This is a genomic window from Rhodococcus ruber NBRC 15591, assembly GCF_001894945.1.
Lineage (GTDB): Bacteria > Actinomycetota > Actinomycetes > Mycobacteriales > Mycobacteriaceae > Rhodococcus > Rhodococcus ruber.
The window spans coordinates 227,064-283,824 of the sequence record NZ_BCXE01000022.1 but is presented as its reverse complement, the minus strand read 5'-3'; the positions used below and the strand labels follow the sequence as shown (position 1 = coordinate 283,824).

Below are 56,761 nucleotides of genomic sequence, written 5' to 3'. Positions count from 1 at the left end.
CGGCCTGTCCGGCGTCATCCTCGCCAGCCCGCCGCTCGACTTCCAGCTGCACGAGTCGTATTTCGTCGTGGCGCATTTCCATTACGTGCTCTTCGGGACGATCGCCTTCGCCACCTACGCCGGCGTCTACTTCTGGTTCCCGAAGATGACCGGGCGCATGCTCGACGAGCGCCTCGCCAAGTGGCACTTCTGGCTGACCTTCGTCGGCTTCCACACCACGTTCCTGGTGCAGCACTGGGTGGGCAACGAGGGCATGCCGCGCCGCTACGCCGACTACCTGCCGTCGGACGGGTTCACCACCTTGAACATCGTCTCGACCGTCGGTGCCTTCGTCCTCGGCGCCTCGACGCTGCCGTTCCTGTGGAACGTGTTCAAGAGCTACCGGTACGGGCAGGTCGTCACGGTCGACGACCCGTGGGGCTACGGCAACTCCCTCGAGTGGGCGACGAGCTGCCCGCCGCCGCGGCACAACTTCACCGAGCTGCCGCGCATCCGCTCCGAGCGGCCCGCGTTCGAGCTGCACTACCCGCACATGAGCGAGAAGATGCGCGCCGAGGCGCACGTGGGCTGGGGTTCGCACGCCCAGACCGCTCGCACGCTCGAGGGGACGCACTGACATGACGGACGGACGACGGTTCCGCCGGTACGCGACGCTCGGGGAGACCCGTACCCGGCCCGACCCGACGGCCCTGCTGATCGCGATGCTGGTGCTGGCGGTGCTGCTCGCGTCCCCGTGGTGGCTGTCACCGGTCCCGGCCGTGCTGCTCATCGTCGCGGCCGCCGCCGGCACGGTCGCGGTCGGCGCCACGAGCCGCAGAACCATCGTGCCGACCCGCTGGTCGTAGCGGCACGGTCGGTCACCCGGACCTGCCGGCCGGGCCCCGACGGTTCCCGGCGGTCCGGCTACCCTCGATGCCATGGGCAGGCAGCGGGAGCGTCGGGCCGCGGCGGGGTCCGGCCGCGGCCCGGCCGAGGGCATCCACGACATCGACACCGGCACCTGTGAACTGGTCAAGGATCGGTACCGGCCCGACGGCTGGGTGCTCGAGGTCAACGGGGTGCCCAGCTCCCACATCGATCTCACCGATCCCACGCTGCTCGAGTTCGAGTACATGCGGTGGATCGCTCACCTGCTCGAATCGCAACGGCCGCACGACGAACGGCTGCGGGTGCTGCACCTCGGTGGTGGGGCCTGCACGATGGCCCGTTATCTCGCCGCCACCTACCCGAACGCACGGCAGGTGGTGGTCGAGATCGACGGGCGCCTGGCCGAACTCGTCCGGGACTGGTTCGACCTGCCCCGCGCCCCGCTGTTGCGGATTCGGGTGGGGGAGGGCCGGGCGGTCCTGGCCTCCCTGACCGACGCGACCCGTGACGTGATCGTCCGCGACGTCTTCGCGGTGAACCGCACGCCCGTCGCGCTGACCACCGTCGAGTTCACCCGCCACGCCCGCCGGGTCCTCGACGCGGGCGGCGTCTACGTCGTCAACTGCGGTGACACCCGCGATCTGACCACCGCCCGGCGGGAGGCAGCCACCATCGGCAGCGTCTTCGAGCACACCGCGATCATCGCCGATCCCGCGATGCTCAAGGGCCGGCGCTACGGCAACATCGTCATCGCCGGCAGCGACGCCCCGCTCGGCGAGTCACCGGCACTCGCCCGCGAACTGCTCGGCGGCGGCGTGCCCGCCCAGGTGTGGACCGACGCGCAGGTCCGCCGGTTCGCCGCCGACGCCCGCGTCCTGCTCGACGCCGAGTGCCGCCCGGGTGGCGAGGTCGCGGCCGGCTGACGTCGTCACCCGGACCGGCCCGCGGTCCAGGCGAGCAGGTCCTCGACGGGCCAGGCGTTGACCACGTCCTCGGGTTCCACCCCGCGTTCGGCGGCACGCTCACAGCCGTACCCGATCCAGTCCAGCTGACCGGGCGCGTGCGCGTCGGTGTCGATCGCGAAGCGGCAGCCGAGATTCAGCGCCAGGTCGATCAGCCGCTCCGGCGGGTCCTGCCGCTCGGGGCGGGCGTTGATTTCCACCGCCGTGCCGTGATCGCGGCACGCCGAGAACACCGACTCGGCGTCGAAGCGCGACTCCGGGCGGGTACCGCGACCGCCCTGCACCAGCCGGCCCGTGCAGTGCCCGAGCACGTCGACGTGCGGATTCTGCACCGCCTTCAACATCCGCTTCGTCATGACCGACCGGTCGGCCCGCAGATTCGAGTGCACGCTCGCCACCACGACGTCGAGTTCGGCCAACAGTCCCTCGTCCTGGTCCAGGGTGCCGTCGTCGAGGATGTCCACCTCGATCCCCGTGAGAATGCGGAAGGGGGTGCCGCTGTCGGCGAAGACCCGGTCGAGATCGGCGACGACTCCCAACTGGTTGCGCAGCCGCTCGGCGGTGAGACCGTTGGCCACCTTCAGCCGGGGTGAGTGGTCGGTCAGCGCGCAGTACCGGCGTCCGAGCGCCGCGGCGGCCCGCATCGTCTCGGCGATCGAGCTGCCGCCGTCCGACCAGTCCGAGTGCACGTGGAGATCGCCCTGCAGGGCCTCGAGCAGGCCCGCGCCGCCCCGGCCGATCGGCTCGGCCTCCTCACGCAGTTGCCGCAGGTACGCGGGCACGCCGTCGAAGGCTTCGCGGATCACGGTGGCGGTCTTCGGCCCGACGCCGGACAGAGCCGTCCAACTGTCCGCCCGGCGCCGCGCGGCGCGCTGGTCCGGGTCGAGCCGGGCGACGACGTCGGCGGCGTGACGGTACGCCTTCACGCGGTAGCTCTCGGCGCGGTCGCGTTCGAGCCAGAACGCGACCTCCCGCAGGGCGTCCACCGGGTCCATGCGTCCATTCTCGCCGCGGCGGTCCGTAGCGTGGGGCGCATGCGCACAAATGCGAGGTGGCGACGGACGCTGACCGGAACCGCGATCGGGGTGGCCGGGGGGACGCTGGTGCTGGCCGGCGTCGCGGCCCGGGTCGCGACGCCCGCGGCCGGGCGGTTGTACACCGTCGCCGATGCGCCGGCCGCGCCGGTGGTGATCGTGCCGGGTGCCCGCGTCCGGAACGGATGGCCCATGGCGATGCTGCGCGGACGCCTCGACGTGGCTGTCGCGCTGCTCGCGGACGGCCGCGCCCGCCGCGTGCTCGTCTCGGGCGACGCAGGAGGCCGCTCCGGGGACGAGATCGCGGCGATGACCGACTATCTGGTGGCACACGGCGTGGGGCGGGAAGTGATCGCCACCGACCCGTACGGGCTCGACACGTACGACACCTGTCTGCGCGCCGCGCAGGTCTACGGGGTGCGGACGGCGGTGATCGCCACCCAGGGATTCCATCTGCCGCGGGCCGTCGCGCTGGGGCGGCGGGCGGGGATCGACCTGGCCGGGGTGATCGCGGAGTGCGACTGCCGGCTGCGCACCCGGGTGCGCAACGTGCTGCGTGAGTATGTGCTCTCTCGTCCGAAAGCGCTTGTGGAGATGCATTTTCCGCGCCCTCCGCGGGTGACGGTGGGCGTGGGCGGCGCATCGGCCGGGATCCTCGCCTAGGGTCGTCGCATGCGACCTTCAGCCCTGATCACCGGTGGCAGCCGCGGCGTCGGCGCCGCCATCGCCCGGGAACTCGCCCCCAGTCACGACCTGCTGCTCGGCGGCCGCCGCGCGGAGTCGCTCCGGGCGATCTGCGCGGAGCTTCCGCAGGCGGCACCGTGGCCGGTCGACCTGCTCGACCACGCGGCGGTGGCCGCGGCCTGCTCCGGCATCGACCGGTTGGACGTGCTGGTGCACAGCGCGGGGCTCGCCGAACTCGGGACGATCGCCGACGGCGGAATCGCGCAGTGGCGGGAGATGTTCGAGGCGAACGTGGTGGCGGTGGTGGAACTGACGCGGCTGCTCCTGCCGGCGCTGCGGGCCGCGAACGGCCATGTCGTGCTGCTCAATTCGGGGGCCGGCCTGAACGCGAGGGCCGGCTGGGGCGCATACGCCGCCAGCAAGTTCGCGTTGCGGGCCTTCGCCGACGTCCTGCGGCAGGAGGAGCCGGCGCTGCGGGTGACGTCGGTGCATCCGGGCCGGATCGACACCGACATGCAGCGTGCGATCGTGGCGAGCGAGGGCCGGACCTACGAACCGGAGCGCTTCCTGAAGGCCTCGACCGTGGCACTGGCGGTGGGGCAGGCCGTTCGGACCCCCGTCGACGCGCACCCGACCGAGATCGTGCTGCGGCCCCGGTAGCCGTCGGCGCCGGACACGACAGCACCGTCGGAACGGCAGCACCGTCGGAACGGCAGCGCCGCCGGCGTCAGAACGGCAGTGGGATCACGACCGGCGCCCCGTTCGGCAGCTGGATGCGGATCTGGGGTGGCGGCGGCGGTGGGGCCGGCGCCGGTACCGGTGCCGGGGGAAGCGGCTCCGGCGCAGGCGGCGGTGGGGGAGGCGGCGGTGGCGGCGGCGGGGGAGGCGGTGGCGGCGGCGGGGGAGGCGGTGGCGGTGGCGGTGGCGGCACCGGAGCCCGCGGCGCGGGCGCCGCGATCTCCGCCTCCGGCGCCGGCGGCGCGGGTGACGGTTCCGGTGCGGGCGGCGGTACCGGGTCGGCGGCCCCGGGCGCCGGCTGCTTGGGACCGGCGCCGATGGGCACCGCCAGCAGATTCCCGGTGGTGACGTCGACGACGGTCAGTTCGCCGACCGGCGCCGCTCCCGGCTGCACGACGAACAACCGTTCCTCGTCGAGGCCGGACCAGCGTTCTCCTTCGATCTCCTGACCCGAGGACAGAACGGGGGAGATCAGGGGACTTCCCGGCGCACACCGCACGCGAGGCACACCGCGGTCGTCGACCAGAACGACGGTTCCGGTCTCGAGGACCGACTGCACGGGCACCGCGCGTCCCCCGCGGTACTCGTGATCGGTGACCCGGGTGTCCGCCCGCAGCAGCACCGGTGTCAGGGTGCGCAGGTATGCGCGGGCGTCGGCGATGTCGAACACGTCGAGCCAGGCTGCCTGCTTGACCGGGTCCTGCTCGAGCGTGCCGGCGAGCCGCTCCCGGTCGCACAGCTCACGTTCGAGGCTGCCGCCGTAGAGGCCGGTCCGGTCTCCGGACACCGTCACCGGACCTCCGTCGGGCACGGGGAGCTCGGCCTGCGGCGCCGGTGGAACGGCGACCGGCACCTGATCCGGCAGGAGCAGGCCGCTCCATGGATGCTCGCCCCGCGATGTCGCCAGGTCCAGGCGAACCAGCTCGGTTCGCGACGGACCGTCCGTGGAGCATCCCCCCACGGCGAGCGCAGTCAGCGCGAGTACCATCCCGAATCCGCGCGCAGCGGTGCCGGCGGCCACCCGCCCATGGTAGGCGGAACCCCTCCGCGCCTCGGGTGGTTTCGGTCGGCTTCAGCCGTCGGACGTCAGGCGGACGCGAGCGATCCGGTGGCCGTCCAGTTCGCTCACGGTGAGGCGGTGACCGTCGAGGGTGATGCTGTCGCCGAGTCGTGGCAGGCGCTGGAGGTGGTGCACCATGCACCCCGCGACGGTCTCGTAGGGGCCCTTCGGCAGCCCGATCCCGGTGTCGCGTTCGAAGTCCTCGACGATCAGCAGACCGTCCACCTGCTGCGTGCCGGCCTGCGCCGGCGCGGACGGGGGCGCGGCCTGCCCGGTCGGTTCGAACTCGTCGCCGATCTCGCCGACGATCTCCTCGACGATGTCCTCGAGCGTCGCGATCCCGGCGGTGCCGCCGTACTCGTCGACGACGAGGGCGATCTGGTCGTTGGTGCGTCGCATCAGCGACAGTGTCGCGAGCGCCGGCTTGGAGGCGGGCAGCGCGAGGATGGGACGGCACACGTCCGCGACGGTCGGGGCGGTCGCCGGATCGGCGAGCAGCAGGTCGCGCAGGTGCACGAAGCCCACGACGTCGTCGAGCGACGTGCCGACGACGGGATACCGGCTGTGCGCGCCTGCCAGGGCCTGTTCGCGCGCCGCCGGGAGCGGGGTGTCGGCGGGCAGGAAGTCGACCTCGGTGCGCGGACGCATCACCTCGAGCAACGATCGCTGCCCGGCGTCGAACACCTCGGCGAGCACCGTGCGCTCGTCCTCCGGCACCGCCGAATGGCTGAGCAGCAGATCGCGCAACTCCTCGTGGGTGATCTCCTCGCTCCGGCGCGCCGGGTCGGCTCCCAGCAGCCGGACGAGCCCGTCCGTGGAGACCGACAACAACCAGATCACCGGTCGCATCAGGGTGGCGAAACGGTCCAGGGTCGGTGCGGTCAGCAACGACACCCCGGTGGACCGTTGCAGGGCGATGCGCTTGGGAACGAGTTCCCCGAGGACCAGCGAGAGGTAGGCGATCACCAGGGTGGTGCCGGTCAAGGCGACGGCGCTCGCCGCTGCGGCGGGCAGCCCCCACGACTCGAGCGCCGGGACGAGGTCGGGGGCGATCGCGGAGGCACCGTAGGCGGCGGAGAAGAACCCGGCCACGGTGACGCCGATCTGCACCGCGGACAGGAAGCGGTTGGGATTCTGCGCCAGCTCGGCCGTCCGCCGCGCCCGCCGGCCCCGCTCCTCGAGCGCACGGATCTGGCTCTCACGCAGCGACACCAGCGCCAGCTCGGTGCCGGCGAAGACGCCGCCGATCAGGACGAACACCAGAACCAGGAGGATGTCGGCGAGCGCGGTCATGGCGGCCACCCTGGACCGTGGGCCATGTCGTGTCACCTCATCGGGAGGACGCGGGATACGACTTCCAGTCTAGGAGAGCCCCGGCTGTTCGGGCACCGGCCGCACCTCAGGACGGATGTTCCACGTGAAACAGTTCAGGAGGCGGGGACGGTCTGCATGTCCTCCTGGCTCCAGTAGGCCTTCATGCCGGTGATCCGGGCGTCGTCGTCGAACGTCATGACGTCGATGACCTCCATGACGAGGTCCTGTTCGCCGAGATGGGTGGTCAGCCGGAAGAGGAAGGCGGCGTTGCCGCCGGCGATCTTCAGGCTGAGCAGTTCCCCGGTCTGGGCGAGAGGCTCGATCATCGAGTAGAACTCGCGCAGGGACGCCTCGGTGGTGCGCACCTCGGTGCCCACCGGGTCCTCGACCGTGGCTCCGGGAGCGTAGAGGGCGAGCACCTCGTCCGTGGTCCCTTTGGCGACCGACCTGATGTAGGACTCGACGGTGGCGCGGATCGCGGCGGGAGTGGGAGCCATGCGGAAAACCTCCGTTGCTAGAACGCGTTCTAGCAACGGAGGTTAGCAGCGCACGCCGGGACTGGGAATGCCCGGCGGTACCGCCGCCTCGCGGGCACCCGTCCGCACCCGGCTCAGACGCCCGCCTCGGCGGTCGGCAGCAGCCGTTCGAGGACGTCGGCGAGGGTGATCAACCCGACCACCTGTCCGTTGTCGGTGACGGTGGCCAGGTGGTTGCGGGTCTCGCGCATGGTGCGCAGCGCCTCGTACACCGGCACCGTCGCCTCGAGGGTCAGCGCCGGGCGCATCAGCTCGGCGGCGGTGATCCCCGCCGCGGCGTGCAGGCTGTCGCGCACGTGCACCACCCCGTCGATGTGCCCGTTGCCGCGCACGAGCAGACGCAGGTGCCCGGTGCGCCGGGCGGTGTCCTGGATCTGCGCGGCGTCCGCGTCGGGCCGGACACCGCCCGGCCGGGCGTTGGGACGGACGATGTCGCCGACGGTCAGCGCCTCGAGTTCGAGGGCGCTGGTCAGGTGCCCGTGGTAGCGCTCGTCGAGAGTGCCCACGGTGGCCGAGTGCTCGACCAGGTGCCGCAACGCGTCCGGGTCCTGGCCGGTGCCGACCTGGTCGACCGGGACGACCCCGACCCGCCGCAGGCACCAGTTGGCCAGGTGGTTGAGCTGCACGATGACCGGGCGGGTGACCCACATGAACGCCCGCATCGGGATCGCGAGCATGGTCGCCGACTTCTCCGGGTGCGCGATCGCCCAGGACTTCGGAGCCATCTCGCCGACCACCAGGTGCAGGAACGTCACGATGATCAGCGCCAGGACGAACCCCGCGACGTCCGCCAGCCACAGCGGCGCACCCCAGTTCTCGAAGGCCGGGGTGAGCCAATGGTGCACGGCGGGCTTGGTCACCGCGCCGAGGGCCAGGGTGCACACGGTGATGCCGAGCTGGGACCCGGCGAGCAGAACCGACAGTTCCGACGCGCTGCGCAACGCCGCGCGGGCCGAGCGGCTGTGCGGGGCGGCGTCCTCGAGGCGGTGCCGGCGCGCGGCGATGAGCGCGAACTCGACCGCGACGAAGAAGGCACTCGCCGCGATCAGGCCGACCGTCACGGCGAGCACGATCCAGGGGTTACTCATCGTCGCTCACCTCGTGATCGGTCCGTACGGTCACCAGCACCGACGCCGGCACGTGCCGGTCGATCCCACGGACCTCCGCGATCAGCGTCCGCGTCGGGGGCGAGTTCACGTGCGCCAGCTCCGCCGGATCGGGCTCGAGTGGGATCGCGACGGTGTCGCCGACAGTGGGCAGGCCGCCGAATTCGGCGATGACCAGCCCGGCGAGGGTCTCGTAGTCCCCCTCGGGCAGTTCGTGGCCCAGGGTGCGGGCGACCTCGTCGAGGTGCACGTCGCCGCGGATCACCCAGCCCTCACCCTGGCGGGTGATCACCTGCGTCTCGACGGCGGTGTCGTGTTCGTCGGCGATCTCCCCGACGAGTTCCTCGGCCATGTCCTCGACGGTGACGACGCCGGCGAAGCCGCCGTACTCGTCGACCACCAGCGCCATCTCCTCGTGCCCCTCGGTGAGCCGGGCCAGCACGTCCGGCAGCGGCAGGGTGGTGGGCACGATCACCGCGGGCCGGCACACCGTCCCGGCCGTGCCCGCCGCGGTGTCACGCGCGAGCAGATCGTGCAGGTGCACGACCCCGCGCAGATCGTCGGCGGACGCACCGACCACCGGGTACCGGGTGTGCCCCGCGCTCATCTTCGCGAGCACCTGCGTGATCGGTTCCCCGGCCCGGACGTAGTCCACCCGGGCCCGCGGAATCATGGCGTGCTCGGCGGTGCGGGTCGGGAAGTCCAGGATCCGGTCGAGCAGCGTCGACAACTCCTTGGGCAGCTCGCCGGCCTCCCGGGATTCGGCCACGATGTGCTCGAGGTCGCGGACGGTGGCCGAGTGCTCCACGTCGTGCACCGGTTCGATCCGCAACGCGCGCAGCAGCAGGTTCGACGAGGCGTCGAACAACTTGATCAGCCAGCCGAACAGCCTCAGATACAGCGTGGTCGACAGCGCCAGCCACCGCGCGACCGGCTCGGGCCGGGCGATCGCCAGGTTCTTCGGGAACAGCTCACCGAACACCATCTGCACCACGGTCGAGAACAGCACCGCCAGCACCGTGCCGACCGCCACCCCGACCGCGGTGGGGATCCCGACGCCGCCGAGGAGTTCGCCGAGGCCGCTGCCGATGAGCGGTTCGGCGACGTAGCCGACGAGCAGGCCGGTGACCGTGATGCCCAGCTGAGCGCCGGAGAGCATGAACGAGGTGCGGCGGGTGACCGACAGGGCGCGGGCGGCTGCGGTGTCACCGGCTTCGGCACGCGCCTTCAGCCGGGACCGGTCCACCGCCATGTAGGCGAACTCCTGGGCCACGAAATAGCCGGTCAGGGCCGTGATGGCCAGGACCACGAGGATGCCGAGTGCGATACCGAGGACTGTCAGCACGGTCGGCTCCGGGGGGCGGTGACGGACGGGCCGTCACTCTGGGGCGGGGAGGGTCTTCGAGGTTTGCGCTTGGCGCGTCTCATGGCTCTCTCTGCGATAGACGACGACTTCCTGTCACAGAATACGACGAACCGGGCCGCGGACGAGTTCCCGCCTGCCGCGCCGACCCGGTCACAGCGGCCGGGCCGGAACCCGACACCCGGCGCGGATACCACGCCGGAGCGGTCGGCAGTGCTTGGCTGTCCTGGCACACGGCCACACCCCGAGGAGCCTCGATGAACGAGACCACCACCTTCCCCCTGCCGGGGCATGCCGGCACCCTGGCCGCCCGGTGCTGGGTCCACGACCACCCCCGGTACGTCGTGCTGCTGTGCCACGGCTACGGCGAGCACGCCGGACGCTACGAATACGTGGCCACCCGGCTGGTCGCCGACGGTGCGGTGGTCTACGCCGTCGACCACACAGGGCACGGGCTCAGCGAGGGCGAACGCGTCCTGATCGAGGACTTCGAGCGGGTCGTCGACGACTTCCGCCTGCTCGACGCCACGGCCCGCAGCGATCATCCCGGCCTGCCGGTGGTGCTCGTCGGGCACTCGATGGGCGGGATGATCGCCGCCCGGTACGCGCAGCGCTACGGCTCCGAACTCGCCGCGGTGGTCCTGTCCGGCCCGGTGCTGGGCCGCTGGCCCGCGCTCGAAGCGATGCTCGCGGCAGAGCAGATCCCGGACGCCCCCACCGACCCCGCGACGCTGTCGCGGGACCCGGAGGTGGGCCGTGCGTACGTGGACGACCCACTCGTGTGGCACGGTCCCTTCAAGCGCCCCACCGTCGAGGCGCTGCAACACTGCCTCGACACGATCACCGCCGCGGGCACCGTCGGCGACGTGCCCGTGCTGTGGCTCCACGGCGAGGACGACGGGCTCGTCCCCCTCGGGGGCAGCCGCGAGGGCTGGGCGACGTTCGCCGGCCCGCAGTCGACGTCGAAGGTCTACCCCGGGGCGCGGCACGAGATCTTCAACGAGACCAACCGCGACGAGGTTCTCGACGACGTCGTCGATTTCGTCCACTCACGGATCGCGGCGGGCGGCCGATGAGCACCCGGTCGCGGGCGCCGGCACGTCAGCGCTCGTCCGGCGCCGGTTGCCGGGACGGCGGCCGGGACGTCGCGGAAGGCGGCCGGGCCGCCGGGGACGGCCGCCGCTCGCCGGACGGGTGAGGGCGGTCGGCGGCCCGCTCCGGCGCGACCGGGTCGCCGTCAGGATTCGCCGGCGTGCGCGCGCAGCTCGAGCGCGACGAAGGACTGCACCATCGCCGTGAACACCGCTTCCGCGACAGCGGGGTCTGCTCCCCGCGCGGCCGCCGCCTCGGCCGCGCGCCGGATCACGAGCAGGGCCCGGTCGGGCGCCGCGACCTCCGCCGCGGTGGACTTCAGTTCGGCTGCGCGGCGCACCAGAGCCTCACGCTCACAGAGCAATTCGACCAGTTTCGCGTCGAGTCCGTCGATAGCGGCACGGACGGCCGCGAGGTCGGGAAGAGACCGCTCGGTATCGGGTGCGTTCATGCGCGCATTGTGGCATGCCACGCGGTGCGCTCCCGAGAACGGACCGGTCGACTACCTGACCACGTTCACCATCTTGCCCGGTACGACGATCACCTTCCGGGGTGCCGCGCCCTCGAGGAGGGCGGCGATCTTCTCGTCCGCGAGGGCGGCCGCCTCGATCGCTTCCCGCGCCGCGTCGGCCGGCACGGTGATGCGGCTGCGCACCTTGCCGTTGACCTGGATCGGGTACTCGACCGTGTCCTCGACGAGCCACTTCTCGTCCGCGACGGGGAACGGGCCGTGCGCGAGCGACTCGGTGTGCCCGAGCCGCGACCACAGTTCCTCGGCGAGGTGCGGGGCGACGGGCGCCAGCATGAGCACGAGCGGTTCCACCGCCGTCCGCGGCGCCCCGTCCGGGTACGCCTTGGTGAGGTGGTTGGTGTACTCGATCAGCTTGGCGATGGCAGTGTTGTCGCGCAGGCCCGCGTAGTCGTCGGACACGCCCGCGATCGCCTTGTTGAGGGCACGCCGCGTCTCGTCGGTCGGCTCGGCGTCGGTGACCCGCAGCGTGCCGGCCTCCTCGTCGATCGCGGCCCGCCACACCCGCTGCAGGAACCGCTGCGCACCGACGACGTCCTTGGTCGCCCACGGCCGGGACTGGTCCAGCGGGCCCATCGACATCTCGTACACCCGCAGCGTGTCGGCGCCGTAGTCGTCGCAGATCTGGTCCGGCCCGACGGAGTTCTTCAGGGACTTGCCCATCTTGCCGTACTCGCGGTGCACCTCCTCGCCCCGGTAGAGGAACTTCCCGGCGCGCTCCTCGACCTCCTCGGCCGGCACGTACACGCCACGCGAATCGGTGTAGGCGTACGCCTGGATGTAGCCCTGGTTGAACAGGCGCCGGTACGGCTCGGACGAGGTGACGTAGCCGAGGTCGAACAGCACCTTGTGCCAGAACCGCGCGTACAGCAGGTGCAGCACGGCGTGCTCGACACCGCCGACGTACAGGTCGACCCCGCCGGGGTCGTGCGGGCCGTGGATCTGCGGACGCGGACCGGTCCAGTACGCCTCGTTCTCCTTGGCGCAGAACTCGTCGCTGTTCGTCGGGTCGATGTAGCGGAGCTGGTACCACGAGCTGCCGGCCCACTGCGGCATCACGTTGGTGTCGCGGGTGTAGTGCTGCAGCCCGTCACCGAGGTCGAGCTCGACGTTCACCCACTCCTCGGCCTTGGCCAGCGGCGGCGACGGCTCCGAACTCGCGTCCTCGGGATCGAACGACACCGGCGCGTAGTCCTCGACGTCCGGAAGTTCCACCGGCAGAGCCGACTCCGGCAGGGCGTGCGGGTTGCCGTCGGCGTCGTAGACGATGGGGAACGGCTCGCCCCAGTACCGCTGCCGCGCGAACAGCCAGTCCCGCAGCTTGTACTGGATGGTGCCGGTGCCCGCGCCGGACTCCTCGAGCCTCGCGATGATCGCCTTCTTCGCGTCGGCGACGCTCAGCCCGTTCAGCTCGCCGGAATTCACGAGCGTTCCGTCGCCGGTGTACGCCTCCTGCGAGATATCACCGCCCGCAATCACTTCCACGATCGGCAGGCCGAACGCGGTGGCGAACTCCCAGTCGCGCTGATCGTGACCGGGCACGGCCATGATCGCGCCCGTGCCGTACCCGGTGAGCACGTAGTCCGCGATGAACACCGGCAGCGACTGCCCGTTCACCGGGTTGACGGCGTAGGCGCCGACGAAGACGCCGGTCTTCTCCTTGCTCTCCTGCCGCTCGAGATCCGACTTCGCGGCGATCGACGCCCGGTAAGCGGCGACGGCCTCGGCCGGGGTGGCGGCGCCACCGGTCCAGCGCTCGTCGACCCCCTCCGGCCACGCACCGGCGACGATCTCGTCGACGAGCGCGTGCTCGGGCGCCAGCGTGACGTAGGTGGCACCGAACAGGGTGTCGGGGCGGGTGGTGAACACCTCGATGTCGCGGCCGGTCTCCGCATCGCCGGCGCCCCGCACCGCGAACTTCACCTGCGCTCCGTGCGAGCGCCCGATCCAGTTGCGCTGCATGGTCTTGACCTTCTCGGGCCAGTCCAGGTACTCGAGGTCGTCGATGAGCCGGTCGGAGTAGGCGGTGATCCGCATCATCCACTGCTGCAGGTGCTTGCGGAACACCGGGAAGTTGCCGCGCTCGGAGCGGCCGTCGGCGGTGACCTCCTCGTTGGCCAGCACCGTGCCCAGACCCGGGCACCAGTTGACGAGGGAATCCGAGCGGTACACCAGCCGGTACTCGTCGAGGGCGGCGAGCCGCTCGGCCTTCGACAGCGACGCCCAGTCGCGTCCGTCCGCGAGCGTGCGGGTGCCGGCGTCGAGTTCGGCGGCGAGCTCGTCGATGCGGCGCGCCCGGTTCTGCTCCGGGTCGTACCAGGCGTTGTAGATCGTCAGGAAGATCCACTGGGTCCAGTGGTAGAAGTCGACGTCCGTCGTGGCGACCGAGCGCCGCTCGTCGTGGCCCAGCCCCAGCCGGCGCAGCTGCCGCTGCATGTTCTCGATGTTGGCCTCGGTCGTGGTGCGCGGGTGCGTGCCGGTCTGCACCGCGTACTGCTCGGCCGGCAGTCCGAACGCGTCGTAGCCGAGCGTGTGCAGGACGTTGTGCCCCAGCATGCGGTGGTACCGGGCGTAGACGTCGGTGGCGATGTAGCCGAGCGGATGCCCGACGTGCAGGCCGGACCCCGACGGGTAGGGGAACATGTCCTGCACGAACAGCTTGTCCTCGGGGACGTCGCCGGCGAGCGGGCCGACCGGATTCGGCGCGTTGAACGTGCCACGCTCGCGCCACTGATCCTGCCACCGCTGCTCGATCCGGCCGGCGAGATCGGCGGTGTATCGGTGCTGCGGGGTGGCGTCGGACGACGAGGTGGAGGGCTGCACAGGACGAGTCACGGTGGTCGCTATCTACTTGGCTGACGTCGGTTACCTCCGACCAGGGTAGAGCGTGGCCTGCCCCGGCCCGACCAGCGGCTGCGTCTCCCACGTATCCTCGAGGGGTGTTGATCGTCGCCCTCGTACTGTTCGTGCTCGCTCTCGTCGTCGCCGGGGTCGCCGTCGCGGGTCTGACCGGACGGCTGCCGCGCAACCGGTGGGCGGGTGTGCGTACCGCGGAGGCCCTGCGCGACGAGGAGACGTTCGCCCTGGCCAACAAGGTCGCGGCTCCCAGTCAGCTCGGTGCGGCGGGCCTGCTCGTCCTCGGCGGCGTGGGAGCGCTCACGCTCGACACGGTCCCGGGCCTGATCGCCGTCGTGGGTGCCGGTATCGCCGCCTTCTTCACCGCCGGTGTCGGCGGTTCCATCGGTGCCCGCGTCGCGGCAGCCAGCGCTCCGGCCGAGACCGCCGGCTGCGGCACGTCGTGCGGGGCGTGCAGCCTGCGCGGCGCCTGCGAGCCGACCGCCTGAGCGAACCCCCACCGCCCGGGCGCAGCGGCGGGCGCGACGTCACCGCCCGAGCGCAGCGGCGGGCGCATTGTCACCGCCCGAGCGCAGCGGCGGGCGCATTGTCACCGCCCGAGCGCAGCGGCGGGCGCGACGTCACCGCCCGAGCGCAGCGGCGGGCGCGACGTCACCGCCCGAGCGCAGGAATCTGCGGGAGGGTTCCCGAGCGCGCGTTCGGACGCGATACTGACAGGGTGACCCCGGCACTGGCCGGCGCCCGATTGAGGTCCACGATCCGCGATGCGGCCGCCGCGGCGACGGACTCGACCGAGTTCCGGGAGGTCGTCCTGGACGCGATCCGCGCCCGGGTGCCCTACGACGGTGTCTGCCTGGCCACCACCGATCCCGCGGTGCTGATCCCCACCGCGCTGACGACTCGCGGTTACGAGACCCCGCGGGTGTACGCGACGGCCCTGGAACTCGAGTACGGTCCCGATCCGGTGCCGAGCGGCTTCGGCTCGTTGCTGGGCCGGGCGGTCCCCATCCGCACGCTCCGGGAGGTGACCGACGACCACGTGACGAGCAGCCGCCACTACGCCGACGTGCTCGCGCCGAGCGGCATGCACGACGAGGTGCGCATGCTCTTCCGCGGTCGCGACGGGGCGTGCTGGGGCGCGTGCACGATGGCCAGGCGACCGGGCTCGGAGTTCGCCGACGAGGAACTCGACACTCTGGGCGCCGTCCTCATCGACATCGGGGAAGGGTTGCGCACCACGTTGTTCCGCAGCAGCGCACATGCCCCGGCCCCGGGCCCGGACGGACCGGCGGTGGCGGTCGTCGGACCCGACGACGAGTTCGAGTCGATCACCGCCGCCGCCCTCGAGTACTTCGAACGACTCGGCTGGGGCCCGCCCGGCAATCCCGAAGCCGCTGCGCCCGCGGTGTCGGCGGCACTGTGGCTGCGGCGTTCGGGGGCGGATGCCACGGTCCTGCAGGCCCGCACCCTCGACGGGGAATGGCTCGTGATCCGCGTCGGACGATTCGACAGCGAGCATCCGCCCCGGCGGGTGCTCATGACCGTGGAACGGGCGCAGCTCCCCGAGATCGTCACCCTGGTGGCGGCAGCACACGGACTGACCCGCCGCGAATCCGAGGTGCTCGCTTTGCTTCTCGCCGGCAGGACCCGTCACGAGATCGCCGGCGTGCTGGGCATCAGCCCGTACACCGTGCAGGACCATCTGAAGGCCGTGTTCGCCAAGACCGGCGTCAACAGCCGCGCGACCCTGGTCGCCAAGCTCGCACACACCGAGTACGTGCCCCGTCTGGGCACGCCCGTCGGCGCCGACGGCTTCTTCGAGCGGCCGCCGCGGCCGGCCTCGGTGAACTGACGCCGGCGCGCGGGGACCGCCTCACCCCCAGCGGCGTACACGCTGGTAGCGCGGGTTCCACCAGAAGCGGTGGACGAGCCGCAGGGGCACCGGCAGTTCACTCAGGACCAGACGAGCCTGCTCGGGCGTGGCGCCGTCGACGACGTACGGGCCGACCTGCGCGATCTCGCTGTAGGAGAGTTCCTTCACCGCCGCTGTGGACAGGGCGTGCCATTCCTGCGTGGTGATCACCTCCCGGATGAGGGGGAAAGCGTCGCGCTCCTCGTGCGCGAGGTGCGACCGCAGCAGTCCGACGAGGTCGTCGATGCGATGAGGCACCTGCTCCGGCCCGTGCTCCCGATCGTCGAACGCTTCCTCGAGTGCGGCGAGCGTCGGATCGATGAGAGAGTGCTCGGCCTCCATGTCGTCGAGCACCGCGAGATCGTCCGGCCGGTCGGCGAGCCTGCGGCGCATCAGCGGCCAGATGTGCGTGTCCTCGATCCGGTGATGGTGGTGCAGTTCCCGGCTGAAGCCGTGCCAGCCGACGAGCAGCGCGTCGTGGACCTCGTCGGTCTCGGTGCCGTAGGTCTGTGCCACGTTCGCCAGGCGTCCGACGTCGCGCCGGAAGGCCGCGTGCAGCAGCGTCATCACGACCATGTCGTCGTCGGTCAGGGCAGTGGATCCGGTGGTGGTCATGTCGGCCTCGATCCTGTCGTGCTCGAGTTCTCTCTACGAGCCTGCAACCCCGGGCTCCGGCCCTCAATCCCCCGTTCGAGGGGGTCGCCGGTGATGCCGTTTCCCTACGCTGGGGCCGTGACCACCCGCCGCGTGATCGACCCCGCCGGGGCCCTGTTCGGCCTGGGCCTGCCTCTCGTCGCCGCCGCGGCGACACTGCTGCTGACTCGAATGTGGGAATCGCGGCTGCCCCCACGGATCGCCACGCACTGGTCCGGGTCCGGGCCGGACGGATTCTCGGACCCGGTCTCGTTCTCGTGGACGGTGGCGCTGGTGATCCTGCTGGTCGGCGGCGGCTGCAGCGCGATCGCGGCGCTAGCCCCCGCGATGCTGCTGATGCGCCGCTACATGCTGGTGCTCGGTCTCGGCGTGACCGGTCTGCTGTCCACCCTGGGTGTGACGGTGCTCGCGAGCCAACTGGACACCCCGGCCGAACAGGCACAGCTGCCGATGTGGAGCATCGGCGCGGGCGTCGCGCTCGGCGTCGCCGTCGGGGTGTTCGGCGCGTCCCGGTTGCGGGATCACCGGGTCCGGCGGCCGGCAGCCGCCCGCCCGGATCCGGCGCTGCCGCGCGGGCCGGTCGAGCTGCCGATCGTCGAACAGGTCGGCACCGGGACGCGCACCACTGTGGTGCTGGCGGCGCTGGTGGTGGCACCGGCCGTCGTCGTGTGCGGCGCGGCGCGCAGCTGGTGGCCGCTGGCGATCTTCCTGCCGGTCGCCGTTCTCGTGCTGAGCCTGCTGCGGTTCCGCGTCGTCGTCGACGACACGGGCGTGCGGGTGCAGAACCTGGGAATGACGGCGGTGGACTACGACCTCGACGAAATCGTCGGCGCGCGGGTCGCGCACGTCCGCCCCTTCCAGGACTGGGGCGGGTGGGGACTGCGCGCCAAGGGGCGGGGCCGGTACGGCCTCGTCACGATCACGGGTCCCGCGCTGGTGCTCACCGTCGCCGGTGGGCAGGAGTTCACCGTCACTGCGGCGCAGGCGGAACGCATGGCCGGCGCGCTGAATGCGCTCGCCGACCGTCGCTGACCACCGGCCGGCGGATACCGCTTCCCGAACACGCCGCGAGTGCGTGGCCGATCCGGTCTAATGGGAGCGATTGCCGACGAGTACAGCGATTGCCGACGAGTACGGAGGCCGACGTGAGCCATCGGAAGCGGTTGCACCCGGACGGAGTCCTCGCACCGGCGTACACCGGGCGCATCGACAGCGAGCCGGTTCCGGCGCTGCGGCTGCCGGCGCACTCGATGGACCCGGCGGAGGCGTACCGGTACATCCACGACGAACTGATGCTCGACGGCAGTTCGCGGCTGAATCTCGCGACGTTCGTCACCACGTGGATGGAGCCGCAGGCCGACGTGCTCATGGCCGAGACGTTCGACAAGAACCTCATCGACAAGGACGAATATCCGGCGACGTCGGCGATGGAGGAGCGCTGCGTGGCGATGGTCGCCGACCTGTTCCACGCACCGGGGTTGTCCGACGTCGACCCGGGTACGGCGACGGGCGTGTCCACGATCGGCTCGAGCGAGGCGGTGATGCTCGCCGGGCTGGCGCTCAAGTGGCGCTGGCGGGCCCGGCGGCAGGCGGCGGGAGAAGACACCGCACGCCCGAACCTGGTGCTGGGCAGCAACGTTCAGGTGGTGTGGGAGAAGTTCTGCCGCTACTTCGACGTGGCGGCGAAGTACCTGCCGATGGAGCCCGGGCGGTATGTCGTCACCCCGGAGCAGGTGCGAGACGCGGTGGACGAGAACACGATCGGGGTGGTCGCGATCCTCGGCACGACGTACACCGGCGAGCTCGAGCCGGTCGCCGAGATCGCCGGCACGCTCGACGACGTGGCCGCTTCGGGAGGACCCGACGTGCCGCTGCACGTGGATGCGGCCAGCGGTGGATTCGTCGTGCCGTTCCTGCAACCGAAACTGAAGTGGGACTTCCGGGTACCGCGCGTGGTGTCGATCAACGTCAGCGGCCACAAGTACGGACTGACCTACCCGGGCATCGGATTCGTGGTGTGGCGCGACAGGGAGCACCTGCCCGAGGAACTGGTCTTCCGGGTCAACTACCTCGGCGGCGACATGCCCACCTTCACCCTGAACTTCTCGCGGCCGGGAAACCAGATCGTCGGCCAGTACTACAACTTCCTGCGGCTCGGCCGCGACGGGTACCGCCGGGTGATGGAGACCCTGCGCTCGACCGCGAGCCGGCTGGCCGGGCAGCTCGCCGGGCTGGAGGGGATGCGCGTGATCTCCGACGGTACCGCCATCCCGGTGATCGCATTCGAGCTGACCGGCGACCCGGGGTTCACCGTGTTCGACGTCTCGCACGAACTGCGGGCGGGCGGCTGGCAGGTGCCCGCGTACACCATGCCGGCCGACGCCGAGGAGGTTGCGGTCCTGCGGATCGTGGTCCGGGAGGGGTTCAGTGCCGACCTCGCGCGACAGCTGTTCGCCGACATCGAACGGGTGTGTACCGAATTGCGCAAGGAGGGTCCGCTCCGGCACTCCAGCGAGCAGCACTTCGCGCACTGAGCCTCACTCCAAGGCTGTCTCGCGCGAGGTGTCCTTCAGCTGCACCCCGGACCTGCCGAGCCGACGCGCTCCCTGGACGAGGGATGCCACGACCCGGGCGGCATGGGCGAGATCGAGCCCGTCCGGGGGATGGATGTTGGACACGCAGTTGCGCTCGGCGTCGGTCCGCCCCGGCCGGGGACGATGCGTCAGGTACACCCCGAGACTGTCGGCCACCGACAGGCCGGGACGTTCCCCGATGAGGACCACCACCGTGGACACACCCAGGGCAGCGCCCACGTGGTCCCCGATCGCCACCCGCGCCTGGGTCGCAACGACGGGCGGCGCGAACGTCAGGCCGGGCGTCAGCGCGGTGGCCAGTTCGGCGAGCAACCCCGGCCCGTGTGCGGCCAGGGCCGTGGACGACAGACCGTCGCACAGGACGACACCGATGTCGGCATCGGTGTGCGGCACCGGAGACAGGTCGGCCGGGGTCCTGCCGAGATCGGGGCGGCGCAGGTAGACGGACCGATCCCGTGCGCGGCTCGCCACATGGATGGGCTCACCGATTCCGACGGCGGAGATCTGCGGATTCAGCTCCGCGAGGTCGAGCGGCGCATGGACCGCGTCGCGCGCCCGGGCGTGGGCCTCCGCGACCTCGAGCAGACGCGGGGTGGGCAGACCGTTCCCGTTCCGCCCCAGCCCGATGCGTGCCCGGGTGAGCGCGCGCAGGGGTGTCCAGAAGTCGTCGTTCATCCGCGTACTCCCGGGGATGCCAGTGCTCGCAGCGGAGAAGAATGCGGGTCGACGGGCAAGATCCGGCCGGTCGCGTCGGCCATGCCGTGCGCCCGCAACCATCGATCGAATTCCGGTGCGGGACGCAGCCCCATGAGCTCGCGAGCGTAGAGCGCGTCGTGGAACGACAGGCTCTGGTAACCGAGCATGACGTCGTCGGCGCCGGGCACCGTGATGACGAAGGCTGTGCCGGCGGCGGACAACAAGGTGAGCAGGGTGTCCATGTCGTCCTGATCCGCCTCCGCGTGGTTCGTGTAACAGATATCCACGCCCATGGGCAGCCCGAGCAGTTTGCCGCAGAAGTGATCCTCGAGCCCCGCGCGAATGATCTGCTTGCCGTCGTAGAGGTACTCGGGTCCGATGAAGCCGACGACCGTGTTGACCAGGAGGGGGTCGAGCGTCCGGGCGACCGCATAGGCGCGTGCCTCGAGTGTCTGCTGGTCCACGGGCCGGCCCCCGGTTCCCAGATGGGTGCCCGACGACAGTGCCGAACCCTGCCCGGTCTCGAGGTACATGACGTTGTTCCCGACCGTTCCACGTCGCAGAGACTTGCCGGCCTCGTTGCCCTCCCGCAGTAGCTGCAGGTCCACGCCGAAGCTGCGGTTGGCCCCCTCCGTGCCGGCGACCGATTGGAACACCAGGTCGACGGGTACACCACGGGCAGCCAGGTCGATGGTGGTGCTCACGTGGGTCAACACGCAGGATTGCACGGGGATGTCGTAGCGCAGTCGAACCTCGTCGAGCAGGTACAGCAGGTCCGCGGCGGCACGCGGCGAATCGCTCGCCGGATTGATGCCGATCACGGCGTCTCCGCAACCCAGCAGGAGCCCGTCGAGAGTCGCGGCGGCGATGCCGCGCGGGTCGTCGGTGGGATGGTTCGGTTGCAGGCGGGTGGCGAGCCGGCCGGGCAGTCCGACGGTGGTGCGGAACGCCGAGACGACGGTGACTGCCCTCGCAACCGCGATCAGATCCTGGTTGCGCATGATCTTGGAGACCGCCGCGACCATCTCCGGGGTCAGACCGGGACCGACCGCGGCAAGGCGGCCCGCGGCATCCGTCCGTGCCGCCGTGGTGAGCAACCAGTCCCGGAAGCCGCCCACGGTCAGGTGGCCGATCGAGGAGAATGCTGCCGCATCGTGGGTGTCCAGGATCAGGCGGGTGACCTCGTCCGTCTCGTACGGCACGACCGGTTCCTCGAGGAAGGTCGTCAGTGGCAGCTCGGCCAGGGCCCACTGCGCGGCCGCGCGTTCGCCGTCGGATCCTGCCGCGCATCCGGCCAGCTCGTCGCCCGAACGGCGGGGGGTCGCCTTCGCCAGCAGATCGACGAGCCCGTGGAATTCGTACGTGCGTCCGGCCGCTCGTCGGCGGTACACCGTCACGACGTCACCTCGGCGACGGTCCGGGCGAAGACGTCGAGGAAGTGGTCGACGTCGGCCGAGGTGAGCGGCAGCGGCGGACGGATCTTGAGGACGTTGCCGTGAGCGCCGGCTACGGAGATCAGGATCCCGCGGTCGCGCATCCGGTTCACCATCGTCAGGGCCGTATCGGCGTCCGGATACCGGGTATCGGCGTCCGCGACGATCTCGACACCCAGGAACAGGCCGGCGCCGCGGACGTCTCCGATCGACGCGGTCGTGCGCCCGATCGTCCGCAATCCGGTGCGCAGTGCGGCACCGCGCTCGTGGGCGACCTCGATCAGCTGCTCGTCGCGGATCACGTCGAGCACGGCCTGTGCGGCTGCCATCGACACCGGATTTCCTCCGAAGGTGTTGAAGTACTTGACCTTCGATCCGGTTTCCGCGACGACGTCGCGAGAGGTGATCGTGGCGGCGACGGGCATTCCGTTGCCCATGGGTTTGCCGAGGGTGACGATGTCCGGGACGATGTCGTGCCGTCGGAAACCCCACATGCCGTGACCGAGGCGGCCGAAACCGGGCTGCACCTCGTCGGCCAGGAGCAGCCCACCCCCGCCGCGCACCACGTCCGCGGCAGGTTTCAGGAAGGGAGCGGGATCCGGAAGGATCCCGTCGGACGAGAAGACGGTGTCGACGAGCAGGGCGGCGAACCCGTACCCGGACTGCTCGAGGTCGTGGATCTGTTCGGCGACCTGCGCGGCAAACCAGGCTCCGAGATCGTCGGTGTCGACACGATACGCATTCGGTGCCGGGACCACCCGAATCCAAGGTTCCACCGTCCGGGAGATCGACGGGGAGCATGCCGCGACGGCGGTGGTGTTGCCGTGGTAGGCGCTCTCGGTGACGACGATGCCGTGCCGGCCCGTGGCTTGCCGGGCCAGTTGCAGCGCCAGGTCGTTGGCCTCGGAACCAGTACAGGTGAACATCGCCACCGCGAGCGGATCCGGGAAGGTGCCGAGCAGATCCTCGGCGTAGTCGACGATCCCGTCGTGCAGGTAACGGGTGTGGGTGTTCAGCAGCCGGAGCTGCTCGGTGACGGCCGCGGTCACCCGAGGGTGACAGTGCCCCACGCTCGCCACGTTGTTGTACATGTCGAGGAAGCGGTTTCCGTCGCCGTCCTCGAGCCATACTCCACTACCGGCAACCGGATGCAGGGGTGTGCGGTACAGCAGCGGCGTGGCGCTGCCGAGCACCTGCCGCCGGCGCCGGACGAGGCCTCGCAGCTGCGGAGGCAGGCCGTGGATGTCGTCGAAGGCGAAGCCGTTGACCTCGACAGGGGAGGTCTGCTGGGTGGACACAGTCTTCACAGGGAGGCCAGCCACAGGCCCCACCTCGGATCCGCCATCTTCGTACGGGCGCGCATGAGCTTCCAGAGTCCGTACTTGTGGTAGTCGAAGTCCCATGCATCGCTGAGTTTGTTGTTCACACATCCCCACAATCCCCACTTGACGTCGGCGAGGACCCCGCAGACCTGCACGCGGGACACCACCGACCATTCCGCGGTGCCGTAGTAGGCCTCGACCATGTCGTGGATCCGACGGTCGTCGAAGAACATCTCGGTGGTGAGAACGGCAATCTCGTAGGCGCGATCGTTGTTGGACGCGAACTCGTAGTCCACGAGCTTCAGTGGCCCGGACTCCGAGTACAGGAAGTTGCCCGGCATGGGGTCGTTGTGGCACGGAACCAGGTCTAGACCCGAGGCCAGCACGGCCGATTTCGCCGCCCGGTACTCCCGCTCGACCACCGCCCAGTCCACCGGCAACGTCACCCCGAGACTGTGTGCCTGTTCGAGATGCTCGTCGACCATGTCGAAGATCGTCTTCGTCCGGCTCAGCAGCCCGGACGGATGCAGCGTCCGGTACAGGTCCACGATCCGTAGCGGTATGTCGTCGCGCTTGAGGTCGCCGTTGGTGCAGGCCCGATATCCCTCCAGGAACTCGATGATCTCGATTCCGGAAGCGGGATCGAACCGGACCACCTCGGGGCCGATTCCCAGTGCCCCCGCTCGGCGGCCCATTTCGTTGGCAACGGTGCGGTCGACGAACGCCTCGCTTCCCGCGCCGGGGATCTTCATGAAGTAGCGGGTATTACTGCCTTCCAGAGTGATCCGCCAATTACTGTTCTGGAGGCCGCCCGTCACAGGGGCGTAGTACAAGCCGCGCCCCTGCCACTGCGATACGGACGACAGGGCATCCTCGACCACCCGTTCGGCGGGGGTGCGGGCGCTGCCCATGGGGCGATCGTCCCGGGCGAGCGGGGTGGAGAGTGTGGTCATCGTCGTCTCCTCACAGATTGCGGATGCGGTCGTCGAAGTGGGGGTCGCGCAGCCCCGCTCGTGCCCTCAGGAACTGCCAGTCCGAGAACTTCGAGTACTCGTGGGTGCCCGGACGCATCGCGTCGCAGTAGGCACCGATCAGTGCCCAGCGGAGGCTGTCCGCGATGCCGTAGACCCGGGCCCGATCGAACAGACTGTAGTCCCAGGAACGCCAGAACATTTCGAACACTACGCGGGCGTCGCGGTCGTGCGGACACAGTTCCCCCAGGAGAGTACCGAGATCCTGCAGCGGATCCATCATCGCGGCGCAGTCCCAGTCGACGAGAAGGAGGCCGCCACCCTCGGGGACGAGGACGTTGGAGACGTTGCCGTCGCCGTGGGCAGGGACGAGATCGTATCCCGCCGCCTCGATGCGCTGCTCGGCATCGGACAGGGTCCGCAGCATCCACGGCAGATCCTGCGGAAGGGCCGCCGATGCGGCCCGAGCCACCCGCAGCGCGTCGCGGATGTCGTCGAACACACTGGCGGTTCGCGAGAACGCCGCCAGAGAATGCACCCTCTTGCGCAGCTCGACGAGTGGGGCGATCGCCTCGGCCGAGCCGAAGCGGTCGAGGGTTGCAGTGCGGGACCGTCCCGTGAAGTCCTCCATCACCAGCAGGCCCGATTCCGGATCGGCGGCGTACACCGCAGGACCGAGACCGGCATCGCCCGCGGCGGTCGCGGCCTCGAAGGACGCGGCGAGATCGACGTAGCCGCGCGCGTGCGGTTCCATCACCTTCACGTAGCCGGTGACACGCGCTCGCGTGTCCACAGCGGCCCGCACGCTGTAGCGTTCGGAATCGGCTCCCCACCAGCTGGGGCTGGCCATCGTGGGCGAGCTGTCCAGTTCGAGCTCCGCCCCTTCCCACAGCCCGAGGGCGTGCACCTGTTCGGCAATACTCACCGGGATCCTCCTGTCGGAACAGCCACCACGTGGCGTGGCCAGCTCATCGGGAACGGCCGGTGACGCTCGAGCCACCGGGTGAGGCGGAGCAGCCTCTGATCGTCGAAGCGTGCTCCGACGATCTGGACTGCGACCGGACACTCGTCGACGAATCCGAAGCAGAGGGTCGACGCGGGCTGGCCGGTCTGGTTGAACCAGGCCGTATAGGTGCAGTGTGCGAGTGGTCGGTCCGGGTACAGGCCCACCTCGTCCGCGGCGAATCCCGGTGTCGGGATCACCGGCGCGAGCACGAAATCGTAATCGGCGAGCGCGGACTGCAGCCTCGCCTGGGACGCATCCACCCTCGCGAGGTCGGCGGCGTACTGCACTGCGCTGCGGTCCGCCGCGGCGGCAGCCCAGTCGGCGACCGCGGGCAGGACCAGGTGCCGGCACTCCTCGGGCAGGGTCTCCCATTCGGCCCGCGCCCGAACCTGGAAGACGCGGTCGAGGGCAGGATAGGGATCCACGGCGAACGGTGGCGGTACCGCAGCCACGGCGGCACCACCGTCCTGCAATGCCGCCGCCGCGTCACCGACGACCGACAGGACCCGCTCGTCGAGGGGGTGCCCGTGTCCCATGTCGGTGAGGACACCGATCCGCAGTCCGGCGGGGGACAGTTCGACGTCGAGCGTGTCGTCGGCCTCCGGCGGGAGCGACCACGTGTCCCGCGGGTCCGGGCGGCTGATCACCCGATACAGGTCGACGACCTCGTCGACGGTGCGGGCCATCGGACCCGCGGATCGCATGGTCGATGCCGGAGCGTGCGGGATCCGCCCCTGGGTGGGCTTCAGAGCCACGAGACCGCAGTGCGCCGCGGGCAGGCGTACCGATCCCGCGATGTCGGTTCCGACGGCGGCATACCCGATGCCGGCCGCCAGCGCGGCGCCCGCACCGGCACTGGAGCCGCCGGTGTTGCGTGCCGGATTCCAGGGGTTGCGCACGATCCCGTAGAGGGAGCTCACGCCCGCGGCCATCATGCCGAAGTCCGGCATCGTGGTCTTGCCGACGATCACCGCGCCGGCTTCCTTCAGTCGGGCGGCCGGTGGGGCGTCCACCATGGCGTCGGGGACCGTCGCGTGGGCCTTCGAGCCGTGCCGCCACGGCATCCCGATCGCGTTGATGCTGTCCTTGATCGTCACCGGGATACCGTCGAGATCACCGAGAGGGCATCCGGCCGCCCATCGGGCGGCGGACGCCTCGGCCGACGCCCGGGCCCCGACCTCATCCAGGTGGGCGACGGCGTTGATCACCGGATCCACCCGATCGATGTGGGCGAGGGTCGCGTCGAGAACGTCGACGGGGGTCAGTTCCCCTGCCCGGTACGCGGCGCGGACCTGTGCCGCTTCTTGTGGAATCACCCCGGTCATCGGGCTGCCACCTCCCTCGCTTCGTCCGACAGCAGCGCACCGGCCGTCAGGTTCCGGACCACTGCGCTCAGGACGTCGAGGCCGCGCAGCAGGTCGGCGTCCTCGGTGAACTCGGACTCGTTGTGTGAGATGCCGTTCGAACTCGGTACGAAGAGCATCACCGTCGGAACGACGTCCTTCAGGCTGATCGAGTCGTGTCCCGCGCGGGTGAGCATCCGCCGGGACGTGTATCCGGCCTCGGCGACCACTGCCTCCGTAAGTTCGACTCCGGCCGCCGGGTACGGCGTGGACGGCCGCAGTGCGCACGCGACGATCTCTACCGTGACCTCGCCCTCGTCGGTGATCGCGGCGAGGGCCTGCACGAACTCGGCGTGCGCCTTCTCGAGGGTGCCGGCATCGCTCGAGCGGATGTCGACGTCGATACGAACCCGGGACGGCACCACGACGGGGGAGTTGGGCTCGATGACGAACCGGCCCACCGAGGAGAGCACCGCATCCGGTACATGGCCGGACGCGACGGCTCGGACCGCCAGGACGACCCGTGCCGCGCCGACCAGCGCATCGCGACGATCCGCCATCGAGGTCGCACCGGTGTGGGCCTGCTCGCCGTGGACGACGACGGTGTACTTCCGGACCGCCCAGTTGGCGGTGACCACCCCGATGTCGGTACCCGTCTTCTCGAGCTCGCGGCCCTGCTCGATGTGCACCTCCGCGTACGCCACCGCATCAGGCGGTTCGTCCGAACCGTGGAAACCGATGTTCGTCAAGGCTTCCCTGACGGATACGCCGTCCAGGTCCCGGCGCTCGAGGATCTGGTCGACCGTGTACCTGCCGACGTACCCGCCACTGCCCATCAGACTCGGCTGGAAACGGGCCCCTTCCTCGTTGAACCAGTCCACTACCGCGACGTTGACCACGGGAGCGAACTGGCCGGCCGCGACCGCACCGTCGACCCCGGTGGCCGCGTGCGCGGCAGCGAGGACGCCGTAAGCCCCGTCGAAGCGACCGGCAGACGGCTGGCTGTCCGAATGGGAGCCGACGAGGACGTACGGGGCACCGGGCACCCACTCGAGGAGGCCGAAGAGGTTGCCTACGGCGTCAATTCGAACGGTGAAGCCCCGTGCGGTGAGCCAGTCGGTCAGCCACCGCCGAGCCGTGGCGTGCTCCTCGCTCGCGGCGAGGCGGTGCAGCCCGCCCCCCGCGGTCGCCCCGAACCGAGACCAGGCCGTGAAGTCGTCGAGGAAGTCGTCGTGCTCAGGCATGTGCGGTTCCCGTCGCAGGAGTGGCGGACGGTACCTCGAAGGCCACCGAGAGGGCGGGCTCCGGCGTCTCGGCACCGACGGCGACCGGCCGGGTGGCGACGGCGAACATCTCGTCGACCCGACGCTTCTCCGCCTCGCTGGTCCCAGTGAAGGCCGAGACAACGAGGTAGACAAGCAGATTCACGACCATACCCACGACACCACCGGTGAGGCTTCCCAGGCCCGCGATGTCGTCCGGGTACACCACCGTGAGCACGAGCGCGACCACGAAACCGGACACCATGCCGGCGACCGCACCGTACTTGTTTCCGCCCCGCCAGAAGATGCCGAGGAACAACGGGATCGCGATCTGGACGATGCCCTGGTACGAGATCTGTGCGAGCAACTGGAGCCGCGTCATGTCGAAGGTCAGGTAGGCCACTACCGCGGCGAGGCCCATGAACACGACCATGCTGGTCTTGGCGACGTAGGTGAGCTGGTTGTCCGTCAGCGGACGCTTCTCGGAGTTGATCAGGTCGTTGGCGATCTGCAGACCGCAGACCTGGACGCTGCCGTCGATGTGTCCCATCGATGCGGCGAAGACCATCGTCACGCCGAGCCCGAGAAGCCAGGTGCCGCCGTAGGACTCCATGATGGTGAACCATCCGGCCTGCGGATCCGAGTAGACCTCCGGCATGGTGGTGGCCGCGACACCGAGCAGCATCAGCAGCGTGTAGAACACACCGGAGATCAGGACAGTCCGGATGGTGCCGGCCTTGACCGCGCGTACGCCCGAGGCGGTATAGATCCGCTGGAAGCTCATCGGCCAGCACAGCGATCCCACGACACCGGTGAAGATCAAACTGAACAGGTAGAAGGGTCCGTAACCGTCTCCGTCGCCGGGAACCCGCAGCACCTCGGCCGGCACGTTCGACAGGGCCGAGAAGCTGAGCGGCCCGTCGCCGACGCCGAGGAGCAGGAGCAGGCACACGATTGCGGCGAAGACGTAAGCCACCACGCCCTGGAACATGTCTGTCATGATCAGCCCGCGCATGCCCATCTTCACCGTCCAGTACTGACGGATCACGATGACCGCGAGACCGATGAGCAGGCACGCGGTGATGGACCACCGTCCCTCGCTCGCGATCTCGAATACCTCTCCGAGAGCTTGCATTCCGAGAACCACCCAGGGGAACACCGACACGATCCCGATCACACTGGCGACGACCTTGACGGCACGCGAGTCGAACCGCAGGCCCATGAGATCGGGCTGTGAGCGCAGGTCGTACCGCGCGCCCCAGCGCCAGGCCCGGGTAGCCATGAAGTACATCATCGCCACGCCGAGACTCGAATAGGCGAGTCCGTAGAACCCGAAGACCCCGGCCCCGGCCGCCATGCCGAAGAAAGCGATGAACACCGATCCCGGCCACCAGGAGTTGACATAGCACATGGCGACGTACCACGGACCGTACGAGCGCCCACCCACGGAGTACTCGTCGAAGGTCGGCTTCTGCTTCTGCTGGGTGCGGTAGAGGATGTAGATGACGACGGCATAGAAGACCGCCAGCATACCGAGCATGATCGCCATGTCACTGTCCCTTCACTGAAGACTCTGCGGGAGCGACGCTTTCGTCGAGCTCACCACGGATGTCCTCGACGATGTAGAGGCCCCACAGGCCGAATCCGAGAACGAGTCCGTTCGCGATCCAGTACAGGACGCTGAACGGGATTCCGAATATCGTCGTATCGACTCCGCTGCCCCACAGATACAGCACCGGAACCAATGCGAAAGCCAATGCTGTTATGTAAATTCCGCCGAACACGGTCTTGACGGTCCGTTGTTCGAGATTTCGAATGAAGTCCTTCATCTCAGATTCCTCAGTTCACCAGTTTCAGGACGGCCTCGTGCAGGAGGCCGTTGGATGCGATACCCGTACCCCGGTCGTATCCGGGCCGTCCGTCGAGCGCCGTGAACCGGCCACCGGCCTCGGATATGATCACCGGCATAGGTGCGAGGTCGTACGGTTGGGTGGTGTAGTCGACGACCACGTCGGCGTGACCACTGGCCACCATGGCGTATCCGAAAGCGTCACCCCACGTCCGGAGGACGACGCCACGATCGATGAGGTCGCGGATCGTCTCGGGCTTCCAGTCCTCGAGCCACGTGGCCATGAGATAGGCACCGTCGAGGCTTCCGCGCTCGGAGACGTTGACCCTGACGTCGTTGCGCCAGCATCCCTTTCCCTTCTCGGCGTAGACCATCACATCGATACTCGGGAAGTTCATTGCACCGAAAACGATCTCGCCGGATCGCTCGTAGGCGAGCAGGTTTCCGTAGAGGGGAACCGCGTGGACGAACGACTTGGTGCCGTCGATGGGATCGATGATCCACCGATTGCCGCTGGTCCCTTCGACCTCACCGAACTCTTCGCCGAAGATCCCGTCGTCGGGGAAGAGCTCGCGCAGACTCGAACGGAAGACGTCCTCCACCTCGCGGTCGGCTCGGGTGACGGGTGATCCATCGAACTTCGTCTCGACCTGTATTCCGCTGGTCTCGAACCACTTCCGAGCCACCTCGCCGGCGTCCCGAGTGATCGACAGCGCGCTCTCGGCTGTAGGCGAAAGATGGTTGTGCATCGCATGTTCCCTTCACTGACCTGGATCCGGCACGCCCTGGGAGCGCTGTTCGGATATGGACAATCCTCGGTGTGGACCATTTCTGGTCCGTCCACCGAATGTGAAACGGATGTAACATCACTGCTCGCGCCGCCGGACGGCGCGTCGAATGTCCGTTACAGCGGGTATCGGTCGGCGCAGGCAGCCTGCTTCCGAGGCGAACAGGTCGCCGTCGACGGTTGCCGACCGACCGGTGGCCGTAGACAGCCGATGTCGGGCTCCATGTCGGTCGCCTCCCTCCGTCCACCCGTCGCCGAATCATCCGATTCCTGTGTCCTGCATCACGTTAGATCGCCAAATGTGTCGAAGGCAACACTTGCGGGGTGTACCATTACTGGTTCTTTTCGGAGGCGCAATCCTGGCGCGCTCATCTGCCCGATCACTTATTGTCGTGTGCCGGCTCGCACCGATCCGTGGACCCGACTTGCTGTGCATCACGGACTGCAAGATGATCCATGGATCACGCTTTCGTCATGTGAGGTAGCCATGCAGGTTTCGGAGCACGCGCACGCGGCGCTAGTACGGCTGACCACGGAGTTGCGTGAGCGTTCGGTCGAGAAGCTGCCCCCGGAACGCGAACTCGCGACGCGGTTGGGGACCTCTCGGACCACGATCCGGAAGGCGATCGACCGCCTCGAACGAGACGGCCTGGTACGGCGTGTGCGGGGCCGGACGGGTGGAGCCTATCTCGTGGGGATCGTCTCGGACAGGGAAGCAGGGTTCGATGCGGGACCGGGACGGCGACTCGCCCGCAATCTCAATACCGTCAAGGGCGTTCCTCAGATGCTGCACGAGCAGGGATTCCAAGACGGTACCCGGGTACTGTCGGCGGAACTGGTCGCACCGACCCCCCAGGTGCGCGAGATCCTGCGCATACCCGCCGGGAATCCGGTGGTGTCGCTGCTGCGCCTGCGGTTCGCCGATGGTGACACCCTCTCGCTGGAGCGCATGTACCTGCGCGGCGTCCAACCGATCCTCGGCACGGCACTGACCTCGATCTACGAGACTCTCCGGTCCGAGTTCGGGATCACAATCGCCGCGACGGAGGAGTCCATCGAGTTGGCCAGCGCCACCGCGCAGACCGGCGGATTGCTCGACCAACCCGTCAATACCGCCCTGCTGAGGCTGGAGCGGATCGGGTACGACCAGGGCGACAGCCCTGTCGAGTACTCCGTCGACCTCTTCCGCGCGGACCGGACACGGTTGAGTGTGCGGACGCGGGGATAGCCGGTCTCAGTTCCGCTCGACCTCGATGGGGTGGGTGGCCAGCAGCGCGAGCGGCAGCGGCTGCCGGCGCAGCACCCGCGCCCACAGGTCGACCCGCGGCGGCCCGAGGATGTCCTGGGGGAGGGCGGAGATGACCATCCAGTCGTCGTTGTCGAGTTCGCCGTCGAGCTGCCCGGCGCTCCATCCGGCGTAGCCGGCGAAGATGCGGATGCCTTCGACGAGCGGGCCGATGACGGCCGGATCGGAGTCGAGGTCGATCATGACCACCCGTCCGTCGATCCGGCGCACCCCCGGCACCCCGTCGACCGAGACGCCGACGCGCAGCGTACCCAGGCACAGGGCCGAGTCCCGCCGGACGGGGCCGCCGACGTAGAGCGCCTTGGGTGCGGCGCTGAGCTCCGTCCACTGCGGCAGCACGGCTTGGACCGCGGTGTCGCTGGTGCGGTTGAGTACCACGCCGAGACTGCCCACGTCCCCGTGCTCGATGATGTAGACGACTGTTCGCCGGAAAGTCGGCTCGACGAGATCGGTGGCCGACACGAGCAGCGTTCCGGGTCGGACGGCCGGTGTCGCCGGTGCCGTGCGGTCCTCGGGTTCGTCCTGATGCTGCGCCACCCCGACATCATCCCACCGTCGCCGCCGCGGCGTGGCAGCAAGGCGGGGAGACGTTCAGGAGAGCCCGACGGTCTCGGCGAGCACCGCGAGGTGGTGGTCGAACAACCGCCCGGGTTCGGTGAAGGTGTCGGTGCCGTACTGGCCGAAGACCTCGAAGTTCACGGCCCCGAACAGGGCGGCCCAGACCAGCACACCGCGGGCGAGAACCACGTCGGGGACACCGGAACCGAGCGCGGCGCGGATCCGGCCGAGATCGGTGGTGAGGCCGTCCGGGACGGCGACGGTGGCCGGGACGCGGAGGGCGCCGGCGGCGTGGGCGTCGTCGAGGATGCGGACGAGCCGGACGACGACGCGGGTGCCCGGGCCCGTGGTCTGCTCCGCGGGAGCGTGGTAGCCGGGGACCGGACTGCCGAACAGCAGGGCGTAGCGCGCGGGTTCGCGTAGCGCCCAGGTGCGCACCGCGTGGCCGAGCACGCGGAACTGTTCGGCGTGGGCGTCGACGGCGACGTCGCCGAGCGCGTCGTCGACGGTGTCGGCGAGTTCGGTGTAGCCGTCGACGACGAGGAGGGTGAGCAGTTCGTCGCGGCTCGCGACGTAGCGGTACACCGCCGAGGAGACGACGCCGAGGTCGCGGGCGACGGCGCGCAGCGACAGGGCGGCGGCGCCGTGGGTGGCGAGATGTTCGCGGCCGATCCGCAGGATGTCGGCCATCGTCTGCTGCCGGGCGCGGGCGCGGGGGGTTCCGGTCATGTCGTTCACCCTGCCAGATTCGCGAGCACCGTCAACAAAAGTGAGCACTGCTCTTGACTTTCCCCGCCGAGGGGCGCACTGTTGTCTCGAACAGAGAGCAGCGCTCACATTTCGAAGGAGCTGGACACCATGTCGAATCTGCAGGTCGTCACCGGCGCCGGTCCCGTCGGCTGGACCGTCGCCGAACAACTCGCCGGCCGGGGCCACCGTGTCCGCGTCCTCACCCGGTCCGGCAGCGGTCCGGAGCATCCGCTCGTCGAGCGCCGCCGGGTCGACGTCTCCGATCCCGCCCTGCTCGGTCCCGCCCTCGAGGGTGCCGGTGCCGTGTACCACTGCATCCACGGCTCCGCCTACCGCGCCGACACCTGGGAACGCGAACTGCCGGCCGCGGAGAACGCCGTTCTCGAGGCGGCCGGCCGCACGGGCGCGGTCGTGGTCTTCCCCGAGAGCCTGTACTCGTACAGCGAACCCGACCGGGTCATGACCGAGGCGTCGCCGCGCGCGAGCACCACCGGCAAGCGGGGCGTGCGGGCGCGGTTGCTGGACCGCCGTGCCGAGAGCGACACCCGGACCGTCAGCGTGGTCGCGTCCGACTTCTTCGGACCCCACGCCCGCAACGCCCACGCCGGCGAGCGGATGGTGCCGACCGTCCTGGCCGGGCGCAGCCCCCGCGTACTCGGCTCACCCGACGTCCCGCACTCGTTCACATACGTGCCCGACCTGGCGGCCGCCATGATCGCGGCCGCGGCGAATCCGGCGGCGTGGAACCGGGTCCTGCACGCCCCCACCGGCCCGGCCGGCACCCAGCGCGAACTTGTCGCCGCGTTCGCCGCCGCCGCACAGATGCCGGCTCCGAAGGTGGGCACGATCCCCACCTGGCTGCTGCGCGCCGGCGCGCTGGTGAACCGCGACGCCCGCGAACTGACGGAGATGCTCTACCAGTTCACCGATCCGTTCGTCATGGACTCCACGTACAGCGAGGACCTGCTCGGCCTGCGCCCGACCCCGCTGCCCGAAGCCGCGGCCGCGACGGTGCGGTGGTGGCGCGAGCAGTGACGCTCACTTCCCGGTCTGCGACGCGGCCGCTCGCTCGTCGAGGTCGGCGAGGGTGATCGGGTGCTGCGGGGGCTCGCCGACGACGACGGTGCGGGTGACCCGGAGCTCGCCGTCGACATGCAGCAACTCCCCGCAGCGCAGGTCCGACCAGCCCGGATCCTCGTCCATGCGCTCGCTGGCGACCACGACCGCCGGCTGCCGCGCCAGGTGGCCCGACCGCACGCGGACCGTGCCGGCCTCGCTGGCGTGCTCGAGATGGCGGCCTCCGTGCGGGCCGCCGGCGGGACGCTCGAGGACGAACAGGTCGTGGGTGTCCGGATACCGCAGCGCCCACAGCTCCGTCGCGGTCGTCAGGACCACGTTCAATGCGTAGACGGGCAGATTCCCGGCGGCCCACCGGACGGCGGCCGTCAGGCCCGCACCGACGTCGCCGCCGTGCTCGTCGATGCGGCGGGTGACGAGCGCGAAGAACCGCTCCGAGTCCGTCTCGCCCGCCACCAGGTCGCGGTACGGGCCGAGTTCGGCCTCGAGCCGCGGCAGGTCGCCGAGGACCCCGTTGTGGGCGAACAGCCGCCCGCGCTGCTCGAACGGATGCGTGTTGCCCACGTCGAGGCCCCCGGTCGAGGCGAACCGGATGTGCGCGACGAACGTCTGCGACCGCCGCTCCTTCGCCTCGGTGGCGAACGCGCGGTCCTCGTACGCCGCCAGCGGTTGCTTCTCCACCACCGGGCGGCCGTCGTCGGCGAACGTCCCGAGCCCGGTGCCGTCGGGTTCACGCCGACTCTGACGGGCCAGCGAATCGGACGCATCGAGCAGCCAGAAGGTGGCGTGTACCCGGTGCGGCGCGGCGGTCAGCCCGAACAGTCGGCACATGGCGGTGTGTCCCCCCTTCCGGAAGTTGCCGGTTGCGCAGAGGGTAGGCCGGGGGACGTGGCGGGGGAGGCGGAACCGTCGCAGCGAGACGACCCGCGCCGGACGGATAGTGTCGGACCGATAGTGTCGGGCACTGTGCGGGAGTCGAGGCGGCAGGCGTGGCGCTCCACGGCGACGGCACTGCGCCGATCGCCCGGACTGGTCCGCCTGACGACCGTCCGCTTCGCCAGTCAGTTCGGCGACGGGCTGTTCCAGGCCGCGCTCGGTGGGGCGATCCTGTTCAACCCCGAGCGCCAGACCGATCCCGCCGCGATAGCGGCCGGATTCGCGGTGCTGCTGCTGCCGTACTCGGTGGTCGGACCGTTCGCCGGCGCCCTGCTCGACCGGTGGGACCGTCGCCTGGTGCTGGTCGTCGCCAACGTCCTGCGCGGCGTGCTCGTCGTCGCGATGTCGGCGCTGCTCCTCACCGGTGGCGGTTCGACCCCGCTGTTGCTGCTCGCCCTCGCCGCCGTCGGTGTCAGTCGATTCGTGCTCGCCGGGATCTCGGCGTCCGTCCCGCATGTGGTGCGTCAATCCTGGCTGGTGCCGGTCAATTCCGTGCTCGCCACGGTGGGTTCGGGGATCTCCGCGGTCGGGGCCGGCGTCGCTGTCGCCACGATCGGTCTCGTGGGGGAGGGCGACTTCGGCTCCGGGGTGGCGGTGGCGCTCGGCGTCAGCGGATCCGTGGTCGCCGCGCTCGCCGCCGGCGGCTTCGCCCGTCACGCGCTCGGTCCCGACCGGGCCGTGCCGCGCCACCCGATCCGCGCCGTCGCCGCCGGCCTGCACACCGGCGCCACGGCGGTGTGGGAGGCGCCCGGCGTCACCGTCGCGATGATCGGCATCGGCGCGCACCGCGTCGTCTTCGGCATCGACACGCTCATCATGGTGCTGGTGCTGCGCGACGCCGACGGTGCCGCGCTGCCGGGCGGGCTCGTCGGATTCGGTGTCGCCGTCGGCGCCACCGCCGCCGGGATGCTCGTCGCGGCAGTCGCCGCCCCGCTCGTCATCCCACGCCTCGGCCGGCCCCGCACCGTCGTCACGGCACTGACGTGTGCGGGCATCGTCCAGATCGTCCTGGTCACCGGCTTCGACGAGACGGCATTGCTCGTCGCCGCGTTCCTGCTGGGTCTCGTCGGTCAGACCGTCAAGCTCACCGGAGATGCCGCGATGCAGATCGAGATCGACGACGCCCGGCGCGGACAGGTGTTCGCCCTGCAGGACACCGTGTTCAACATGGCGTTCCTCATGGCGATCGTCGCGGCGGCCCTGATCGTCGCGCCGGACGGCCGCAGCCCGGGGCTCGCCCTCGCCGGAGTGGCGGTGTATGCCGGCGGGCTCGTCGCGGCGACGGCGGTTCGCCGGTTGCGCATGTGAGCCTGCGCGGTTTCGGGCGCCGGATTTGTTAGGTTCGCGGGGCATTTTCCCGACCGTCCCGGAGGAGAACGCCATGGCACGCAGGCACCGCACACCGCTGTCGGCGCTCGCCCTGGTCTCGTTGGCGCTGCCGCTGCTCGCGCTGCCCGGCCACGCCTCGGCCGCCCCGCCGGTCAACTCGTGCGGGGAAGAGGGCTTCGACCCGGCTGTGGAGCCGCCGGACCCCGGCGCACCGCAGCTGCCGCGGATCGACATCCCGCCCGTCGTGAAGATCCCCCTGCCGTATCCCGAGATCGTGCCGGTCCCGGTTCCCGGACCGGAGCCCGACGTCACCCGCGTGCGGCAGGAACCCTTACCCGCCGATCCGTGTGCCGACCCGTGCCCGGTTCCGGGCCTCGCGCCGGACGCTCCCGATGCCCTCTCGAGCGGCTCGAGCGGCTCGAGTGGGTCCGCAGGCTCGAGCGGATCCACAGGCTCGAGCGGATCCTCGAGTTTCCTGCCTCGCGTCGAACTGGATCCGCAGCCGGAGACGATCCCGATCCCCGTGCCGGGCCCGCCGGGTGCGCCCGTCCCACCGGCCCCGCCTCGGGAGGATCCGCCGTTCGAGCCGGGCACGGTCACCGCCCGCCCGACCGCGCCCGTCGTCGGCGACGTCGAACTGATTTCCCAGCTCACCGGTCCCGGCTCGGAGAATCGCACCGACGCGCGCTGGGCCGTGCACGGCACCGATCTCGGCATCGCGTGGGAGACGCGCCCCGGGGAGGTGGCCCTCGCCTTCGGCGACACGTTCGGTGCGCAGTGGTCCCCGCCGGGCGGGGCCGGCGGCGACTGGCGCAGCAACGTGCTGGCGTTCAGCCGCGATGCGGACCTGTCGGACGGCCTCACCATCGACGCGATGGTGCAGGACAGCCCGTGCCACGCCGCGGAGATCCTCGACGCCCGGCATGTGAAGAACTTCGAGACCACCGTCATCCCCACGTCCGGTTTCGCGATCGGCGACCGGCAGTACCTGAGTTACATGTCCGTGCGACGGTGGAGCGTCGTGCCGGGCATGTGGTACACGAACCACGGCGGCATCGCCTACTCCGACGACCACGGACAGACGTGGGTGAAGGATCCACATGCTCGCTGGGACAACGTGTTCGGGCTGGGCCGGTTCCAGGTCGCGACGATGGTGCCGCACGGTGACCACGTCTACATGTTCGGCACTCCGAACGGCCGCATCGGGTCGGTGGGCCTGGCCCGCGTGCCGGTCGACGACGTGCTCAACCCTTCCGCATACCAGTACTGGGTACACGACCGCTGGATGCCGGTCTTCGAGCAGCTCGCCACCCCACTCGCCGACGGCGCGGCGAGCGAGCTGTCGGTGCGGTTCGACGCTGCGCGAGACCGCTGGCAGATGAGCTACCTGGATCCGATCGCCGGCAACATCGTGCTGCGCGAGTCGGATTCACCTCAGGGCCACTGGTCGGATGCCACGCCGCTGGTGCGGACGGCCGACTACCCGAAGGCCTACGGCGGCTTCATGCATCCCTGGTCCGACGGCCGGGACCTGTACTTCACCGTGTCGGAGTGGGACAGCTACAACGTCTACCTGATGCGCGCCCGCCTGGATTGAATCCGGCTGCGCCGCAGCGGAGCCGAGCGAGTGTACCGTTCACCTCCGCGGCCCGACGGAACGATGTGTTCGCTCGGTCAGCGGGCGGCGTGGATGCGGACTTCGGTGGCCTTGACGACGAACCACACCGCCGCGCCGGGTGCGAGTGCGAGATCGGCGGCTGCGGACGTGGTGACCTCTGCGGTCATCCCGGACTCGGCGGCGCGGACGAGGACGGTGGCACCGCGGACCTCGAGTTCCCCGACGACGACGGCGAACGAGTTGCGGGGACTGCCGTGCGGCTCGTCGGGATAGACCGCGACGGCCGCGGGGGCGAACACCGCGACCGCCGAATCCCCCGGAGCGCAGTCGTCGTCGGGCACCCCCCGCACCCGGCCGACGACGGTGTCGACGCCGTCCGCGGTGAGGGTGCCGGCGAGCAGGTTCAGTCCCGCGATGCGAGCCGCGAACGCGCTGCGCGGCCGGGACAGCACGTCGCGCACCGTGCCTGCCTCGACGATCCGGCCCCCGTCGACGACGACGGCACGATCCGCGAGGGCGAGGGCGTCGAGCGGGTCGTGGGTGACCACGAGTGCCGTGCGCCCGGCGTCCTTCAGGACCGTGCGCAGCAGCGACCGCACGGCCGGGGCGGCCGTCACGTCGAGGGCCGCCATCGGTTCGTCGAGCAGCAGCAGCCGGGGGTCGGCGGCCAGCGCACGGGCGATCGCGACGCGCTGGGCCTGACCGCCCGAGAGCTGCCGCGGTTTCCGGTCGGCGAGGTCCGTCGCGCCGACGGCGGCGAGGTGCCGCCACGCCGCCGCGCGGGCGGCCGATCGGCCGCGTCCCGCACTGCGGGGAGCGAATGCGACGTTGTCGAGGACGCTCAGGTGCGGGAACAGCAGCGGCTGCTGGGCGAGCAGCGCCACCGCGCGGCGGTGCGGCGGCACCGCCACCCCCGTCGCCGTGTCGGTGAGAACCCGCCCGTCGACCTCGACGCGGCCGTCGTCGGGCTGCAGCAAACCCGCGATCACGTTCAACGCGGTCGACTTCCCGGCACCGTTGGGCCCCAGGACGGCGAGCACGCTGCCGGACTCCGCGGCGACCGCGAGGTCGACGTCGCGGGACTCGACCCGGGCCCGCAGTTGCAGTCCGGTCACGGCCCACCCGCTGTCCGTCGCCCCCGCACGGCGACGACGATCACGAGCGCGACCACGACGAGCAGCAGCGACAATGCCACCGCGGTGTCGGCGTCGGTCTCCCGCTGGAGGTAGATCTCGAGCGGCAACGTGCGGGTGACACCCTGGAGGCTGCCGGCGAAGGTGAGGGTGGCGCCGAACTCTCCGAGCGCCCGCGCGAAGGCGAGGACGGTGCCGGACGCGAGTCCCGGCAGCACGAGGGGGAGGGTGACGCGGCGGAAGACGGTGGTCGGGCGTGCCCCCAGCGTTGCGGCGACCGCCTCGTACCGGGTGCCGGCGGTGCGCAGGGCGCCCTCGAGACTGATCACCAGGAACGGTAACGCGACGAACGTCTGCGCGAGGACCACTGCCGTGGTGGAGAACGCGATACGGATTCCGAGCAGTTCGAGGTACTCGCCGAGCAGTCCCCGGCGACCGAAGGTGTACAGCAGCGCGATGCCGCCGACGACGGGCGGCAGCACGAGTGGCAGCAGCACGAGCGAGCGCAGCACCGGAAGCCCGCGAAAGGTGCTGCGCGCGAGCACGGTCGCCATCGGCACGCCCAGCAGGACGCACAGCACCGTGGCGGCACCCGCGGTCCGCATGCTCAGGGCCAGGGCCTGCAGGGACGCCTCGGAGGTCACCAGATCCGGGAAGTGCCGCCAGTCGACGGCGAGGATCAGCGACAGCAGCGGCACGGCGACGAACAGTCCCCCGACGAGCGCGGGGACGTAGATCCACGCCGGCAGCCCCGCCGGACGGACGCGCGTCACGGGCCCGCGAACCCGTGCTCGGTCAGGACCCGTCGCCCGTCGGGCCCGGTGACGTGCGCGACGAACGCCGCCGCGGGATCCGCCGCCTCTGCGAGGACGGCGACGGGGTAGGTGTTGACGGCCGCGGCGGACTCGGGGAACGGCACGGTGGTCACGGCGTCCCCGGCCTGTCGGGCGTCCGTGACGTACACCAGCCCGGCGTCGGCCTGGCCGCTGGTCACCTTGCCGAGGACGTCCGTCACCGACGACTCCTCGCTGACCGGAGCGAGGTCGACCCCCGTGGCCTGCTCGATGCGGGCCGTCGCCGCGCCGCACGGCACCTGCGGCGCACACACGACGACGTCGGCTCCGGGCCGGCCCAGGTCCGCGAAACCGGTGATGCCGAGCGGGTTGCCCGGCTCGGTGACGATGGTGAGGGTGTTGGTCGCGAAGGCCACGGGATCGCCCGCGACGACACCGGCGTCGACGGCCCTGGTCATGTTGGCGGCGTCGGCGGTGGCGAGGACGTCCGCCTCGGCACCCTGCGACAGGCGGGCGACGAGATCCGACGAGCCCGCGAAGTCGAACACGACGCGGGTGCCCGGATTGCGGGCCTCGAAATCCGCGCCGATCTCGCGGAAGGGCGCCTGCAGCGACGCGGCCGCGTACACCGTGAGCTCACCCGCGGCCCCGGACGGCGACCCCGGGCCGCCGCCGGCCTCCCCGGCGCATCCGGCGAGGACGAGCGCGGCGACGGCGACTGCGAGAGCGGGTTTCACGATGCCCCTCCGGGGGTCTCGACGATGACCGTCGTGGCCTTGACGACGGCGACCGCGAGACTGCCCGGTTCGAGGCCGAGTTCCCGGACGGCCTCGCGGCTCATCAGCGAGACGACGCGGTGCGGGCCGCACTGCATCTCCACCTGCGCCATGACGGTGTCCGCGACCACCCGGGTCACGATTCCCGCGAACCGGTTGCGGGCGGAGCTGCCCACGCCGAGCAGATCGGGTGCCTCGTCCGCCTGCCGCCGGGCGAACTCGGCGAGGTCGGCTCCCTCGACGATCTTGCGCCCGGCGCCGTCCTTGCCGGCCGGCAGAGCGCCCTGGTCGATCCACCGTCGCACGGTGTCGTCGCTGACGCCGAGCAGCCGGGCGGCATCCTTGATGCGAATCTGCGTCACAATGCAGACACTACTTCCGCGTCTGCGGGCCTATCAACCGAAAATCGACGAATCTGCGGTTCAGTACACGTCGCGCACGTAGCGCTTCTCCGCGGCGAGTTGCTCGACGTACGCCTCGGCGTCCACCGCGTCGAGCCGGCCGTGCACCTGAACCACCTCGCGCAGCGTCTCGTCGACGTCCTTCGCCATCCGGCTCGCGTCGCCGCACACGTAGAAGTGGGCACCGTCCTGCAACCACTTCCACAGCTGCGCTCCGTGCTCGCGCATCCGGTCCTGCACGTAGATCTTCTGTCGCTGGTCGCGGGAGAAGGCGAGATCGAGCCGGGTCAGGAAGCCGTCGGCGTGCATCGCCTCGATCTCGTCCCGGTACAGGTAGTCGGTCGACGACCGCTGATCGCCGAAGAACAGCCAGTTCCGGCCGGTGTGGCCCATCTCGCGGCGATCGTGCAGGAAGGCGCGGAACGGTGCGACACCGGTGCCGGGCCCGACCATGATCATCGGGGTGTCCGGAGTCCGGGGCGGCCGGAAGTGGGTGCTGCGCTGGACGAAGATGGGAATGTCGACGCCGTGACTGTGGTCGGCGAGGAAGCTCGAGCACACCCCCGCCCGGGCGATGCCCTCGTAGTTGTACCGCACCACCGACACGGTCAGCTGCACCTCGCGGGGGTTGGTCCGCGGGCTCGACGAGATCGAGTACAGGCGGGGCTGCAACCGCTTGAGCACGGGCAGCCATTCCGCGATCAGCGCCTTGAACGGATACGCCGCGATCACGTCCATCGCCTGCTTGCCCCACAACCACCGCTGCAACTCGATCTTGTTGCCCGGGCGCAGCAGCTTCGCCAGTTCCGCGCTCTGGGTCTGCTCGTGGACGAAGCGCAGCAGCTCGGGGGTCACCCGAGCGATCTCGAGGTGCCGGGTCACGGCCTCGCGCAGCGGAATGGTCGGCAGATCCGGGAATTCCACGGGTGTTTCGGGATCGAGCGCGGTGACCTGGAGCCATTCGTCGACCGCCTCGGGTCCGTTGGTGGGCATCACGCCGAGCGCGTCGCCCGCCTCGTACACGAAATCCGGGTCGTACAACTCGAATCCGAACTGGCGCACATCCTTCGACGAGCCGGACCCGCTGAGCGGCACGTTCCGGGTCAGGCGCGTGACGAGCGGCGCCTTCCGGCTGTAGGCGGGTTCGGACTTCGCCGGCGGTCCCGGCGCGGACGGAGCCGGCACGGCCCCGTCGAGACGCACGAGTTGCTCGACCGTGGCGAGCCATTCGCCGGCCGGTCCCTCGTAGTCGGGTTCGCAGTCCACCCGCTGCGTGAGCCGGGTGGCTCCGAGTTCGGCGAGGCGCTCGTCGATGCGGCGGCCGTGGCCGCAGAAGTCGTCGTAGCTCGAGTCGCCGAACGCCAGCACGGCGTAGCGGGTGTCGGGGAGGCGGGGTGTGTCGTCCCGGTCGAGCGCGTTCCAGAACGCGGTGCCGTTGTCCGGGGCGTCGCCGTCGCCGAACGTGCTGGTGACGACGAGCAGATCGCGCACCCCGGTCAGCGTGGACACGTCGACGTCGTCCATCCCGGTCAGGGTGACGGGCCTGCCCGCGGCGCGCAGCCGCTCGGCGCACAACCGGGCGAACTCCTCGGCATTGCCGGTCTGCGAGGCCCACACCACCACCACCGGCGCCACCCCGTCGGACTCGTCGCGGTCCTGCGCGGTGTGCGAGAAGTGTCCCGCCAGCATCCCGTCCACCCAGGCGCGGGTGGCGGCCGGCAGCGGAGCGGACGCCGGGAGCACGGGGACACCCGCCTGCCCGGACTCCCGGAATCCCGCCAGAAATCCGGTCAGATAGTGTTTTTCGAGTTCGTCGAGTACCGGCCGCGCCGTGTCGGCCAGTCCGAGCGCGGAGGCGAGACGGTCCGCCGGCGCGTCGTCCCCGGCCGCCGTCGCCACCTTCGTCAGCGACACCGCGCACACCTTGAACTCCGGCTGCAGCGACGCGGGATCGACGGCGTCGTTGGTGACCGCGTTGACCGCCAGGTACTCCCCGAACATGTCGTTCCAGTGGAACGGGGCGAAGCAGCATCCCGGCCGGACCCGGTCGGTGACCACGGCCGGCAGCACCGCCCGGCCGCGGCGGGACGCGACCTCCACCTGGTCGCCGTCCGATATCGAGAGCCTCTGCGCGTCGGCAGGATTGATCTCGACGAAGGGTCCGGGGTTCAGCTTGGTGAGCTTGGCGACCTTCCCCGTCTTGGTGAGGGTGTGCCACTGGTGCTGGACGCGGCCGGTGTTGAGCACGACGGGGAAGTCGTCGTCGGGCATCTCGGCCGGCAGCATGTGGGGGCGGGGATGGAACACGGCCCGGCCGCTGGCGGTGGCGAACCGCAGCCGGGGGAGGGAGCCGTCCCCGGACCTCAGCAGGGTCTGGCTCACGCCGTCGTTCAGATAGCGGATCGGGTTCCGGTCGGTCGCGCCCTCGGGCGGGCACGGCCACTGCACGGGGGTCTCGCGCAGCCGGTCGTAGCTGATTCCGCGCAGGTCGTATCCGGTCTTCGGGTTCCGGAAGCGCCTGATCTCCTCGAAGATCTCCTCGGAGCACGAGTAGGTGAACGCCTCGGCGTAGCCCATCGCGCAGGCGACGCGCGCGATGATCTGCCAGTCCGGCAGGGCCTGCCCGACCGGGTCGATCGCCTGTCGCAACAGCGTCAGGTTGCGCTCGGAGTTGACCATCACCCCCTCCGACTCCGCCCACAGCGCTCCCGGTAGCAGGATGTCCGCGTACGCGGTGGTCTCGGTCTCGAGGAAGACGTCCTGTGCGACGACGAGCTCCGCCCTCTCGAGCGCTTCGACGACGGTGCGCCGATTAGCCACGGAGGCAACCGGATTGGTGCAGATGATCCAGCAGGCCCGGATGGCACCGGCGGCCATCTGCTCGAACATGTCGATCGTGCCCTTGCCGACGGTGGTGGGGATCGCACCGGCTGGCAGCCCCCACTGCTGCTCGACGAAGGTCCGCTCGGCGTCGTCGAGAACGGACCGCTGCCCCGGCAGACCGGGCCCCATGTACCCCATCTCGCGCCCGCCCATCGCGTTGGGCTGACCGGTGAGCGAGAAGGGGCCGCTGCCGGTGCGACAGATCGCGCCGGTGGCCAGGTGCAGGTTGCAGACCGCATTGGTGTTCCAGGTGCCGTGCGTGCTCTGGTTCAGGCCCATCGTCCAGCACGACATCCAGTTGCCCGCCTCGCCGATCCACCGCGCGGCCGTGCGGATGTCGTCCTCGGCCAGCCCGGTGATCTCCGCGACGCGCTCGGGCGTGTAGTCCGCGAGGAAGGGAGGCATGGCCTCCCAGCCCTCGGTGAACTCCGCCACGAAGTCCCGGTCGACGTGCCCGTTCTCGACGATCAGGTGCAACAGGCCGTTGAGCAGCGCCAGGTCGGTCCCGGGCGCGATCTGCAGGAACAGGCCCGCCTTCTCGGCGGTGGGGGTGCGCCGGGGGTCGACGACGACGAGTCTGGCCCCGGCCTTGACCCGGTTCATCATCCTGAGGAAGAGGATGGGATGGCAGTCGGCCATGTTCGCGCCGCTGACGAAGAACAGGTCGGCGTGGTCGAAGTCCTGGTAGGAACCGGGCGGGCCGTCCGCACCGAGCGACTGCTTGTATCCGGTGCCGGCGCCGGCCATGCACAACCGGGAGTTGGACTCGATGTTGTTGGTACCGACGAATCCCTTCGCGAGCTTGGTCACCAGGTACTGCGCCTCGAGCGACATCTGTCCGGAGACGTAGAAGGACAGGGCGTCGGGGCCGTGCTCGTCGAGCACCCCCCGCAACCGGCGGGCCGTGTCGGCGATCGCGGCGTCGACGTCCACGGGCACCGGGGCGTCCCCGCGTTCGGTGCGACGGTACGCGGTCTCCATGCGTCCGCCGGCGGCCAGCATCTCCGCGCTGGTCGCCCCCTTCGTGCAGAGACGCCCGAAGTTGGTGGGGTGGTCCTTGTCGCCGTACGCGTCGAGCACCCGCCGGGCACCGGTGGCGGGATCGAGGCCGACCTCGAGCACCATGCCGCAGCCCACGCCGCAGTATGAGCAGGCGGTCTTGACCTTCGTGATCTCGCCCTGCATCGAACCGCTCCTCACCTGGGTCGGCCACGTTCCTCCGGCCGCGTCCCATGCTCCCGACCCCGTGTTTCGTGAGCATTAACCGTGGTGAGTCCCCGGTGACATCTGGCTCACGATTCGCCGTGCGGGCCGGTGAGAGGGTGAGCGCGCACCCCGGACGCACGGCATCCCGCCGGCCGTCACAGCCGGCGGGATGCCGCCCCGAGATGTGAGGATCGGTCCGGGTGAGGCCCGACCCTCAGGGATCAGGTGAGGTCGAACCGGTCGAGGTTCATCACCTTGTTCCAGGCCGCGACGAAGTCCTGCACGAACTTCTCCTGCGCGTCGGCGCTGCCGTAGACCTCGGCGATGCCGCGCAACTGCGAGTTCGAACCGAAGACCAGGTCGACGGCCGTGGCTGTCCACCTGACCTCACCCGAGGCCCGGTCGCGGCCCTCGTAGATGTTCTCGGCGGTCTCGGACACCTTCCACTCGGTGCCCATGTCGACCAGGTTGACGAAGAAGTCGGTCGTCAGCGCCCCGGGCCGGTCGGTGAAGACACCGTGGGCGGAGCCACCGAAGTTGGCGTCGAGGGCTCGCAGGCCGCCGACGAGCACCGTCATCTCCGGGGCGGTCAGCGTGAGCAGGTTCGCCCGGTCCAGCAGCAGGCGCTCGGGCGGCTGCTTCTCCCCGTTGCGCAGGTAGTTGCGGAACCCGTCGGCCCGGGGCTCGAGTACGGCGAACGACTCCGTATCGGTCTGTTCCTGCGAGGCATCGGTGCGGCCCGGCGAGAACGGGACCGTGATCTCGACACCGGCATTCTTCGCCGCCTGCTCGACTGCGGCGCAGCCGCCGAGGACGATCAGATCGGCGAGCGAGACCTGCTTCCCGGACTGCGCGCCGTTGAAATCCTGCCGGATCCGCTCGAGCACCGGCAGTACCTCGGCCAGCTTGTCCGGTTCGTTGATCGCCCAGCTCTTCTGCGGCTCGAGGCGGATGCGGGCGCCGTTGGCCCCGCCGCGCTTGTCGGTGCCGCGGAAGCTCGCCGCCGACGCCCACGCGGTCGCGACCAACTGCGGGATGGACAGTCCCGACTCGAGGATCTCGGTCTTCAGGGCGGCGATGTCGTCCGCGCCGATCAGTTCGTGATCGACTGCGGGGACGGGGTCCTGCCACAGCTGCGCCTCGGGGACCCACGGGCCGAGGTAGCGCGTGACCGGCCCCATGTCGCGGTGCAGCAACTTGTACCAGGCCTTGGCGAACTCCTCCTCGAATTCCTTCGGGTTGTCCAGCCAGCGACGGGTGATCGGCCCGTAGATCGGGTCGAGCCGCAACGAGAGGTCCGTGGTCAGCATCACCGGTGAGTGGCGCTTGGACGGATCGTGGGCGTCGGGGACGGCGTCGGCTGCGGCCCCGTCCTTCGGGATCCACTGCCACGCGCCGGCGGGGCTCTTGGTCTTCTCCCACTCGTAGCCGTACAGGGTTTCGAGGTAGGTGTTGTCCCATTGCCGCGGGGTGGGGGTCCAGGCGCCCTCGAGCCCGCTGGTGATCGCGTCCCCGCCGACGCCGGTGCCGTAGGAGTTCTTCCAGCCCAGGCCCATCTGCTCGATGGGGGCGGCCTCGGGCTCGGGACCGACGTGGTCGGCGGTCGCGGCCCCGTGGGTCTTGCCGATGGTGTGCCCGCCCGCGATGAGGGCCGCCGTCTCGACGTCGTTCATCGCCATCCGGCCGAACGTCTCCCGGATGTCGATGGCCGCGGCGAGCGGATCCGGATTACCGTTGGGCCCTTCCGGATTGACGTAGATCAGCCCCATCTGCACGGCGCCGAGCGGGCCGGACAGTTCCCGCTCGCCGGCGTACCGCTCGTCCCCGAGCCAGGTGTCCTCGGGACCCCAGAACACCTCGTCGGGCTCCCAGATGTCCTCGCGGCCGAAGGCGAAACCGAACGTCTTGAATCCCATGGATTCGTACGCGCAGTTGCCGGCGAAGATCAGCAGATCCGCCCAGGAGAGCTTGCGGCCGTACTTCTGCTTGATCGGCCACAGCAGCCGGCGCGCCTTGTCGAGGCTCGCGTTGTCGGGCCAGCTGTTGAGGGGAGCGAAGCGCTGGGCGCCCTTACCGCCACCGCCCCGGCCGTCGGCGATGCGGTACGTGCCCGCGGCATGCCAGCTCATCCGGATGAACAGCGGCCCGTAGTGGCCGTAGTCGGCCGGCCACCACGGCTGCGACGTCGTCATCAGCGCGAAGATGTCCTGTTTGAGGGCCTCGACGTCGAGGCTTGCGAACTCGTCGGCGTAGTTGTAGTCCGGGCCCATCGGATTGGAGAGGGGCGAGTGCTGGTGGAGAACCTGCAGGTCCAGCTGGTTGGGCCACCAGTCCCGGTTGGTCCTGGGCCGGTGCGGTTTCGGCTCGGGGGACGGGATTACCGGATTTTCGCTTTCACTGTTGGACACGTCGGCCCTTCCTTCCGGATGCGGTGAATCGGACGATGATCACGGATGTGACCGCGAAGCGTGCGCTGCCGAGCAGTCGGGGCACGTGCCCCAGTAGATGACCTCCGCCTCGTCGACGAGGAAGCCGCTGGGGTCGGACGCCGTCAGGCAGGGCGCCTCGCCGACGGCGCAGTCGACGTCGACGATGACCCCGCAGGACCGGCAGACGAGGTGGTGGTGGTTGTCCCCGACCCGCGACTCGTAGCGTGCGACGGAACCGGACGGCTGGATCCTGCGCACCAGACCGGCACCGGTCAGGGCGTGCAGCACGTCGTACACGGTCTGCCGGGACACGTCGGGCAGACCGGTACGCACGGTTCCGAAGATCGTCTCCGTGTCGGCGTGCGGGTGCTCGTGCACCGCCTCCAGCACTGCGATCCGGGGCCGGGTCACGCGCAGCTCCGCCGTACGCAATTGCTCCACGAATTCCTGCGTCGAGGGCACGGGGATACTATGACGCACTTTTCTGGAATGAGTCCCGACTTTGACGCAATCGCAGCATGATCAGAGTTCGGGCGCATGCCCGGGCGCCGCCCACAGCTGGGCGGGGTGGTCCGGGCTACCGGGTCGTGCGGGACGGCCCCGGCTACCGGGCGCTAGGGCTTCGGTTGCTGCGACCACCACTTCAGCAGCTCGGCCTCGGCCTCGTCGCGATCGAGGGGCCCACGGTCGAGCCTCAGCTCCTTGAGGAACTTCCACGCCTGCCCCACCTGCGGGCCGGGCCTGAGGCCGAGCAGTTCCATGATGGCGTTGCCGTCGAGGTCGGGCCGGACCTTCGCCAGGTCCTCCTGCTCGGCGATGCGCTCGATGCGCGTCTCGAGATCGTCGTAGGTGGCCTGCAGCGCCGCGGCCCGGCGCTTGTTGCGGGTGGTGCAGTCCGCCCGGACCAGCTTGTGCAGCCGGGGCAGCAGGTCACCGGCGTCGTGCACGTAGCGACGGACCGCCGAATCCGTCCACTGGCCCTTGCCGTAGCCGTGGAACCGCAGGTGCAGGAACACGAGCTGACCGACGTCGTCGATCATCTGCTTGGAGTACTTCAGGGCCCGCATCCGTTTGCGGACGAGCTTGGCGCCGACGACCTCGTGGTGGTGGAAGCTGACGCCGCCGCCCGGCTCGTTGCGCTTCGTCGCGGGCTTGCCGATGTCGTGCAGCAGGGCCGCCCAGCGCAGCACGAGGTCGGGGTCGCCGTCCTCGAGGTCGATGGCCTGCCGGAGCACGGTCAGCGAATGCCAGTACACGTCCTTGTGCTGATGGTGCTCGTCGATCTCGAGCTTCATCGCGGGGATCTCCGGGATCACTCGCTCGGCGAGGCCCGTCTCGACCATGATGTCGATGCCCTCGATGGGGTAGTCACCGAGGATCAGCTTGTCGAGTTCGGCCTGCACCCGCTCGGCGCTGATCCGCAGGATCTCGTCGGCCATGGCCACGATCGCGTCGTGCACGCGTTCGGCCAGCCCGAACCCCAGCTGGGAGACGAACCGCGCCGCGCGCAGCATCCGCAGCGGGTCGTCGTGGAACGACTCGCTCGGCAGCGCGGGCGTGTCGATGACCCCGGCGAGCAGGGCATCCATTCCGCCGAGCGGATCGACGAAGTCCTCCGCGCCGGTCGGGCCGATCCGCACGGCCATCGCGTTGACGGTGAAGTCGCGCCGGACGAGGTCGTCCTCGAGGCGGGTGCCGTACTCGACGATCGGATGGCGGGTGACGCGGTCGTACGCGTCGCTGCGGAACGTGGTGATCTCGATCTGCTCCGGTCCCTTGACCGCGCTGATCGTGCCGAAGTCGATGCCGGTGTCCCACTGGTGGTCGGCCCAGCCGCGCAGCAGCGCCTGCACCTGCTCGGGCCGCGCATCGGTGGTGAAGTCGAGATCGGTCCCGAGGCGACCGAGGACCGCGTCCCGGACGCTCCCTCCCACCAGGTAGAGCTCGTGACCGGCGGCGGTGAAGCGCGCACCGAGCGGCGCCAGGATGTCCGACAGCGCACGCAGCGTCGCGTCGGCCCCGGCGAGCAGTCGGGCGCGCCGCTCGGTGTCGGTGGAGGGAGAGTTCACGTCTTCGAACCTTACCGAGGTGGCCGAACGCACCGGTGCGCGCTCCGGACGTGCCTGGTTGAACCGCCGGGCGCGTCCCGCCAACTAGTATCGATGGGGTGTCGCCCGCAGAACGTGCCAACCGCAACCGCCGCACCTCGCGGCGGCGTGGCGCGGGCGCCAAGTCCGGTGGCCGGTCCACCTCCGACACGTCGAAGCCTCACCTGCGCACGGTCCGCGAGACCTCGGCCGGGGGACTGGTGGTCGACGGCCTCGGCGGACCCCCCGAGAAACTGTGCGCGGCGTTGATCGGACGCACCGACCGTCGGGGCCGGCTGCTGTGGTCGCTGCCGAAGGGACACATCGAGAAGGGTGAGACCGCCGAGCAGACGGCGATGCGCGAGGTCCACGAGGAGACCGGCATCCACGGCACCGTCCTCGCCACCCTCGGCAGCATCGACTACTGGTTCGTCACCGAGGGCCGGCGCGTCCACAAGACCGTGCACCACTACCTGCTGCGCTACCTGGACGGCGAGCTCTCCGACGCCGACGTCGAGGTCACCGAGGTGGCCTGGGTCCCGCTGCCGGAGCTGCGCTCGCGCCTGGCGTACGCGGACGAGCGCAGGCTCGCCGACGTCGCCGACCAGTTGATCGCCGAGATGGATCCGTCGATGCTGCTCGGACCCGGCGGACCGGAGGCCCGTCTCGGATGACGTCGGCAGCTCGCCGGGCCGCGGCGGCCGTTCTCGCCGTGCTCGCGCTCGTCCTGACGACGGCGGGCGTGTCCGTCGCCCAGCCGCGCAGCGACGGGTCCGACGCGCCGCGCTTCCTCGAACTGCGCATCGACTCGGTGACGCCGACGACGGTGTCCACCAGCAGCGAGCCGGTGGTGACGGTGACCGGCACGCTCGAGAACGTCGGGGACCGCGACGTCGAGGACATCGCCGTGCGGCTGCAGCGTGCCCCGGCGGTCGGCTCCGCCGAGGAGCTGCGCACCGCGTTGACCTGGGATCAGACCGCCTACGACCGCACGGGTCCGTTCGAATCGGTCGCCGACGTCCTCGAGCGGGGTGAGCAGCGGCAGTTCCGTCTCGAACTGGCGCTGCGCTCGGCGCAGGACCCGTCGCTGGGAATCGACGCACCCGGGGTGTACCCGCTGCTCGTCAACGTCAACGGCGCTCCCGAGTACGGCGGTCAGGCCCGGCTCGACGACGCCCGGTTCCTGCTGCCCGTGCTCGGGGTGCCCCCGAGCGAGAACCGGACGGACCGCCCCGTGCCGCCGGACACGTCCGCACCCGTGGGGATCACGATGATGTGGCCGCTCGCGGACCGGCCGCGTCTCGCGGCGGGGGTGCCCGGCTCGGCGACGGAGCCGGTCCGCCTCGTCGACGACGACCTTGCGACGTCGCTCGCCGACGGCGGTCGTCTCGACGGACTGCTCGACGCCGCCGAACGGGCGGCCACCGCCGAGGACCGCCGCGTCGCCGACGCGCTGTGCCTGGCTGTCGACCCCGACCTGCTCGTCACCGTCGCCAACATGACCCGCGGCTATCTGGTGGTCGAGGACCCCGCCGAGCCGATGGGCGACGCCCGCGACGGGGAGGGGACGGCGGCGGCCGCCGCGTGGCTGGAACGGTTGCGAGCCGTCGCCGGCTCGATGTGCACGGTCGCGGTGCCCTTCGCCCAGGTCGACACCGCCGCCCTCGCCGAACTCGACGACGCCTCGCTCGCCGGGCCCGCCCTCGCCGCCCCCACCGGGATCGTGAACACGATCCTCGGGATCACCACGACCCGCGACGACGTGGTCTGGCCCGATGCCGGGGTCCTGACCGAGAAGGCGGGGGCGTTGCTCGCCGCCGACAGTCCGGTGACGGCTCTGCTCGCCGACACCGCGGTCGACGCCGCGGACGCGGCCGCGGGCACGGGTCCCGCGCCCGTGCGGGGCGTGGACGGCCTGTCCACGGTCCTGTTCGACAGCGCCGCCGCGACCGCGCTCGCGGCGCTCGGTGACGCACCGCAGACGCCGTCGTTCACCGACGAGGACGCCCGCTACGACCTCACCGAGGATTCCCCGGACGCCCGTCTGCAGGACGCGCTGGGCGCCCTGAGCTGGTCCGCGCTGCGCACCCGGGACGACGTCACCCGGACCGTGTCCACCGGCGCACCCGCGGCCCCGGACTCCGTGCTGTTCGCGCCGCCGCAGTCGTGGAGCGCATCCGGCGACGACGCCGCCGCGGTCCTGTCGATGGTCGGCACGCTGATCCGCTCGGGCCTGGCCACCGCGCGTCCGTTCGACACCCTGTTCACACCGGTCCCCGGGGACACGCCCACTGTCGCGCTGTCCTACCCGGAGCAGGCCATCGTCGACGGCGCCTCGGCCGAGGTGATGGACACGGCCCGCGAGCAGGCGCCCCGCCTGGATGCGTTCGAGGAGGCGCTCGTCGAGGATCCCCAGGCACAGCTCACGCCGCAGCAGTTCACCGCGCCGTTGCGCGAGGATCTGCTGCGCGCGATGAGTCTGGCGGGCCGGCGCGGACCCGACCCCGGCGCCGCAGCACGCGACGCGGTGCGGCGCGGCGACGAGGTCCGCGACGCCGTCGACGGGATGTTCGCGGGGGTGACCGTGCTCTCACCCGGTGGCGTCTACACGCTGACCTCGGAGCAGAGTCCCCTACTGTTGGTCGCGCGCAACGATCTGCCGGTGGGCATCACCGTGCGGCTGCACGTGGACGCCCCGTCGGCGATGAAGATCACCGACATCGGGCCCACACAGCTGCCGCCGCGGGGCAGCCGCACCCTCACGGTGCCCGCGCAGATCAGCGATTCGCGGAAGATCGGTGTCGAGTTCGCCCTGACCACGGAGTCCGGGCTGCCGCTCGGCACCCCGACGAACGTGACGGTACGGTCCAACGCGTACGGCCAGGTTCTCGCGATCGTCACCGGCTGTGCGGGGGCGCTGCTGCTGTTCCTGGCGGGCCGTCGTCTCCTGCACCGCTTCCGCGGCGAGCCCGATCCAGCCGACGAAGGGTACGAGAAGCAATGACCGGGAATCCGACCCGTGAGGACGTCGCCCCGCCCGCCCCCGCGGCGGCGGAGCCGGCCCCGCGTAAGAACCCCGGCCTCCTCGCCGCGACCGGCTCGATCGCCTTCGCCACCCTGATCAGCCGGATCACCGGCTTCGTCAAGCAGGTGCTGCTGCTGACCCTGCTCGGTGCCGCCGTCGCCAGCTCCTACACGGTCGCCGCCCAGATCCCGAACATGATCTCCGAGCTGGTGCTCGGCGCCGTCCTCACCTCGATCGTCGTGCCGGTGCTGGTCCGCGCGGAACGCGAGGACCCGGACGGCGGTGCGGCCTTCGTCCGGCGCCTGTTCACCGTCTCCGTCACCGTGCTCGGGCTCGCCGCCCTGCTGGCCACCGCCGCCGCGCCGGTCCTCGTCACCCGGTTCTTCCTCGACGACACGGGCAAGGTGTCGACGACGCTGACCACGGCGCTGACGTATCTGCTGCTGCCGGCGATCCTGTTCTACGGCCTGTCGGCGCTGCTCACCGCCATCCTGAACACCCGGCAGGTGTTCAAGCCGGGCGCGTGGGCGCCGGTGCTCAACAACGTCGTCGTCATCACGGTTCTCGTCCTGTACTTCCTGCTGCCCGGGGAGATCACCCTCGACCCGGTGCGGATGAGCGACCCGCACCTGCTCCTGCTCGGCTGCGGCGTCACCCTCGGTGTGGTGACCCAGGCGATGTCCCTGGTGCCGGCGCTGCGCCGCGAGGGGATCAGCCTCAAACCGCTGTGGGGGCTCGACGACCGGTTGCGCCAGTTCGGCGGCATGGGCGCAGCCATCGTGCTGTACGTGCTCATCAGCCAGGCGGGCATGGTGTTCGCGACCCACGTCTCGTCGAGTGCCGACGCGGCCGGTCCGGCGATCTACAACAACGCGTGGTTGCTGCTGCAGCTGCCGTACGGCGTCCTCGGCGTCACGGTGCTCACGGCGATCATGCCGCGGCTGAGCCGCAACGCCGCCGCGGAGGACACCCCCGCCGTGGTGGACGACCTGTCGGTCGCGACCCGGCTGACGATGATCGCGCTGATCCCGATCGTCGTGTTCTTCACCGTCGCCGGCCCGCAGATCGGCACGGCCCTGTACGGCTACGGCAGCTTCGGCGAGGGCAACGCCGAACGGCTCGGCCAGGCCGTCAGCTGGTCGGCGTTCACCCTGATCCCGTACGCCCTCGTCCTCATCCATCTGCGCGTGTTCTACGCGCGCGAGCAGGCGTGGACCCCCACGTGGATCATCCTCGGCATCACCGCCGTGAAGGTCGCCCTGTCCGCCCTCGCGCCCGTCGTCGCCCGCAACGACGACCAGGTGGTGCTGCTGCTGGGCGTGGCGACCGGCCTGGCGTTCACGGTCGGGGCGGGCATCGGCGGATTCCTGCTGCACCGCGCCCTCGGCGATCTGCGGATGGCGAACGTGGGCCGGACCCTGTGGCACGTGGTGACCGCGTCGGCCGCGGGCGCCGTGGTGATGCTGATCGCCGATCGGCTGCTGCGGCTCGGTGCGCTCAGCGACCGGTTCGGCGGCGTCGGCTCGATGGTGCGCGTCGCGATCACCGGCGCGCTGATGCTGCTGGTGACTCTCACGGTCATGTGGCTGCTGAAGGTGCCCGAGATCCTGGCGATCACCGCGGCGGTCCGGCGCAAGGTCGATGCGCTGCGCGGTCGCACGCCGGTCGAACCGGAGATCGCCGAGGCCGATGCCGACGAGATCGCCGAACTCGAGGCGGCCCGGGAGTCCGAGGCGGAGAAGACCATCGTGTTGCCACGACTGGACTACGGCGACTACGGGGTGGCCCCCTACGACGCGGTCACCGAGGTGCTTCCCGCGCTCCGGAACCTGCCGAGCCACATCGATGCACACGGGCAACTCCCGTACCCTGGTCGACGGCAGGTTCGGACCGCCCGGGACGGATCGCGCCGGTTCGCGGATGCCGGACGGCCTCCCGGCTACCTCCGGGGCGGGCGAGTCGAACAAGAAGGAGTGAGGGTGAGCGACGATCACGCTACCGGTAAGTCCACGGTCGATGAGTCCGCATCGACCGATCCCGGTTCGGTGTCCACGGACGCCGACGGCACGCGGTCCCCGCAGGCCGGCACGCCCGATCGTTCCCCCTCGTCCCGCAAGTCCGCCGACGGTGCGGCCGACGGCCGGTCCGGCGCCGGCCGGCCGCAGCGCGATCCTCACGTCGACACCGGCGTCGTCCCCGTCGGCTCGCCCCAGCTGCCGCCCCTGCGGGTGCCCGGGTCCGCTCCGCGCACCCCGATGCGCGGGCCGAAGCTGATCCCCGGCGCGTCGGTCGCCGGCGGTCGCTACCGTCTGCTCGCCCCGCACGGCGGCGCGCGCGGTCTGCGCTTCTGGCAGGCGCAGGACGTCAAGCTCGACCGTGAGGTGGCGCTGACGTTCGTCGACGCCGAGCAGCGCGCCGGGGACGTCACCGGTCCCGACGGTCCGCAGGCGATCCTTTCGCGCACGCTGCGCCTGGGACGGATCAACTCACCGGGGCTCGCCCGGGTACTCGACGTGGTCCGCGGCAGTTCGGGCGGCATCGTCGTCGCCGAGTGGACACCCGGTCGCTCGCTGCGCGAGATGTCCGGCACCGAGCCGTCCCCGCTCGGTGCGGCACGCGCGGTGCAGGCCCTCGCGGCCGCGGCCGAGGCTGCGCACCGCGGCGGTGGCGCCCTCTCGATCGACCACCCCGACCGGATCCGCATCAGTGTCGCCGGCGACGCGGTGCTGGCCTTCCCCGCCACCTTCGCCGACGCGGACGTCACCTCCGACGTCCGGGGCCTCGGCGCCGGCCTGTACGGCCTGATCACCGCGCGCTGGCCGCTGCCCGAGCAGGCCGCGCCCGGGCAGCAGCCCCCGGCCCAGACCGGCGGCACGATCGGCGGCATGCGCCCCGCGGACCTGACCGCCGAGGGCACCCCGGTCGAACCCCGCGCGCTGCGGCCGGAGGTGCCGTTCGAGATCTCCGCGGTCGCAGTGCGCGCGCTCGCGGCCGACGGCGGCATCCGGACGGCGGCCACCGTGCAGCACATCCTCGGCCAGGCCTCGGTCGTGGACCAGAAGACCGACATGATCCCGGCGCTGCGGCTCGGGCAGCGCAGTCCCGGCGCCACCAACCACGCGCTCGCGGACCCCGAGGCCCTCGCGGAGGAGAAGAAGCGGTCGGAGCGGATGCTGTTCGCGCTCGTCGGGCTCGGCATCACCACCGTGGTGCTGCTCGCCCTGATCGGCTGGTGGATCGCGAACCTGCTCGCGGGGGGCAGCTCCGACGAGCCGCTCACGAGTCAGGACTTCGGACTCACCCCGACCACCGAGGCCCCGTCGGAACCGGTGGCCCAGGCGCCGGCGCCGGCCGCGGCCGCGGGCCCGGTGGCGGCGTCGGCGGTGTCGGTGTTCTCCCCCCAGGGCACTCCGGACTCGCCGGCGACGGCGCGGTTGGCGATCGACGGCGATCCCTCGACGGAGTGGAGCACCGATGCCTACTTCCAGCCGTTTCCCGCGTTGAAGAACGGAGTGGGCCTGATGGTGGCGCTCGCCGAGCCGGCGGCGCTCTCGTCGGTGTCGGTGACATCGGACAGCCCGGGTACGAAGGTCGAGATCCGCAGCGCGCCGTCGGACCAGGCGTCCCTGGACCAGACCCAGGTGATCGGTTCGGCGACACTGCGTTCCGGCGTCACGGAGATCCCGGTCGAGTCCGAGGGACGCACCTCCGACGTGCTGGTGTGGATCACGGGCCTGAGCACGTCCGGTGGCGGCAACAAGAGCTCGATCGCCGAGGTGACGTTCACCGCCGCCGAGTAGCCGGCACTCGCACCCCCCGGTAGCCCACCTCGATCGGCTACCATCCGCGCGTGCGAATTTTGGGGGGGATCGCAGGAATTGCCATGTCCGACGCCGAGTTGCTGGCGGCGCACGTGGCGGGGGACCGACGTGCGTTCGCGCACCTGCTCGAACGGCACTACGACCATCTGTGGCAGGTGGCGCGCCGCACCAGCTACTCGCCGGAGGATGCAGCGGACGCACTGCAGGAGGCGCTGCTGTCGGCGCATCGCACGGCGGGGAAGTTCCGGAACAACGCGGCGGTGCGCAGCTGGTTGCACACCATCGTGGTGAACGCGTGCCTGGACCGCATCCGGCGCAACAGGGCACGACCGACCGTTCCGCTGTACGACGACCACACCGACATCCGCGACGAACGAAATCGCATCGCGGAGCGGGAAATTGCGCTGGACATCGAGGCGGCGCTGTGCACCCTGCCACCGGAGCAGCGCGCCGCAATCGTCGCGGTCGACGTGGAAGGCCGGCCGGTGAGCGAGGCGGCCCGACGGCTCGGCGTCCCCGAGGGCACCGTCAAGAGCCGGTGCGCGCGGGGGCGTCGTCGGCTCGCGGTGCTTCTCGGCGACCTGCGGGAGACGGGGAACCGATCGTGAGCGGTGACCGTCTTATCCTGGTGAGGGCACCCGAGGCGGAGAGGACAGCGGATG

Annotated in this window: 49 protein-coding genes (1 of these 49 running past the window's edge); 19 read left to right on the top strand and 30 right to left on the bottom strand. The window is 70.6% G+C overall.

The window, feature by feature from the left end; translation table 11 throughout:
• The 3 genes from RR3_RS15935 to RR3_RS15925 all read left to right on the top strand — a co-directional run.
• Positions 1-616, top strand: a 616-nt coding sequence (locus RR3_RS15935; RefSeq protein WP_174557577.1) for a cytochrome c oxidase subunit I, incomplete at its 5' end; no start/stop codon positions are given.
• A 1-nt stretch (position 617) separates the two neighbouring features.
• Complete coding sequence (locus tag RR3_RS15930) at positions 618-845, top strand: hypothetical protein (RefSeq protein WP_010595389.1); 228 nt, start codon at positions 618-620, stop codon at positions 843-845.
• 72 nt (positions 846-917) lie between these two features.
• The gene (locus tag RR3_RS15925; RefSeq protein WP_010595390.1) at positions 918-1,790 is read left to right on the top strand and encodes a spermidine synthase; all 873 of its coding nucleotides are present in this window, start codon (positions 918-920) and stop codon (positions 1,788-1,790) included.
• A 5-nt stretch (positions 1,791-1,795) separates the two neighbouring features.
• Here the strand turns inward: RR3_RS15925 and RR3_RS15920 are convergent, their stop codons facing one another.
• Positions 1,796-2,824, bottom strand: a complete 1,029-nt coding sequence (locus tag RR3_RS15920) for a PHP domain-containing protein (RefSeq protein ID WP_017681905.1) — start codon at positions 2,822-2,824, stop codon at positions 1,796-1,798.
• Between the two features lie 39 nt (positions 2,825-2,863).
• Here RR3_RS15920 and RR3_RS15915 point away from each other — a divergent pair, with 39 nt between their 5' ends.
• Together RR3_RS15915 and RR3_RS15910 are read left to right on the top strand one after the other, a co-directional pair.
• Positions 2,864-3,526 carry a SanA/YdcF family protein gene (locus RR3_RS15915; RefSeq protein ID WP_225223001.1) on the top strand — a complete coding sequence of 221 codons (663 nt, stop codon included), beginning with the start codon at positions 2,864-2,866 and terminating at the stop codon, positions 3,524-3,526.
• Between the two features lie 9 nt (positions 3,527-3,535).
• Positions 3,536-4,207: an SDR family oxidoreductase gene (locus RR3_RS15910; RefSeq protein WP_010595393.1), complete on the top strand. Its 672-nt coding sequence runs from the start codon at positions 3,536-3,538 to the stop codon at positions 4,205-4,207.
• Positions 4,208-4,274: 67 nt separating this feature from the next.
• On the opposite strand, the gene RR3_RS25270 is transcribed toward RR3_RS15910, so the two are convergent.
• The 5 genes from RR3_RS25270 to RR3_RS15885 form a co-directional block, all read right to left on the bottom strand.
• Positions 4,275-5,078, bottom strand: coding sequence for a DUF6777 domain-containing protein (locus tag RR3_RS25270; protein ID WP_237211207.1), 804 nt, complete (start codon positions 5,076-5,078; stop codon positions 4,275-4,277).
• A gap of 279 nt (positions 5,079-5,357) precedes the next feature.
• The gene (locus tag RR3_RS15900; RefSeq protein WP_064065610.1) at positions 5,358-6,638 is read right to left on the bottom strand and encodes a hemolysin family protein; all 1,281 of its coding nucleotides are present in this window, start codon (positions 6,636-6,638) and stop codon (positions 5,358-5,360) included.
• 134 nt (positions 6,639-6,772) lie between these two features.
• Positions 6,773-7,156 carry a nuclear transport factor 2 family protein gene (locus RR3_RS15895; protein WP_064065609.1) on the bottom strand — a complete coding sequence of 128 codons (384 nt, stop codon included), beginning with the start codon at positions 7,154-7,156 and terminating at the stop codon, positions 6,773-6,775.
• Between the two features lie 113 nt (positions 7,157-7,269).
• The gene (locus RR3_RS15890; protein WP_064065608.1) at positions 7,270-8,283 is read right to left on the bottom strand and encodes a hemolysin family protein; all 1,014 of its coding nucleotides are present in this window, start codon (positions 8,281-8,283) and stop codon (positions 7,270-7,272) included.
• Positions 8,276-9,646, bottom strand: coding sequence for a hemolysin family protein (locus tag RR3_RS15885; RefSeq protein ID WP_017681046.1), 1,371 nt, complete (start codon positions 9,644-9,646; stop codon positions 8,276-8,278). The genes RR3_RS15890 and RR3_RS15885 overlap by 8 nt, the downstream gene beginning before the upstream one ends.
• Before the next feature lie 275 nt (positions 9,647-9,921).
• On the opposite strand from RR3_RS15885, the gene RR3_RS15880 reads away from it, so the two are divergent.
• Positions 9,922-10,740, top strand: a complete 819-nt coding sequence (locus RR3_RS15880; protein WP_064065607.1) for an alpha/beta hydrolase — start codon at positions 9,922-9,924, stop codon at positions 10,738-10,740.
• A 161-nt stretch (positions 10,741-10,901) separates the two neighbouring features.
• On the opposite strand, the gene RR3_RS15875 is transcribed toward RR3_RS15880, so the two are convergent.
• Entirely contained in the window at positions 10,902-11,207 is a 306-nt protein-coding gene (locus tag RR3_RS15875) for a chorismate mutase (RefSeq protein WP_010595400.1), read from the bottom strand.
• Positions 11,208-11,258: 51 nt separating this feature from the next.
• On the bottom strand, positions 11,259-14,120 hold the full coding sequence (gene leuS / locus RR3_RS15870; RefSeq protein ID WP_048771189.1) for a leucine--tRNA ligase: 2,862 nt from the start codon (positions 14,118-14,120) through the stop codon (positions 11,259-11,261).
• A gap of 104 nt (positions 14,121-14,224) precedes the next feature.
• On the opposite strand from leuS, the gene RR3_RS15865 reads away from it, so the two are divergent.
• Together RR3_RS15865 and RR3_RS15860 are read left to right on the top strand one after the other, a co-directional pair.
• Entirely contained in the window at positions 14,225-14,629 is a 405-nt protein-coding gene (locus RR3_RS15865; protein WP_010595402.1) for an SdpI family protein, read from the top strand.
• A 230-nt stretch (positions 14,630-14,859) separates the two neighbouring features.
• Complete coding sequence (locus RR3_RS15860; protein ID WP_064066689.1) at positions 14,860-15,993, top strand: response regulator transcription factor; 1,134 nt, start codon at positions 14,860-14,862, stop codon at positions 15,991-15,993.
• A 21-nt stretch (positions 15,994-16,014) separates the two neighbouring features.
• On the opposite strand, the gene RR3_RS15855 is transcribed toward RR3_RS15860, so the two are convergent.
• Positions 16,015-16,668, bottom strand: a complete 654-nt coding sequence (locus RR3_RS15855; protein ID WP_048771184.1) for a hemerythrin domain-containing protein — start codon at positions 16,666-16,668, stop codon at positions 16,015-16,017.
• Between the two features lie 117 nt (positions 16,669-16,785).
• On the opposite strand from RR3_RS15855, the gene RR3_RS15850 reads away from it, so the two are divergent.
• Both RR3_RS15850 and gad read left to right on the top strand, forming a co-directional pair.
• Complete coding sequence (locus RR3_RS15850; protein ID WP_026137837.1) at positions 16,786-17,739, top strand: hypothetical protein; 954 nt, start codon at positions 16,786-16,788, stop codon at positions 17,737-17,739.
• A gap of 113 nt (positions 17,740-17,852) precedes the next feature.
• The gene (gad, locus tag RR3_RS15845) at positions 17,853-19,241 is read left to right on the top strand and encodes a glutamate decarboxylase (protein WP_064066690.1); all 1,389 of its coding nucleotides are present in this window, start codon (positions 17,853-17,855) and stop codon (positions 19,239-19,241) included.
• A gap of 3 nt (positions 19,242-19,244) precedes the next feature.
• On the opposite strand, the gene eutC is transcribed toward gad, so the two are convergent.
• Genes eutC through RR3_RS15795 form a run of 10 tightly spaced genes read right to left on the bottom strand, consistent with a single transcriptional unit; the run spans position 19,245 to position 29,932 of the window.
• Positions 19,245-19,976: an ethanolamine ammonia-lyase subunit EutC gene (gene eutC, locus RR3_RS15840; protein ID WP_064066691.1), complete on the bottom strand. Its 732-nt coding sequence runs from the start codon at positions 19,974-19,976 to the stop codon at positions 19,245-19,247.
• Positions 19,973-21,394, bottom strand: coding sequence for an ethanolamine ammonia-lyase subunit EutB (locus RR3_RS15835; RefSeq protein ID WP_064066692.1), 1,422 nt, complete (start codon positions 21,392-21,394; stop codon positions 19,973-19,975). The genes eutC and RR3_RS15835 overlap by 4 nt, the downstream gene beginning before the upstream one ends.
• The gene (locus RR3_RS15830) at positions 21,391-22,674 is read right to left on the bottom strand and encodes an aspartate aminotransferase family protein (RefSeq protein ID WP_371851038.1); all 1,284 of its coding nucleotides are present in this window, start codon (positions 22,672-22,674) and stop codon (positions 21,391-21,393) included. Before RR3_RS15830 ends, RR3_RS15835 begins: the two co-directional genes overlap by 4 nt.
• Before the next feature lie 59 nt (positions 22,675-22,733).
• On the bottom strand, positions 22,734-23,705 hold the full coding sequence (locus RR3_RS15825; RefSeq protein WP_082900331.1) for a choline kinase family protein: 972 nt from the start codon (positions 23,703-23,705) through the stop codon (positions 22,734-22,736).
• Positions 23,706-23,715: 10 nt separating this feature from the next.
• A complete protein-coding gene (locus RR3_RS15820; RefSeq protein WP_082900332.1) occupies positions 23,716-24,648 on the bottom strand; it encodes a phosphotransferase family protein in 933 nt (310 codons plus the stop codon).
• On the bottom strand, positions 24,645-26,054 hold the full coding sequence (locus RR3_RS15815; protein WP_064066693.1) for an amidase: 1,410 nt from the start codon (positions 26,052-26,054) through the stop codon (positions 24,645-24,647). The genes RR3_RS15820 and RR3_RS15815 overlap by 4 nt, the downstream gene beginning before the upstream one ends.
• Positions 26,051-27,316: a M20 family metallo-hydrolase gene (locus tag RR3_RS15810; protein ID WP_064066694.1), complete on the bottom strand. Its 1,266-nt coding sequence runs from the start codon at positions 27,314-27,316 to the stop codon at positions 26,051-26,053. The genes RR3_RS15815 and RR3_RS15810 overlap by 4 nt, the downstream gene beginning before the upstream one ends.
• Complete coding sequence (locus RR3_RS15805) at positions 27,309-28,883, bottom strand: sodium:solute symporter family protein (RefSeq protein ID WP_064066695.1); 1,575 nt, start codon at positions 28,881-28,883, stop codon at positions 27,309-27,311. Before RR3_RS15805 ends, RR3_RS15810 begins: the two co-directional genes overlap by 8 nt.
• A gap of 1 nt (position 28,884) precedes the next feature.
• Positions 28,885-29,163 (bottom strand): hypothetical protein, encoded by a 279-nt coding sequence (locus tag RR3_RS15800; RefSeq protein ID WP_064066696.1) that lies wholly within the window; start codon positions 29,161-29,163, stop codon positions 28,885-28,887.
• Between the two features lie 10 nt (positions 29,164-29,173).
• Positions 29,174-29,932 (bottom strand): inositol monophosphatase family protein, encoded by a 759-nt coding sequence (locus RR3_RS15795; protein ID WP_064066697.1) that lies wholly within the window; start codon positions 29,930-29,932, stop codon positions 29,174-29,176.
• Positions 29,933-30,400: 468 nt separating this feature from the next.
• Between RR3_RS15795 and RR3_RS24945 the strand changes: the two genes are divergently transcribed.
• Positions 30,401-31,198, top strand: coding sequence for a GntR family transcriptional regulator (locus tag RR3_RS24945; protein ID WP_159105359.1), 798 nt, complete (start codon positions 30,401-30,403; stop codon positions 31,196-31,198).
• 6 nt (positions 31,199-31,204) lie between these two features.
• Here the strand turns inward: RR3_RS24945 and RR3_RS15785 are convergent, their stop codons facing one another.
• Complete coding sequence (locus RR3_RS15785; protein ID WP_017681040.1) at positions 31,205-31,813, bottom strand: YqgE/AlgH family protein; 609 nt, start codon at positions 31,811-31,813, stop codon at positions 31,205-31,207.
• Positions 31,814-31,867: 54 nt separating this feature from the next.
• The gene (locus RR3_RS15780; RefSeq protein WP_010595409.1) at positions 31,868-32,563 is read right to left on the bottom strand and encodes a TetR/AcrR family transcriptional regulator; all 696 of its coding nucleotides are present in this window, start codon (positions 32,561-32,563) and stop codon (positions 31,868-31,870) included.
• 129 nt (positions 32,564-32,692) lie between these two features.
• On the opposite strand from RR3_RS15780, the gene RR3_RS15775 reads away from it, so the two are divergent.
• The gene (locus tag RR3_RS15775; protein WP_010595410.1) at positions 32,693-33,619 is read left to right on the top strand and encodes an NAD-dependent epimerase/dehydratase family protein; all 927 of its coding nucleotides are present in this window, start codon (positions 32,693-32,695) and stop codon (positions 33,617-33,619) included.
• A gap of 3 nt (positions 33,620-33,622) precedes the next feature.
• On the opposite strand, the gene RR3_RS15770 is transcribed toward RR3_RS15775, so the two are convergent.
• Positions 33,623-34,492 (bottom strand): class II glutamine amidotransferase, encoded by an 870-nt coding sequence (locus RR3_RS15770; RefSeq protein ID WP_064066699.1) that lies wholly within the window; start codon positions 34,490-34,492, stop codon positions 33,623-33,625.
• Between the two features lie 135 nt (positions 34,493-34,627).
• On the opposite strand from RR3_RS15770, the gene RR3_RS15765 reads away from it, so the two are divergent.
• On the top strand, positions 34,628-35,905 hold the full coding sequence (locus RR3_RS15765) for an MFS transporter (protein WP_064066700.1): 1,278 nt from the start codon (positions 34,628-34,630) through the stop codon (positions 35,903-35,905).
• Between the two features lie 73 nt (positions 35,906-35,978).
• Positions 35,979-37,523 (top strand): glycoside hydrolase family 183 protein, encoded by a 1,545-nt coding sequence (locus RR3_RS15760; RefSeq protein WP_064066701.1) that lies wholly within the window; start codon positions 35,979-35,981, stop codon positions 37,521-37,523.
• A 77-nt stretch (positions 37,524-37,600) separates the two neighbouring features.
• Here the strand turns inward: RR3_RS15760 and RR3_RS15755 are convergent, their stop codons facing one another.
• The 8 genes from RR3_RS15755 to RR3_RS15720 form a co-directional block, all read right to left on the bottom strand.
• The gene (locus RR3_RS15755; protein ID WP_010595414.1) at positions 37,601-38,659 is read right to left on the bottom strand and encodes a sulfate/molybdate ABC transporter ATP-binding protein; all 1,059 of its coding nucleotides are present in this window, start codon (positions 38,657-38,659) and stop codon (positions 37,601-37,603) included.
• Positions 38,656-39,450: an ABC transporter permease gene (locus RR3_RS15750; protein WP_064066702.1), complete on the bottom strand. Its 795-nt coding sequence runs from the start codon at positions 39,448-39,450 to the stop codon at positions 38,656-38,658. The genes RR3_RS15755 and RR3_RS15750 overlap by 4 nt, the downstream gene beginning before the upstream one ends.
• Entirely contained in the window at positions 39,447-40,208 is a 762-nt protein-coding gene (modA, locus tag RR3_RS15745) for a molybdate ABC transporter substrate-binding protein (RefSeq protein WP_040273090.1), read from the bottom strand. Before modA ends, RR3_RS15750 begins: the two co-directional genes overlap by 4 nt.
• Entirely contained in the window at positions 40,205-40,609 is a 405-nt protein-coding gene (locus RR3_RS15740) for a TOBE domain-containing protein (RefSeq protein ID WP_017681031.1), read from the bottom strand. Before RR3_RS15740 ends, modA begins: the two co-directional genes overlap by 4 nt.
• A 60-nt stretch (positions 40,610-40,669) precedes the next feature.
• Complete coding sequence (locus RR3_RS15735; protein WP_064066703.1) at positions 40,670-44,716, bottom strand: bifunctional nitrate reductase/sulfite reductase flavoprotein subunit alpha; 4,047 nt, start codon at positions 44,714-44,716, stop codon at positions 40,670-40,672.
• Between the two features lie 242 nt (positions 44,717-44,958).
• Positions 44,959-47,145 (bottom strand): catalase/peroxidase HPI, encoded by a 2,187-nt coding sequence (gene katG, locus RR3_RS15730; protein WP_059175061.1) that lies wholly within the window; start codon positions 47,143-47,145, stop codon positions 44,959-44,961.
• Positions 47,146-47,184: 39 nt separating this feature from the next.
• Complete coding sequence (locus tag RR3_RS15725) at positions 47,185-47,628, bottom strand: Fur family transcriptional regulator (RefSeq protein WP_026137834.1); 444 nt, start codon at positions 47,626-47,628, stop codon at positions 47,185-47,187.
• 152 nt (positions 47,629-47,780) lie between these two features.
• A complete protein-coding gene (locus RR3_RS15720) occupies positions 47,781-49,235 on the bottom strand; it encodes a CCA tRNA nucleotidyltransferase (protein ID WP_017681027.1) in 1,455 nt (484 codons plus the stop codon).
• Positions 49,236-49,333: 98 nt separating this feature from the next.
• Between RR3_RS15720 and RR3_RS15715 the strand changes: the two genes are divergently transcribed.
• The 5 genes from RR3_RS15715 to RR3_RS15695 form a co-directional block, all read left to right on the top strand.
• A complete protein-coding gene (locus RR3_RS15715) occupies positions 49,334-49,927 on the top strand; it encodes an NUDIX hydrolase (protein ID WP_010595422.1) in 594 nt (197 codons plus the stop codon).
• On the top strand, positions 49,924-52,257 hold the full coding sequence (locus RR3_RS15710) for a DUF6049 family protein (protein ID WP_017681026.1): 2,334 nt from the start codon (positions 49,924-49,926) through the stop codon (positions 52,255-52,257). The genes RR3_RS15715 and RR3_RS15710 overlap by 4 nt, the downstream gene beginning before the upstream one ends.
• Positions 52,254-56,078, top strand: a complete 3,825-nt coding sequence (gene murJ, locus RR3_RS15705; protein ID WP_010595425.1) for a murein biosynthesis integral membrane protein MurJ — start codon at positions 52,254-52,256, stop codon at positions 56,076-56,078. The genes RR3_RS15710 and murJ overlap by 4 nt, the downstream gene beginning before the upstream one ends.
• A gap of 83 nt (positions 56,079-56,161) precedes the next feature.
• On the top strand, positions 56,162-56,707 hold the full coding sequence (sigM, locus tag RR3_RS15700) for an RNA polymerase sigma factor SigM (RefSeq protein ID WP_010595426.1): 546 nt from the start codon (positions 56,162-56,164) through the stop codon (positions 56,705-56,707).
• A 51-nt stretch (positions 56,708-56,758) separates the two neighbouring features.
• On the top strand, positions 56,759-56,761 hold the 5' portion of the coding sequence (locus RR3_RS15695; RefSeq protein WP_010595427.1) for an RsmA family anti-sigma factor. Its footprint extends 696 nt past the window's final position; only the first 3 of its 699 coding nucleotides appear in the window; its start codon is at positions 56,759-56,761; its stop codon lies off the right edge, out of view.

What these genes read in the sequence shown, in the direction of transcription:
- sigM (WP_010595426.1), top strand. Translation starts at nt 56,162, where the DNA reads ATGTCCGACGCCGAGTTGCTGGCGGCGCACGTGGCGGGGGACCGACGT.
- RR3_RS15925 (WP_010595390.1), top strand. Translation starts at nt 918, where the DNA reads ATGGGCAGGCAGCGGGAGCGTCGGGCCGCGGCGGGGTCCGGCCGCGGC.
- RR3_RS15760 (WP_064066701.1), top strand. Translation starts at nt 35,979, where the DNA reads ATGGCACGCAGGCACCGCACACCGCTGTCGGCGCTCGCCCTGGTCTCG.
- RR3_RS15920 (WP_017681905.1), bottom strand. Translation starts at nt 2,824, where the DNA reads ATGGACCCGGTGGACGCCCTGCGGGAGGTCGCGTTCTGGCTCGAACGC.
- RR3_RS15810 (WP_064066694.1), bottom strand. Translation starts at nt 27,316, where the DNA reads ATGCCTGAGCACGACGACTTCCTCGACGACTTCACGGCCTGGTCTCGG.
- RR3_RS15770 (WP_064066699.1), bottom strand. Translation starts at nt 34,492, where the DNA reads ATGTGCCGACTGTTCGGGCTGACCGCCGCGCCGCACCGGGTACACGCC.
- RR3_RS15780 (WP_010595409.1), bottom strand. Translation starts at nt 32,563, where the DNA reads ATGACCGGAACCCCCCGCGCCCGCGCCCGGCAGCAGACGATGGCCGAC.
- RR3_RS15795 (WP_064066697.1), bottom strand. Translation starts at nt 29,932, where the DNA reads ATGCACAACCATCTTTCGCCTACAGCCGAGAGCGCGCTGTCGATCACT.
- eutC (WP_064066691.1), bottom strand. Translation starts at nt 19,976, where the DNA reads ATGAACGACGACTTCTGGACACCCCTGCGCGCGCTCACCCGGGCACGC.
- RR3_RS15890 (WP_064065608.1), bottom strand. Translation starts at nt 8,283, where the DNA reads ATGAGTAACCCCTGGATCGTGCTCGCCGTGACGGTCGGCCTGATCGCG.
- RR3_RS15875 (WP_010595400.1), bottom strand. Translation starts at nt 11,207, where the DNA reads ATGAACGCACCCGATACCGAGCGGTCTCTTCCCGACCTCGCGGCCGTC.
- RR3_RS15735 (WP_064066703.1), bottom strand. Translation starts at nt 44,716, where the DNA reads ATGCAGGGCGAGATCACGAAGGTCAAGACCGCCTGCTCATACTGCGGC.
- RR3_RS15915 (WP_225223001.1), top strand. Translation starts at nt 2,864, where the DNA reads ATGCGCACAAATGCGAGGTGGCGACGGACGCTGACCGGAACCGCGATC.
- RR3_RS15815 (WP_064066693.1), bottom strand. Translation starts at nt 26,054, where the DNA reads ATGACCGGGGTGATTCCACAAGAAGCGGCACAGGTCCGCGCCGCGTAC.
- RR3_RS15930 (WP_010595389.1), top strand. Translation starts at nt 618, where the DNA reads ATGACGGACGGACGACGGTTCCGCCGGTACGCGACGCTCGGGGAGACC.
- RR3_RS15710 (WP_017681026.1), top strand. Translation starts at nt 49,924, where the DNA reads ATGACGTCGGCAGCTCGCCGGGCCGCGGCGGCCGTTCTCGCCGTGCTC.
- RR3_RS15855 (WP_048771184.1), bottom strand. Translation starts at nt 16,668, where the DNA reads ATGACCACCACCGGATCCACTGCCCTGACCGACGACGACATGGTCGTG.
- RR3_RS15775 (WP_010595410.1), top strand. Translation starts at nt 32,693, where the DNA reads ATGTCGAATCTGCAGGTCGTCACCGGCGCCGGTCCCGTCGGCTGGACC.
- RR3_RS15900 (WP_064065610.1), bottom strand. Translation starts at nt 6,638, where the DNA reads ATGACCGCGCTCGCCGACATCCTCCTGGTTCTGGTGTTCGTCCTGATC.
- RR3_RS15805 (WP_064066695.1), bottom strand. Translation starts at nt 28,883, where the DNA reads ATGGCGATCATGCTCGGTATGCTGGCGGTCTTCTATGCCGTCGTCATC.
- RR3_RS15895 (WP_064065609.1), bottom strand. Translation starts at nt 7,156, where the DNA reads ATGGCTCCCACTCCCGCCGCGATCCGCGCCACCGTCGAGTCCTACATC.
- RR3_RS15880 (WP_064065607.1), top strand. Translation starts at nt 9,922, where the DNA reads ATGAACGAGACCACCACCTTCCCCCTGCCGGGGCATGCCGGCACCCTG.
- RR3_RS15910 (WP_010595393.1), top strand. Translation starts at nt 3,536, where the DNA reads ATGCGACCTTCAGCCCTGATCACCGGTGGCAGCCGCGGCGTCGGCGCC.
- murJ (WP_010595425.1), top strand. Translation starts at nt 52,254, where the DNA reads ATGACCGGGAATCCGACCCGTGAGGACGTCGCCCCGCCCGCCCCCGCG.
- RR3_RS15825 (WP_082900331.1), bottom strand. Translation starts at nt 23,705, where the DNA reads ATGACCACACTCTCCACCCCGCTCGCCCGGGACGATCGCCCCATGGGC.
- RR3_RS15800 (WP_064066696.1), bottom strand. Translation starts at nt 29,163, where the DNA reads ATGAAGGACTTCATTCGAAATCTCGAACAACGGACCGTCAAGACCGTG.